Source organism: Oleiphilus sp. HI0066, from assembly GCF_001635725.1.
In genome coordinates this window covers 1-49,771 of the sequence record NZ_LWFH01001278.1, presented here as the reverse complement: position 1 = coordinate 49,771, position 49,771 = coordinate 1, and the positions used below count along the sequence as shown (strand labels likewise).

At 44.8% G+C, this 49,771-nt stretch carries 41 protein-coding genes and 2 pseudogenes; 25 read left to right on the top strand and 18 right to left on the bottom strand.

From position 1 onward, the window contains the following. Positions 1 to 291, top strand: a pseudogene (locus tag A3738_RS31255) (hypothetical protein); the annotation flags it as partial. 464 nt (positions 292 to 755) lie between these two features. Here the strand turns inward: A3738_RS31255 and A3738_RS18640 are convergent. After that, entirely contained in the window at positions 756 to 1,214 is a 459-nt protein-coding gene (locus tag A3738_RS18640; RefSeq protein WP_068481259.1) for a GNAT family N-acetyltransferase, read from the bottom strand. Positions 1,215 to 1,423: 209 nt separating this feature from the next. Here A3738_RS18640 and A3738_RS18635 point away from each other — a divergent pair, with 209 nt between their 5' ends. Then, on the top strand, positions 1,424 to 2,239 hold the full coding sequence (locus A3738_RS18635) for a lysophospholipid acyltransferase family protein (RefSeq protein ID WP_068481256.1): 816 nt from the start codon (positions 1,424 to 1,426) through the stop codon (positions 2,237 to 2,239). After that, positions 2,240 to 3,211 (top strand): SDR family oxidoreductase, encoded by a 972-nt coding sequence (locus tag A3738_RS18630; RefSeq protein WP_068481253.1) that lies wholly within the window; start codon positions 2,240 to 2,242, stop codon positions 3,209 to 3,211. It begins immediately after the preceding gene. A gap of 44 nt (positions 3,212 to 3,255) precedes the next feature. Here the strand turns inward: A3738_RS18630 and A3738_RS18625 are convergent, their stop codons facing one another. The 3 genes from A3738_RS18625 to A3738_RS18615 form a co-directional block, all read right to left on the bottom strand. After that, entirely contained in the window at positions 3,256 to 3,891 is a 636-nt protein-coding gene (locus A3738_RS18625) for a hypothetical protein (RefSeq protein ID WP_068481250.1), read from the bottom strand. 81 nt (positions 3,892 to 3,972) lie between these two features. Then, complete coding sequence (locus A3738_RS18620; protein WP_068481247.1) at positions 3,973 to 5,016, bottom strand: GMP reductase; 1,044 nt, start codon at positions 5,014 to 5,016, stop codon at positions 3,973 to 3,975. A gap of 180 nt (positions 5,017 to 5,196) precedes the next feature. Further along, positions 5,197 to 6,765, bottom strand: a complete 1,569-nt coding sequence (locus A3738_RS18615) for an inorganic phosphate transporter (RefSeq protein WP_068481243.1) — start codon at positions 6,763 to 6,765, stop codon at positions 5,197 to 5,199. Between the two features lie 196 nt (positions 6,766 to 6,961). Here A3738_RS18615 and A3738_RS18610 point away from each other — a divergent pair, with 196 nt between their 5' ends. Then, complete coding sequence (locus A3738_RS18610; RefSeq protein WP_068481240.1) at positions 6,962 to 7,630, top strand: histidine phosphatase family protein; 669 nt, start codon at positions 6,962 to 6,964, stop codon at positions 7,628 to 7,630. A gap of 26 nt (positions 7,631 to 7,656) precedes the next feature. On the opposite strand, the gene A3738_RS30035 is transcribed toward A3738_RS18610, so the two are convergent. After that, complete coding sequence (locus tag A3738_RS30035; RefSeq protein WP_156502807.1) at positions 7,657 to 7,827, bottom strand: hypothetical protein; 171 nt, start codon at positions 7,825 to 7,827, stop codon at positions 7,657 to 7,659. A 256-nt stretch (positions 7,828 to 8,083) separates the two neighbouring features. Here A3738_RS30035 and A3738_RS18605 point away from each other — a divergent pair, with 256 nt between their 5' ends. Further along, positions 8,084 to 9,349, top strand: a complete 1,266-nt coding sequence (locus A3738_RS18605; protein WP_068481238.1) for a 6-phosphofructokinase — start codon at positions 8,084 to 8,086, stop codon at positions 9,347 to 9,349. A gap of 57 nt (positions 9,350 to 9,406) precedes the next feature. Here A3738_RS18605 and A3738_RS18600 read toward each other — a convergent pair whose 3' ends face one another. Next, a complete protein-coding gene (locus tag A3738_RS18600) occupies positions 9,407 to 10,039 on the bottom strand; it encodes a glutathione S-transferase family protein (protein ID WP_068477751.1) in 633 nt (210 codons plus the stop codon). 137 nt (positions 10,040 to 10,176) lie between these two features. On the opposite strand from A3738_RS18600, the gene glpE reads away from it, so the two are divergent. From glpE to A3738_RS18575, 5 genes are read left to right on the top strand one after another with little or no spacing between them, the layout of a single operon-like run. After that, positions 10,177 to 10,500, top strand: a complete 324-nt coding sequence (gene glpE / locus A3738_RS18595) for a thiosulfate sulfurtransferase GlpE (RefSeq protein WP_068477749.1) — start codon at positions 10,177 to 10,179, stop codon at positions 10,498 to 10,500. Positions 10,501 to 10,527: 27 nt separating this feature from the next. After that, positions 10,528 to 11,922, top strand: coding sequence for a M17 family metallopeptidase (locus tag A3738_RS18590; RefSeq protein ID WP_068481235.1), 1,395 nt, complete (start codon positions 10,528 to 10,530; stop codon positions 11,920 to 11,922). A gap of 30 nt (positions 11,923 to 11,952) precedes the next feature. Further along, positions 11,953 to 12,216, top strand: coding sequence for a DUF5062 family protein (locus A3738_RS18585; RefSeq protein WP_369819820.1), 264 nt, complete (start codon positions 11,953 to 11,955; stop codon positions 12,214 to 12,216). Between the two features lie 8 nt (positions 12,217 to 12,224). Beyond that, on the top strand, positions 12,225 to 12,851 hold the full coding sequence (locus A3738_RS18580; protein ID WP_068475891.1) for a DsbA family protein: 627 nt from the start codon (positions 12,225 to 12,227) through the stop codon (positions 12,849 to 12,851). Then, a complete protein-coding gene (locus A3738_RS18575; protein ID WP_068481232.1) occupies positions 12,848 to 14,197 on the top strand; it encodes an MATE family efflux transporter in 1,350 nt (449 codons plus the stop codon). The genes A3738_RS18580 and A3738_RS18575 overlap by 4 nt, the downstream gene beginning before the upstream one ends. A gap of 93 nt (positions 14,198 to 14,290) precedes the next feature. On the opposite strand, the gene A3738_RS18570 is transcribed toward A3738_RS18575, so the two are convergent. Then, the gene (locus A3738_RS18570; protein WP_068481229.1) at positions 14,291 to 17,434 is read right to left on the bottom strand and encodes a GAF domain-containing protein; all 3,144 of its coding nucleotides are present in this window, start codon (positions 17,432 to 17,434) and stop codon (positions 14,291 to 14,293) included. Positions 17,435 to 18,221: 787 nt separating this feature from the next. On the opposite strand from A3738_RS18570, the pseudogene A3738_RS30030 reads away from it, so the two are divergent. From A3738_RS30030 to A3738_RS18550, 4 genes and pseudogenes are all read left to right on the top strand, one after another. Continuing rightward, positions 18,222 to 18,482 (top strand): annotated as a pseudogene (locus A3738_RS30030) (methyl-accepting chemotaxis protein); the annotation flags it as partial. A 15-nt stretch (positions 18,483 to 18,497) separates the two neighbouring features. Further along, positions 18,498 to 19,070: a hypothetical protein gene (locus A3738_RS18560; RefSeq protein WP_068480413.1), complete on the top strand. Its 573-nt coding sequence runs from the start codon at positions 18,498 to 18,500 to the stop codon at positions 19,068 to 19,070. 18 nt (positions 19,071 to 19,088) lie between these two features. Beyond that, positions 19,089 to 20,093: a chemotaxis protein CheX gene (locus tag A3738_RS18555; protein ID WP_068481223.1), complete on the top strand. Its 1,005-nt coding sequence runs from the start codon at positions 19,089 to 19,091 to the stop codon at positions 20,091 to 20,093. A gap of 113 nt (positions 20,094 to 20,206) precedes the next feature. Next, positions 20,207 to 20,578, top strand: coding sequence for a response regulator (locus A3738_RS18550; RefSeq protein WP_068481218.1), 372 nt, complete (start codon positions 20,207 to 20,209; stop codon positions 20,576 to 20,578). A gap of 123 nt (positions 20,579 to 20,701) precedes the next feature. Here A3738_RS18550 and A3738_RS18545 read toward each other — a convergent pair whose 3' ends face one another. The 4 genes from A3738_RS18545 to A3738_RS18530 all read right to left on the bottom strand — a co-directional run bounded on the left by A3738_RS18545 (position 20,702) and on the right by A3738_RS18530 (position 27,844). Further along, positions 20,702 to 22,810, bottom strand: a complete 2,109-nt coding sequence (locus A3738_RS18545; RefSeq protein WP_082878589.1) for a TRAP transporter large permease subunit — start codon at positions 22,808 to 22,810, stop codon at positions 20,702 to 20,704. 180 nt (positions 22,811 to 22,990) lie between these two features. Beyond that, entirely contained in the window at positions 22,991 to 23,230 is a 240-nt protein-coding gene (locus A3738_RS18540; protein ID WP_068481215.1) for a DUF6316 family protein, read from the bottom strand. A 121-nt stretch (positions 23,231 to 23,351) separates the two neighbouring features. Beyond that, complete coding sequence (parE, locus tag A3738_RS18535) at positions 23,352 to 25,256, bottom strand: DNA topoisomerase IV subunit B (RefSeq protein ID WP_068481211.1); 1,905 nt, start codon at positions 25,254 to 25,256, stop codon at positions 23,352 to 23,354. A gap of 107 nt (positions 25,257 to 25,363) precedes the next feature. Then, positions 25,364 to 27,844 (bottom strand): S8 family serine peptidase, encoded by a 2,481-nt coding sequence (locus tag A3738_RS18530; RefSeq protein ID WP_068481208.1) that lies wholly within the window; start codon positions 27,842 to 27,844, stop codon positions 25,364 to 25,366. Positions 27,845 to 28,073: 229 nt separating this feature from the next. Between A3738_RS18530 and A3738_RS18525 the strand changes: the two genes are divergently transcribed. After that, the gene (locus tag A3738_RS18525; RefSeq protein ID WP_068481205.1) at positions 28,074 to 28,703 is read left to right on the top strand and encodes a hypothetical protein; all 630 of its coding nucleotides are present in this window, start codon (positions 28,074 to 28,076) and stop codon (positions 28,701 to 28,703) included. Here A3738_RS18525 and A3738_RS18520 read toward each other — a convergent pair. Beyond that, positions 28,662 to 28,907 (bottom strand): DUF2970 domain-containing protein, encoded by a 246-nt coding sequence (locus tag A3738_RS18520; RefSeq protein WP_068481202.1) that lies wholly within the window; start codon positions 28,905 to 28,907, stop codon positions 28,662 to 28,664. The genes A3738_RS18525 and A3738_RS18520 overlap by 42 nt on opposite strands. A gap of 37 nt (positions 28,908 to 28,944) precedes the next feature. Beyond that, positions 28,945 to 29,574 (bottom strand): TetR/AcrR family transcriptional regulator, encoded by a 630-nt coding sequence (locus tag A3738_RS18515; protein ID WP_304439281.1) that lies wholly within the window; start codon positions 29,572 to 29,574, stop codon positions 28,945 to 28,947. A 182-nt stretch (positions 29,575 to 29,756) separates the two neighbouring features. Here A3738_RS18515 and A3738_RS18510 point away from each other — a divergent pair, with 182 nt between their 5' ends. From A3738_RS18510 to A3738_RS18475, 8 genes are all read left to right on the top strand, one after another. Next, positions 29,757 to 31,559 carry an acyclic terpene utilization AtuA family protein gene (locus tag A3738_RS18510; protein ID WP_068481199.1) on the top strand — a complete coding sequence of 601 codons (1,803 nt, stop codon included), beginning with the start codon at positions 29,757 to 29,759 and terminating at the stop codon, positions 31,557 to 31,559. 4 nt (positions 31,560 to 31,563) lie between these two features. Beyond that, positions 31,564 to 32,430, top strand: coding sequence for an SDR family oxidoreductase (locus A3738_RS18505; protein ID WP_068481196.1), 867 nt, complete (start codon positions 31,564 to 31,566; stop codon positions 32,428 to 32,430). Positions 32,431 to 32,448: 18 nt separating this feature from the next. Continuing rightward, complete coding sequence (locus A3738_RS18500) at positions 32,449 to 34,065, top strand: acyl-CoA carboxylase subunit beta (RefSeq protein ID WP_068481192.1); 1,617 nt, start codon at positions 32,449 to 32,451, stop codon at positions 34,063 to 34,065. Positions 34,066 to 34,112: 47 nt separating this feature from the next. Beyond that, on the top strand, positions 34,113 to 35,270 hold the full coding sequence (locus A3738_RS18495; protein ID WP_068481189.1) for an acyl-CoA dehydrogenase family protein: 1,158 nt from the start codon (positions 34,113 to 34,115) through the stop codon (positions 35,268 to 35,270). 11 nt (positions 35,271 to 35,281) lie between these two features. After that, positions 35,282 to 36,100: an enoyl-CoA hydratase/isomerase family protein gene (locus A3738_RS18490; RefSeq protein ID WP_068481186.1), complete on the top strand. Its 819-nt coding sequence runs from the start codon at positions 35,282 to 35,284 to the stop codon at positions 36,098 to 36,100. A 29-nt stretch (positions 36,101 to 36,129) separates the two neighbouring features. Continuing rightward, positions 36,130 to 38,106: an acetyl/propionyl/methylcrotonyl-CoA carboxylase subunit alpha gene (locus tag A3738_RS18485; protein WP_068481183.1), complete on the top strand. Its 1,977-nt coding sequence runs from the start codon at positions 36,130 to 36,132 to the stop codon at positions 38,104 to 38,106. Positions 38,107 to 38,115: 9 nt separating this feature from the next. Next, positions 38,116 to 38,946, top strand: coding sequence for an NAD(P)-dependent oxidoreductase (locus A3738_RS18480; protein ID WP_068473480.1), 831 nt, complete (start codon positions 38,116 to 38,118; stop codon positions 38,944 to 38,946). Between the two features lie 108 nt (positions 38,947 to 39,054). Beyond that, positions 39,055 to 40,863, top strand: coding sequence for an AMP-binding protein (locus A3738_RS18475; RefSeq protein WP_082878390.1), 1,809 nt, complete (start codon positions 39,055 to 39,057; stop codon positions 40,861 to 40,863). A gap of 27 nt (positions 40,864 to 40,890) precedes the next feature. Here A3738_RS18475 and A3738_RS18470 read toward each other — a convergent pair whose 3' ends face one another. After that, positions 40,891 to 42,096 (bottom strand): CaiB/BaiF CoA-transferase family protein, encoded by a 1,206-nt coding sequence (locus A3738_RS18470; RefSeq protein ID WP_068481180.1) that lies wholly within the window; start codon positions 42,094 to 42,096, stop codon positions 40,891 to 40,893. 235 nt (positions 42,097 to 42,331) lie between these two features. Here A3738_RS18470 and A3738_RS18465 point away from each other — a divergent pair, with 235 nt between their 5' ends. Continuing rightward, positions 42,332 to 42,646, top strand: a complete 315-nt coding sequence (locus A3738_RS18465) for a DUF962 domain-containing protein (RefSeq protein ID WP_068475883.1) — start codon at positions 42,332 to 42,334, stop codon at positions 42,644 to 42,646. A gap of 30 nt (positions 42,647 to 42,676) precedes the next feature. Further along, entirely contained in the window at positions 42,677 to 44,113 is a 1,437-nt protein-coding gene (locus A3738_RS18460; protein ID WP_068501589.1) for an amidase, read from the top strand. A gap of 24 nt (positions 44,114 to 44,137) precedes the next feature. On the opposite strand, the gene A3738_RS18455 is transcribed toward A3738_RS18460, so the two are convergent. The 4 genes from A3738_RS18455 to A3738_RS18440 all read right to left on the bottom strand — a co-directional run bounded on the left by A3738_RS18455 (position 44,138) and on the right by A3738_RS18440 (position 49,563). Next, positions 44,138 to 44,830: a hypothetical protein gene (locus A3738_RS18455; protein WP_068481173.1), complete on the bottom strand. Its 693-nt coding sequence runs from the start codon at positions 44,828 to 44,830 to the stop codon at positions 44,138 to 44,140. A gap of 96 nt (positions 44,831 to 44,926) precedes the next feature. Then, positions 44,927 to 46,267 carry a replication-associated recombination protein A gene (locus tag A3738_RS18450; protein ID WP_068481169.1) on the bottom strand — a complete coding sequence of 447 codons (1,341 nt, stop codon included), beginning with the start codon at positions 46,265 to 46,267 and terminating at the stop codon, positions 44,927 to 44,929. A gap of 3 nt (positions 46,268 to 46,270) precedes the next feature. Continuing rightward, entirely contained in the window at positions 46,271 to 46,915 is a 645-nt protein-coding gene (gene lolA / locus A3738_RS18445) for an outer membrane lipoprotein chaperone LolA (protein WP_068481284.1), read from the bottom strand. Between the two features lie 80 nt (positions 46,916 to 46,995). Next, positions 46,996 to 49,563 carry a DNA translocase FtsK gene (locus tag A3738_RS18440; RefSeq protein WP_197472297.1) on the bottom strand — a complete coding sequence of 856 codons (2,568 nt, stop codon included), beginning with the start codon at positions 49,561 to 49,563 and terminating at the stop codon, positions 46,996 to 46,998. Positions 49,564 to 49,771 lie beyond the last annotated feature (208 nt).

Here is a 49,771-nt window from a genome sequence, read left to right as displayed (position 1 = left end):
CCAAGTTTGAAATATAAAGAGCCTTCGGTTGGCCGTGATAAGGACTACAGCAAGACAAAGAAACTGCTAAGCAAATTAGACCAGTATGAGATGCTAGGCAATAGGATGGTTGTTGAGTGTGCAGACTATTACCGTTTGCTGAGAAAGAAAGGTATTACGGTCAGAAAGACAGCGGACGTAATCATTGCGACCTTTTGCATAGATAATAAATTGCCGCTGCTATTTACGGATAAAGACTTCAAACCTTTTGTAGAACATTGCGGATTAATATCTGCTATTTCAAAAACATAACAGCTTATTATACGGAATTCCGTATAAACCGCAGACGACAACGCGTCTTCACGATCACCAAAACTCCATTTTTGTTCAATGGATTCAATCACTTAAAGAGCATCCTATCATTAGAAACCAAGATTCTCTTTGCGCAAAAAGAAGACTTGGGTTTACACGGGTCCGTATAAACCCAGAAGCAATTTTTTAAGTAATTGTTTTATAAAACAATATCAGAAGGAAGCGGCAAAAAGACAGACTTATCTCACGGGTTTCATAGGAAGCGATTACCCCAAATCTTCGTGATTCCATTACAACTGTTTATTTATATAGTTTTTTAGCTAATTATCTGAGGACCTTACTGTTAGGTCACAGCAACTATTTTAAGGCTTTCGCATCACTAAATGTCAGCCCCCCTATATGAAGCGGGCATTCGTCATGAAAGGGATTTGATGTCGGCTTTTGTCTAAAATCACCCTCTACTGCTACTCCATCGAAGACGCTCTAAACATATCGATATGTGGTATGCCATCTTCATCGTACTCATCCGACACATTTTCATATCCCAATGAGCGATAGAATTTATTCAGATAAAGTTGGGCTCCGATTCGGTTTCCTTGACCCGGGTATAAACGCTCACTTTCTGCGATAGAGCGTTGCATGAGCTTGACGCCACAACCATCTTTTCTATGACTTTGCGCGACCACAACACGGCCAACCGAAGGCTCTTTATATTTCAAACTTGGAGGAACAAGGCGTGTACATGCCACGACGTCACCGCCCTGCTCTTTTGCAAAAACATGCACCGAGGATTGGTCAAGATCATCAATATCAGGGTAAATACAATCTTGCTCGATTATGAATACGTCTTGTCTAAGTCTTAGAATGCCCAAAAGCTCTTCAACACTTAATTCGGCAAACTGTTTTACATACCACTGTAACATTGTATTGATACCTTTTGACAATAGAACAGGAAAAGAAAAAGTTTATAAGCATTAGGTTATGGAATAATATCTGCTTACGAAACAATTAAAACAAATAGCGCCAATATTTTAACGATAATCATAAGCGGCGTAGAATTTAATCAGTATGTAACGTGGCTCTGGTTAATTAAAATCAAATCCGTGTGCATCAGTATCTCGACAAGAACAATATGAATTTAAAGTCGTTCCTTAAAAAGCAACTGGTTTCTCAAGAACTGGATGAAAAGCTAGATCGCATTGAAAAGCCTGTTGGCTCCTTGGGCTATGATCCATGGGGGTTTAACACCGATATGAACAAAATCGTATTCTCATTGTTTAGCAACATTTACGACAAATATTTTCGTGTTGAAACAAGTGGTCTTGAACACATACCTAATGATGGCCCTGTTTTAATTATCGCCAACCATAGCGGACAGCTCCCTATCGATGGCACCTTAATTGGTTATGCCGTTGCGAATCGCGATCATGCACCGCGCTATCCTCGTGCAATGATTGAGCGCTTCTTTCCCACTGTGCCCTATATTGGAAACATGCTTAATCAATTGGGCGCAGTACTGGGTGACCCTACAAACTGCGCAAAAATGCTCGAAAATGGCGAAGCCGTTATTGTGTTCCCAGAGGGTATTCGTGGCTCAGGAAAGATGTACAAAGACCGATACCAACTGCAGCGTTTTGGCAATGGTTTTGTGCGTCTAGCGATGGAACATAACACGCCGATCGTACCAGTGGGTGTCGTGGGGTGTGAAGAAACAATCCCTGCCATCGCAAATATAAAGCCATTAGCAAAACTTCTGGGTGTGCCATATGTACCGGTTGCCCTGCCCTTTATCTTTCCTGCAAAGGTTCACCTTAATTTTGGTAAGCCAATTTATTTTGAAAACGAAGAGCTCACCGAAGATCAGGTGATCCGACGCGTTGAAAAAGTGAAAAAATCTATCGGGCAGCTCATCGCGAAAGGCCTAGAACAGAGAAAAAGTATTTTTTAAATGAGTAAAACAACAACTAAATCTCAAGCGAGTAAGCGCAACAAACCGATTGTTCTTGTTACCGGTGCAGCGGGGGCTTTGGCTCAACAGGTGATTCAACGATTGCGAAAATCCTGTCAGATCATCGCCGTCGACTTTAGAAAAGAAACCTTTCATAGCGATAATATTCCTAGCTATAAGCTGGACTATAACAAGCGCGTCTTTGAAGATTTATTTAAAACCTACAAGTTCGACTACGTCATCCACCTTGGCCGTATCCAAAGTAGCGAACTCACTATGCAGCGTCGCTATAACGCCAACGTACTGGGCACACAAAAACTCATGGATTTGAGTCATAAATACGGTGTTCGACATGTGCTTATTTTATCGACGTTTCATGTTTATGGTGCTGACGCATACAACCCAGCACTAATCGATGAGTCTGCACCACTCAAAGCAGCAGAGTTAACGCAGGATTTGGTAGATTCAGTCGAGCTTGAAAACCTCGCCAATATTTACCTTTGGAAATATCCTGATTTAAACATCACGATTCTCCGTCCTTGTAATATCGTCGGGCCTGGCGTCAATAACTCTATTAGTCGACTGCTTTCTAGTAAACGTCCGCCTAGCTTACTCGGTTTCTCTCCTGTCATGCAGTTTATTCACATTGAAGATATGGCCGATGCGATTGAGCTTGCGCACAAAAAACACAAGCGAGGCGTCTATAACGTAGCACCGAGAGATTGGGTGGCATTTCAGGATGCACTTGCTTTGTCGGGCTGCCAATCTATCCCTGTACCGTCAATCCCGCCAATGCTGCCACGATTAATTTCGCGCGTACTGAATTTAAAGTCGTTTCCGTCTTATTTGATTAACTACTTCCGTTATCCTGTGGTCATCGATGGAAGCGCGTTTGAAAAGGAATTTGGCTTTACGCCAAAACGACCTTTGAGAGAGATATTCAGAACGTATAAAGATATGAAAGAGAACTAAGTATATTTGATGAGGAGTAACACGGATTACTCCTCATCTGTATATTAGATTTTAAAGTTCACGCCAGCATATACCGTAACTGGGTCATCTTCTGGCTCAAGCGTGGTATTTGTGCCCAAGCCAATAATATCAATCGACTGCCAAGCGCGCGTTCCAAGGTCCACACCAAATACCAATTCAGTGTCTTGATTAAAGTTGTACTCTCCCCCAACACCTGCATCAATGCCGAAGAAGTAAAGCGTATCATCATCAAAATTAATAAACGGCGTATCATCGATTTCTACACTACCGTAAGAGAAACCAAGACGTACAAATGGTTTTATCTCACCTTCACCAAAAGACTTCGCTAGAGAGAAACCAAGTCCTGTAGTGACATTATCAAAGGCTTCAAAGTCTTCAACAAAAAAACTTCCCTGATAGCGCCAGCCCGAAGATTTTTTAGTACCTAGCTTAAGTCGAATACCGACAATATCACCGTCTTCGGTTTGGTCATAAATAGACCCTGAGCGAGAAGGCTCATACGACAAATCAGAACTACCCACATAAATGTCCGAGCCAATATAGGTCCATGAGTTATCAACCGCTGTCGCACTTGTGTTAGTAGACTCTTCAGCAAGGCTAATGCTAGAAGCACACATTAGCGCGCAAATCGGCAAGCAATGCTTTATTTTTAGATTCATATTCTTACACCGTTAATAACACACCAAAAACAAAAAAAGCCCCTTAACAGGAGCTTTTTCAATGCAATACTACAGAACGCTTTACTCTTTTCCGTAAACGTTATTCTCTTGTTCTTGCACACGAATAAAAGTTGTACGCTTCGAAAGCTCTTTCAAGCTATCTGCGCCAACATAGGTACATGTTGAACGAACACCACCAAGAATATCTTGAACTGTGTTATCGACCGGCCCTTTAAATGGCATTTCAACAGTTTTACCTTCTGACGCACGGTAGTTTGCAACGCCGCCAGAGTGCTTGTTCATTGCAGTTGATGATGACATACCGTAGAACAGCTTATACATCTTGCCATCGCGCTCGACTAGCTCACCACCAGACTCTTCGTGACCCGCAAGCATACCGCCAAGCATGACGAAATCAGAACCTGCACCAAATGCTTTTGATACATCGCCCGCACAAGTACAACCACCGTCAGAGATCACGTGACCACCAAGGCCATGCGCCGCATCAGCACATTCAATTGCTGCAGACAACTGCGGGTAACCCACACCAGTTTTCACACGTGTTGTACAAACAGAACCAGGACCGATACCGACTTTAACAACATCCGCACCAGATAGAATTAACTCTTCTGCCATCTCACCCGTTACAACGTTACCCGCAATGATAATCATACTTGGGAAATCAGCTCGCGCACGGCGCAAGAAATCAACAAAGTGCTGGGAGTAACCGTTCGCAACGTCAATACAAATGAAACGTAGCTTAGGGTTCGCTAAAACAATGGCCTTTACTTTATCGAAGTCAGCATCAGACGTACCTGAAGACACCATGATGTGATCGTAGATTGAATCTTCTTGCTTACCAAGCCACTCAGTCCACTCTTCAACGGTGTAATGCTTGTGCATTGCCGTTAACATTTTATAGCTGGCTAATCTTTCAGCCATTTCGAATGTGCCAACGGTGTCCATATTCGCAGCGATAACTGGAACGCCTGTCCATGTCTGACCGCTGTTTTTAAACTTGTACGTTCGTTCAAGACTTACTTGTGAACGGCTTTTTAAGGTTGAACGTTTTGGGCGAAATAAAACGTCTTTAAAACCAAGTTTGATGTCATTCTCAATACGCATTATGAAACTAGACTCACTATTAAATACTGGATTTCCACGGCTAAGGGTAGCAGTGCTCGCGGATTATAGAGAGGTAAATCACAAATTGGGAGAGTAATTTACCTATTTTACACTGCTTAAAATTTAGTCAATTTGACCGTAAACGCAAGAACTCTATATATATCAACCACTTGGTCAACTTTAAACAACAATCCATGGTCTAATCAAGAAGAAAATAGATGCTGCAAGTGCTGCAGAACATGGCACAGTCACAATCCAAGCCGTCACAATTTTCTTAATTGCTGAACGTTTTACGAGCTGCTCTTTGTAAACACTCTTCAAACGCTTACGGTCTTTTTTGTTGATACCAAGCTTTTCCTTCTTCGCTTTTGCTTCTTTAATCAAATCTTCCATTTCTTTTAGATCTGCATTCTGGAAGTCTTCCAAAAACTTCTCTAAACGCTGGCGTTCTTTTCCTTCATGCTGCTCAGCAATCTTGTGCAATTTCACAGCAGAGTTGAAGCGCAAGTACTCACGCAAGAAACCAACACCAAATACACCACCTACCGCAATGTGCGTTGAACTCACCGGCAAACCTAGTTGCGATGCAATAATTACAGTGATCGATGCAGCGAGAGCTACACAGAACGCACGCGACTTATCGATGTCAGTAATTTCAGTGCCAACCGTACGAATTAGTTTAGGGCCAAACAAAAGCAAGCCTAGAGCAATACCAATAGCGCCCACAATCATGACCCAAAGAGGAATAGCTGCCTTGGCAGAAACACCGTGGTTTTGAATCGCATCAGCAATCGCAGCGAGCGGACCAACCGCATTCGCTACATCATTTGCACCATGTGCGAAGCTCAATAGTGCTGCAGCAAAGATAAGAGGAATCGTAAATAAGTTGTTCACTCCATCGCGGTTATTCTTATTTTTCTTAGACGCTTTATCGACTGCTTTACGACTTAAGAAATACACAAAAATAGCGATGACTGCGCCCAAAATTGAAGCGTCAACAAATGACATTGGGAAGATTTTTTTCAAGCCTTTTAACGTAAGGTACGTTGAGAACGACCACGCCATAATCGCAAGCAAGACAGGCACGTAACTTTTAGCGGCCTGTAACATGTTCTCGCTGTGCATAATATTTCGCTTGATATAAAGCTGGAAGCCCGCTGCAATCAAACCGCCAAGAACAGGTGAAATAACCCAACTCGCTGCAATTGCACTCATTTGTCCCCAGTTCGCAATAGCAAAACCTCCTGCTGCGATACCTGCACCAAGCACACCACCTACGATCGAGTGGGTTGTAGAAACAGGCGCGCCAACGAAGGTTGCAAGATTAAGCCACAAGGCACCAGCAAATAATGCTGCAAGCATCAAGGCGATAAAGGTCGTGCTATCGTTGATAGCGGAAGGGTCGATAATCCCTTTCTTAATGGTACTAACTACGTCACCACCTGCGATCAATGCGCCTGCGGCTTCAAAGATGGCGGCAATCGCGATCGCGCCAATCAAGGTCAATGCCTTTGAACCTACTGCCGGACCCACATTATTGGCTACGTCATTTGCACCAATATTCATGGCCATATAACCGCCAATAGCTGCAGAAATTGCAAGCGTAAATCCACCCGGGATACCTTGCATTTGCATTAATACGTAACCTAAAACAGAAACTAAGAACACAAAGCTTACGCCCATCTTCAAAATTTCGTTGTTGGCGTAACCTAAAGCTGTATCGGTCTCAGATAGTTTTTTAGAACTCATTTGAGCACTTCCTTAACAATTAACTCGTCGATTTGGCGTCGCTACTGTCATCTTGCTGTAACAATCCGGTTGCGCATACTAACCACATGTATAAAAGATGCAAATTAACTTTCATCACTCAAATAAACTTGCCATGACAATTCTCCAGCACATAGGCTAGTACGGTTTTTACTAGGAAAGGTAAAGTTAGATAACAATGAGTAAAATTTATTTGATCAGACACGGCCAAGCATCGCTTGGCAAAGAAAACTATGACGAACTTTCTAGTAAAGGTGAGCAACAAGCTAAAATTTTGAATCGCTATTTTCGGGAGCTTTCTATCAGCCCTGACCTGGTGATCACTGGCGATATGAAGCGCCATCAACAAACAGCTCAGTTTGCGCTTGAATCAATAAACGGCCAGGCAAATACTGTGATAGACACCGATTGGAACGAGTTTGACTTTGAAACCTTGATTCGCGCCTACCTTTCACAATTAGGTCCAGATGCGTCAAAACCTCGCACCCCGAGTGAATTTTTTAGCGCTCTACGCGCGGCCCTCTTAGCGTGGTCTAAGAACCAAATTCAAACACAACTACCCGAAACATGGAATGCATTTGAGAGCCGCGTAGAACAGGCTTTGTATTCACTGAACACACAAGATCATAAAAACATTTTCGTTTTCAGTTCTGGCGGAGCGATTTCAATGGCGATCAAACACATTATGCGTCTGAATGCGGAGACAATGATTGATCTTAATTTACAGAGCAGGAACACCGGCGTTACAGAGCTATTTATTAAGGGCGATAAAAGATACGTTTCTAGCTTTAATCATGTGTCGCACTTGAGCAGCCCCGAACATTTAGATCTTATTACACATGCATAAGTGTGCCTTTAGCGCACACTCAACTGCTAACGCTCCCGAAGGCCTTTATACTGATATCGCAACAAGGGGGACATAAAAAACTCGATCAGTAGATGGAGCATATCGGCTGCGACTTGATAAAACCGCGCCAGCATCACTAAACAAACTAAACCCGAGTCGACCGACTGAGCGGTACTCGTCCACGAAGAATGACTCACACAAGATCCTTTTGTTGAGAGTAATTTATGATTTGGCATTCCTTGCCAATTAGATTTCTAGAGACCTAAAGTCTCAGCGCGAAACTATATCGGCTAGCACTTAGGTGAAGCAATCTAATTATTTTTATAGCCATTAATACAGCCTGTAAATTCGCGATTGAAATTTTTTATAAGGCTTTACTTTCTCACCATGACACATCGATATATTCGCGTATAATGCGCGCAAATTTCATACTCACGACCTATAGGTTTATCAATGTCGATCAAGAATGCATTTTATGCTCAATCTGGCGGTGTTACTGCCGTTATCAACGCTTCTGCTTGTGGCGTTATTGAAACTGCCCGCCAACATAGCGATAAAATTGGCAAAGTATATGCGGGACGCAATGGTATCATTGGCGCATTGCGTGAAGAATTGATCGATACAAGCATTGAATCTGTAGAAGATATTGCTGCACTCAAGCACACACCAAGTGGCGCATTTGGGTCTTGCCGTTACAAGCTAAAAAACTTTGAAGAAAACAAGCGTGAATATGAGCGTTTGATCGAAGTATTCCAAGCACACAACATTGGCTACTTCTTCTACAACGGCGGTGGCGATAGCCAAGATACTGCATACAAAGTAAGCCAACTAAGTGAAAAAATGGGTTACCCAATTACTTGTATTGGTGTACCTAAAACAGTGGATAACGACCTACCATTTACAGACTGTTGCCCAGGCTTTGGCTCTGTTGCGAAATACGTTGCGATTTCTACAAAAGAAGCTGCAATGGATATTAAATCTATGTGTGAGTCATCTACTAAAGTATTTATTTTAGAAGTAATGGGTCGCCACGCGGGTTGGATCGCAGCTGCTGGCGGGTTGGCTGGTCAGAACAGCGATGAAGCGCCACACATCATTTTATTCCCAGAAGTTCCATTCGACAGAGAAACTTTCTTGGCTCGCGTTGATGAAGCCGTTAAGAAGCATGGTTACTGCGTGATCGTAGCATCAGAAGGTGCGCAATATGAAGATGGCCGCTTTGTTGCCGATGCGGGCCAGAAAGATGCATTTGGTCACACTCAATTGGGTGGTGTTGCACCAACCCTAGCAAACATGGTGAAACAAGCATTAGGCTACAAGTACCACTGGGCTGTAGCAGATTACCTTCAACGTGCAGCACGCCACATCGCTAGCCGAACTGACGTTGAGCAAGCATATGCGATGGGTAAAGCAGCAGTTGAGTTTGCGGTTAGCGGCAAAAATGCAGTCATGCCAATTATCGTTCGCGAGAACTCTGCTCCATACAAATGGAGCATTGGCGAAGCACCATTAAGCCAAGTTGCTAACCAAGAAAAGAAAATGCCTATTCACTATATTACCGATGACGGCTATGGCATTACGGCGGAATGTCGAGAGTACCTATCGCCTCTTATTCAAGGTGAAGATTACCCACCTTACGACGATGCCGGTATGCCACGTTATGTAAACCTCGTGAACAAGATCATCGAGAAAAAACTTCGTACAGATTTTGAAATCTAAAACGAAAAAGGAACAGACGAAACTTCTGTTCCAGCTTCTTTAAAACAGGCGATAGGCTTAGTCGCTCATCGCCTGTTTTTCTTTCTGACGCGCAAGCCCTAAAGCCGGTCTTACTCCGAGGCGCCCAATATAGGCTTTAAGGTTTTCTTGCTCGATGCTTTGACCAAAACTCATTCCCCAAAACAAGCAATGCCCCAATAGTATGTCGGCGGCAGAGAATGAATCGCCCAAAATATAATCTTGCTGCCCTAAGCCCTTGCTCAGCAAATCCAAAGCTACCTGAAACTCATAGACCGACGTCGCTTCCATCTCGCGCACACGATAGTCTTTCGGCAAAGCAAACTTGTGCTTTCCTATGGTCCATAGAGGTTGCTCTAGTTCTGCAATTGCAAATACGCTCCATTGGTCATACTGAGCACGACGAAAAGCGCTGTATGTTGGAATCAGTTCTGCCTCGGGCTTCAATGTGCAGAGATAATTCATGATCGCTAAGGATTCAGTGATAATGCCTCCATCAACACGAATGGCAGGCACCTTGCCCCCTGCATTGAGCTCTAGAAATGACGTCTGTCTGGCTTCACCTTTCATGAGATCGACAAGTTGGAAGCTGTAATCCAAGCCCAACTCTTCGAGCAACCAAGTCACACGCAAAGTGCGGGTGTTTGGGTAACCATATACCGTTAACGACATTCATCACTCCTTAGTTTTTATTTTTCCAGCATCAAGACTAATCCCAGTCGCGAAAACAATGCAAGCATTACCAAACCCAAATACGCAGTAGCGCCCGTAAGGTCTATAATGCTTCATCGCAAAAGTGGAACTTTACTATGTCATTTAAACATCTTAGTTGTGCTCAGCTCGCATCTTGGCTGAGTGATTCAGAAAACACGGTCACCGTAATCGATATTCGAGACCAAATGTCTTTTGAGCAAGGCCATATAAACGGTGCTGCTCACATCGACAATTCAAATGTGGAACACTTTATTGCAAACACAGACCTTAACAAACCATTGGTAGTTTGTTGTTATCACGGCAACTCAAGCCAAGGCGCTGCAGACTACTTTAATGCACAAGGATTTAAAGAAACCTTTAGCCTAGATGGCGGTTTCGAAGAATGGCGTCAGATTGCAGCCACTCTCACGACGGATTAAGCACCTTTATTGATAAAAGGAAACACAATGCGCTCAGCTCTCATTTCAGGCCAAGCTCAAAACAATATTATTTTAGTACTCGAAGATAACTACAAAGATTGGCTTAGTGATCAACATAACAATGATCAATTGTGGTTAGAAAGTATTAAGTTTGAAGGAAAAGGACATTCGACTTTACCGTCTGAGAATAATTCCTTAAAGATCATTTGCTGTATACCAAGTCTAGATAACTTCTTTCTAGCTGGAGATCTCGCGAAACAATTGCCGCTGCATACTTATCAAATTGATCTAAGTGCACTGACACATTACGGCAATGTCGATCAAGAAACCTTAGCACTTACGCATTTTCGCTTTGCTGTTAGCTGGGGACTAGGCGCCTATGAGTTCTCTCAGTATAAAAAAACAACTAAAGAAAAAGCTTTGCTTGCCATCGATGATGAGAGCCTGTTGTCAGAAGCCAATAATATGGTCGAGTCTATCGTACTTACGCGCGATCTAATCAATACTCCCGCCTCAGATATGATGCCCGAAGATCTAGCGCAAACCATGCAAGCTCTCGCAAGTGCTTACGAAGGCAGCTTCAGTGAAATTATCGGCCAAGAACTTTTAGATCAAAACTACCCACTTATTCACGCTGTTGGCCGAGCTTCTGTGCATGAGCCTCGCCTACTCGAACTCGTTTGGGGCGACGAAGACGCGCCAGCTATTACACTAGTTGGTAAAGGTATCTGTTTTGATAGTGGCGGTCTGAATATTAAAACTGGCAACTTCATGCGTCAGATGAAAAAGGATATGGGCGGCGCTGCACACGTGCTTGGCTTGGCCAAGCTCATCATGGCACAAAACCTTCCAATTCGATTACGTGTTCTCGTTGCTGCGGCTGAAAACGCTATATCTGGTAATGCATTTAGACCCGGCGATATTATTGAATCTAGAAAAGGCCTTACGGTCGAAATAGACAATACCGACGCTGAAGGTCGTTTAGTTCTTTGCGATGCATTGGATGATGCATGTAGCGAAAGCCCCGAGCTGATTATTGACTTTGCCACATTGACCGGCGCATGCCGCGTAGCACTGGGCACAGAACTCCCTGGCTTCTTCTGTAACGATGAAGAAGTGGCTGCAGGACTCAACGAAAGCGCTCTAGATTGCTTAGATCCTATTTGGCGCCTACCGTTGCACCAAGCCTACAACGACATGCTTAAAAGCCATTTTGCCGATACCCTGAATTCAGCAGAAACCGGATTCGGTGGCGCTATCACAGCTGCACTATACCTCGAAAAATTCATTAGCAATGAAACCCCTTGGGTGCATTTCGACGTCATGGCTTGGAACCTCAGAGGCCTCCCAAGCCGTCCAGTTGGAGGTGAAGCATTGGGCTTACGAGCGGTATATGAATATCTAAAACAACGTTTCGCGTAACTCGAAGAACTTCATCAAAGAGGAAGCAGCATGGCTATAAAAAAACTAAAAAACGAAGCTGAACTTTTAAAAGAAGCTATTCGCATTGGGGTGATGTATTGCGAGAAGCGTGGCGTTGTAAAGTTTGAAGCGAATGATAAGCAAGACGATAAAATTGAATATATCTACAAGCTTTTGGTTCACGACAAACAAATTCAACCGCTGGCAAAGCAAGATATGGATACGCCACGAATGAAGCATAAGCTCGTTCTGTGGCTGCATAAACAATTACCCGAAAATCATCCTCTGAAGTAAATCTACTAATGCAAGATACGACTCCCAAGCTTTATTACGTTTATGACCCCATGTGCGCGTGGTGCTGGGGTTATCGGCCGACTTATCTCGCATTAACTGAATCGCTCAAAGAACGAGGTATCACACTCACAAAGCTACTGGGTGGTCTTGCCCCAGACAGTGATATACCGATGCCCTTAGACATGCGCGAAGCCATCGAAAGCTACTGGTACAAAATTTCTGATCTGCTAGGTACCGAATTCAATCACGCGTTTTGGCAACAAAATACGCCACATCGCTCTACCTATCCAGCCTGCCGAGCAGGCTTAATTGCACGGGATCAAGGCAAAGAAGAACAGATGAACCTTAAGATCCAAGAAGCATATTATTTGAATGCAATGAATCCTTCAGACACGAGTGTTTTGTGTCAGTTAGCTGAAGACATCGGTTTTGAGAAAGAACAGTTCGAGACTGATCTGCATAGCGATATAACCAGAAAACGCCTGCATGATGAAATACGATTCGCCCGCAGTATTGGAGGGAATAGTTTTCCGTCTTGGATTTTGGTGAAAGATCAGCAAGCCATGCAGCTGCCTCTTGATTATCAAGATCACCGCGCTGCTCTGACAATCATTGAGGATGCATTTGCGTCATGACATCTGCACCCGAACAAACTATTAGCAACAAGAAAGAACAATTCATCGAACTCGCAAAAATGACGTGGCCCATGTTGATTGGGATTGTCTCGCTAATGAGCTTCCAACTTGTGGATTCGGTTTTCATTGCGCGGCTAGGCGTTGAGCCTCTGGCAGTGGTTGGCTTCACCATCCCTATTTACCAACTTTTTATTGGTATTCAGGTCGGTATTGGCATTGCGACAACGGCGCTTATCTCGCAACTCATTGGTGCCAGAGAAGACTGTAAGGCCCGCGATTTAGCCGGATTAATCGTAATCGTTGGCTCCGCTTGCTTTGCATTTTTAGCCGTACTAACTTGGCTGTTTAGATACCCGATTATTCGAGCATTGGGCGCGACTAAAGAGCTAATGCCGTTTATTGATGCATTCTGGGCAGTATGGCTAGTGGGCGCTTTTGCCGGCGGATTTTTGTATTTCGGATACAGCATTGTCCGAGCTAACGGCAATACGCTCATTCCAGGATTAGGCATGGCTGGCACTAGCCTGCTCAACATTGCCTTAGACCCGATATTCATCTTCACCTTTGATCTAGGTTTAGCCGGCGCCGCATGGGCCACATTATGCTCTTTTAGTATCGGCTGCCTTTTTGTTTATCCATTTATTTTGAAAAAGAATTGGCTGCATTTCAGTGATGCATTTGAAAACGCTATTGAAAAGATCAAACAAATTTTAGCGGTTGCCCTACCTGCTATGACTAGCCAATTACTTCCAGCTCTCTCTTCAATGCTAGCCACGATGCTTGTTGCCCAACATGGGACGGAAAGCGTTGCTGCTTGGGGCCTCGGCATTCGTGTTGAGTTTTTCTCAATCATTTTAGTCTTGGCAATGACAATGTCTCTTCCCCCAATGATAGGAAAGAGCTATGGCGCGAAGAACTTTGATGACATTCAGATATTACTCAAGCTTGCTGTGAAGACAATCATCGCATGGCAACTCTTACTTGCGTTGATCCTTGTATTATTTGACTCCAGCATCAGCCATGCTCTTGCGGGCAATGAGGACATTGCTTCATTACTGGCGCTGTATATCGTCATCATTCCGTTTAGCTATGCATTTCTTGGCATTTGTATGGTCTTAGTGTCTGCCGCAAATGCTATTAGCCGCGCAATGGATGGCTTAAAAATTTCCTTCGCCCGACTATTTATTTGTTATCTTCCATGTTTGTTCATTGGCTCTGTGTTCGGCGATTTAATGGGCTTAATGATAGGCGCTGCCGTAGGCAATGTGCTGGCAGGCATAATCTCGATATGGATGTTTAAATCATCCTTCAGAAAAGCCAAAACTAGACGCTTACTTCCACCATAGTTTCTGCGGGTATTGAGTTATCGAACGCAGCTGACTTTTTAGCAGGCAAAAAAATACCCCTCAGTAGAGGGGTATTTTAATTCCACTTAGCTCTTAAGCCGTTTTTGCAAAACTTAAAGCCTGGCTATAGAAACGCTCCGGTAAGGTAATGACCGTCTCAAAGGCTCGGAAGTCATCGCCATCGTTACCACCTGTTAAACGAAGCTCGATTGACCCACCTTCGCTCTCTAGGAATTGGCGAACTGCATCCATTCCAACACCGCGGCCACTCAAGTTGCTCACCTCTTCTGCAGTAGAGAATCCTGAAGTGAATACCAAGTTCGCAATGTCTTGCGCGCTGAGTGCTGCATCTTGCTCAATAATTCCCTTGTCTACAGCTAATGAACGAATTTTCGCAATCGCGATACCTCGACCATCGTCTGAAACAATGAATTCGGCGTTCTGTTTATTCACTTGCGTATTAATCGAGATAAGACCGTTTTCGTTCTTACCCTTCTCTGCACGCTCTGTCGCACCTTCAATGCCGTGATCCATTGCATTACGCAACACATGCATAAAGATATTATTCATCATGCTGTGAACGCGGCCATCAATAAACAACTCTGCATCGTTTACACGAACTTCTGGTGCGGGCTTATCAAGCTGCTCAGCCATTGACGCGAGCGAACTTAAAGGCTCAGAGATCACCTCAGACAAGGTTTTAGATTCGATAGAAAGCAACATGCTATAGGCTTCTGAAACAACTTCTTGTACATCGTTGTCCATCGATTTTTCAGTAAGACGCTTAATGCTATCTAACCACGAAGCTACGCGTTCTGAGTCTAGATTTACACCTTGTGCTGCAACACCATCACGACCTAGCTTGTCATGATAAATCGTGTCGTACTCAGCAAGAATCTCCTGCGCTTCACGCAACTCTTCGAGTAATTCATTCTGCTTCCACTCACGCGAATCATCATTACGTAAAGCATCATAAGTAGATTCAACTTCATGCACTACGTCAGTCAAATAACTCAAACCATACGTACGCGCATTACCCTTAACGGTGTGCATATTTCTGAATAGCTCGGCAATAACATCCGCAGATTTTCCAGCGTTGTTCTTAATAGCCTGCTGACATGCCGCCATGAACTGCTTAGAACTACGGAGGAATTCAGCAAATTTCGCTGCATCGATCGCAAGCACTTCACCAATTAATTCCAACTCACGCTTCTGACCTTGCGCCGCTAGCTCTAGGGCACGGATTTCAGTTACGTCGCGCACAGTAATCATCAGACGCTCGATCACATCATCATTCACGATTGGATCCCAGTCCAACTCGAGAACTTTTTCACGACCATCATCGAAACCAATGGTCATCTCATTCACAAGACAATGTGAGTTGAACTCAAACATCATTTCGTCTTCACCAACAATCGCATCAACTGCTGTAATGTTCTGATCTCGCGCATCAGAGCCTAGTGTTGTATTCGCGAAAAGAAGATCATTTACATTTCGTCCAGCGATACGATCTGTTTCAAAAATCTGCTCCAGATACGCCGCATACTCTTTGTGCACCACACCACCTTCGGTCACTGTAAATAGGCCTTGGTGCATGTTTGCCATCATATTTGCGATGTCTTGGTTCTTTTGATGAAGCGCAGCCGTACGTTCCTCAACTTTCGCTTCAAGAGTACGATTATGCTCTTCGATCACTTCACGCATACGAATGTTTTTAATTGTTGTAACAAGTGACTGAGCAACAGAGGACACATACTCATAATCACTATCGGCAAAACTCACCTGCTTTACGTCTCCAGATAAATTGATCACACCAACTAGCATGTCTTTATCTATAAGCGGAACACATAAAAGTGCTTTAGGTGCTACTTCTTGCTCACCCTGAACATAAGACTTGTCTTTCTCAGTATTAGGAACAAAGATAATTTGCTTAGATTTTGCAGCCTTACCAATAATACCTTCACCAAGCTCAAAGCTTGTAGGCTCAACATCGGCTGAAATAGCTTTCGGTGGGAAATGCGCCTTAACGACTAGCTCTTGCTTTTCGTTAGTTAAATAAACCGAACCTGCACTCACGCCCATCTTTTCATGCATACTCTGAAGTACTTCTTCCAATGCAGTGTTTTGGCTCTGCGCACCGGCTAAGGTACCGCCGATTTTATTAAGTTTTGCGAGATCTGCCATCTTCTTCTGAATAGCAGACCGCATAGAGTTAAAGTTTTGCGCCGCGAGTAATACGAGAACAATTAAAAGAACAATGGATGATTTAAAGCCAAAATCTAAACTACCCAATACTTCACCTTGCAAGAAGCTGAACTGAACATCTGCACTCTTAAGCAGCTCATCCAGACCTTCAACGGATTGCGATACCGCAGCATCCGCTTCGCGAAGTTTTGCTCGAGCCAGTTCGATTTGCTCAAGCTCTGTCATCTTGTAATCGATAATTGAAGGCGTTTTATCGAAGTGAGCACTCAACTCTGCGTATGATTGTTCAACTGTATCAAGCAGGGTCACATCGCCGAATGTTTTAAAGACGTCTGCACCTTTGTCATACCAAAGTTTGGAATCTTGCAGTGCAAACTTAAAGTCATCCATGGTAGACAGAGCATTCAGGTCTGTCGTGCGCTGCACTTCTTCTACCGTCTTAAGGATTGAAAGAGCATTCGCATCTGCTTGGTTTGCGAATCCAGCAACGAGCTCCATATTCTCGGCATCTTTACCGTCTGCCATGAAGTACTGTAGATCGACTAATGAGCCACCTAGCGCATCAGCCATATCGAAAAGTGTCCCGGCCTCGTTATGCATTTGCTCATTAGCCAGCAAAGTAGCCGACTTTGCTTCGAACATTTCAGTTACTGCGAAACGATAAAAGTCATAATTACTCTTAATGCCGATAACAAGGGCTTTCATATCCGCATCATCTTTTGCAAGTTCTTCCAGGCTCTCATAAAGACCGCCAAAGTCTTTAACACCTTGATCAAACTTACGCTTATAAACGCGAATACTATCTGCATCTTCAGCGTTGAATGCTAAACCGCTTAATTTCGCGAGTTTTAGCAATTGAATCTGAACCTGATTACTTTCCTTTACGACCGGTACCGCGGTTTGGTTAACTCGCGACGTCGATTCGTTGATGTCATTTAAATTCCATAAAGATGAGAGTCCTGAGCTCAATATCAAGATAATAATGAACGCAAAACCAAATCCGACTTTCTGGTTAAAACTCAGCTGAAACATTTTAAATTTGCCTCTGTTTATTATTTTGGCCTTCAAAATTNACTCTAGATTAAAATTTGAGAAAGTCGAAATTTTGACCAATATTTTCATTATTTTTATAAAAATAACGTCGCGCCGTAGTAAAAAAGTGACGTAAGTCCTTGTTTTATCGTTAAAGCTTACAAAGAAGGTCAAAAAAAAGGCAGTTTGTATAGATAGTGCTAGGCTAATTTTATAACCGTAAAAAAATAAAAAACGCGCAAAATAAAAAACAATAGCTTCATTATCAGTTCAGCGAGTAACCATGACCACAATTCTAGTTTCTGCATTAGTAGTAAGCATTGCTCTTATTATTTTCTTAGCTGTAAAGAGTATCAAGACAAGCAAGCTGCTCTCAGCACAAGTAGCCGAGACCAGCGCACTACAAAACAGCATCAGCTCAATGATTGAGACCTCAGAACTCGATACCCTCAAACAAGAGTTCAAACTTGATCAAGCAAGTATGAATAGCAAGTATGCAGAGCTAGAGCACGAGTTAGCACATACCAAAGAACTTTCTCTAAACGAAAAGAACGAGCTCGCACAGAACTACGAAGCGCAGATTCAATCTCTTCGCCATGAACACGAACGCGAGCAATTCTTCCTCACAGAAAAATTAGAGCACGTAGAGAAAGACTTGGCAGAACTAACCAACCTTCTAGTGACGTTTGAACGCTGGCACGAAAGCCTGACACAGTTGATGGAACACAACGCCGAAATGCATCATCAAAACCAAGAGTTCTTCAACATTGTTAAGCAGATTGTGATTCTTGCCTTGAATGCCGCGATTGAAGCTGCGCGCGCTGGAGAGCATGGCAAAGGCTTTGCTGTCGTTGCTGACGAAGTACGAAGCCTTGCCATGCGCAGCCAAGAGCTCAGTGAGAGCTATAAAGAAAATCTTAACAAGAATGACTTTTTAACCACGACAACATTCCAAGACATTCAAGCTGGCGGAAAAATGATTCTGACAGATGTATCTGCAACGAATGAAATTGTGAAAGACCTCATTAGTCGCGTGCAAGTAGCATAACGAGAGGTATAGAAGATGAGTCAACTCGATTTCAACCGAGAAATTCAGCGATTATTCAAATCTGCGATGGATGAAACCTACTACTCAAGTGAAGGCATCGATGTAGTCAGCAGTGACACTAACCACTCAACGCACGAAGAATTCGAACAGTTTTATATGCTCACGATCTCTTCTCAGGAATTTCGTGTGCTCACGCTGATTCATCTCAATCACGACGATCAGAGCCGTGCTTACGTAGCGCAAAAGCTGAATGCTACAAGCGAAAGCCTAGGCGACGAACGCTTTTATGACTTTATTGGTGAGCTTGGCAACACCTTGTGTGGCTCAATCAAAAGAGGAATCAACGCATTTATTCCGAGCCTTGGCATGTCTACGCCGAATCGCTTAGAAGCTGGCAGCATGAAATACATGCTGTCTCAAAGACCAAGCTATGAAGCACACCAACATGTTGAGATAAATGGACAAACACTTTTTCAATGCAGCGTTTACGTATGCAACAAAGAAGAATTGAATTACGAGATTAAGCCAGTTTCTTTTGCAGAAGAAGAAATTGAAGACACCGAGTGCGGTGAACTAGAGCTATTTTAAATATAAGAAGAGGCAGTAATGACAAAAGAAACACAGATTGTCAGTAAAGTATTAGTACACGAATGCAATGATGACGCCCTAAGTGTATTGAAAGATGTATGCACAAAGCACAACCTTATTGGTTTAAAGGTTTGCACCGGCAACAACACAATTGGCCTGCGCGACGCCTCTAACGAAATTAGCGAAGTCATGGCATCAAACGTAGATTTAGGTGCTGTATTTTTATCAGAAGCCAAAGATTTAAATGGCGTTAGCGGCTTGAAGCTATGCACAAAGATCCATAGAGCACGCCCTGAACTTCCTATCTTTATGCGTCGTGAACATACCGATAGCATGGATGACCTTCCTCCATCAATTCAAGAAGCTCTAGCTGGCTGCTACCAAGTCGAAGAAGCTGACAAACTCAATGAACTTGTCGACAACTATATCTGCAGCATGTACTACCCTGCAGAGCTTGCTAGCGGTGTGATTGATCTATCTAAGGAAGCATTTGAAAGCATCATTCCGGGAGTAGAAGTACGTAACGATCTACCCTACTTGGTTAAAGATCAAATTATATACGGAGAGCTGTTTAGCCTAATTCCGCTAGAGAGCGACTGGTGCCGTGGCTATATGATGCTTCAAACAACAGAAAACGAAGTATTAGACCTAATTCGATCTGGCGCATCTCATATTGAAAAAACGCAACCAGATTCGCGCGATAGCAACGGCATTCTCAACGAAGCAACAAACCTGATCTGGGGAAGCATTCGCTCACGCTACTTCACAAATGAAGTCAGCAGCGAAGGCCTTCGCACACAAGTCCCTATCATGGTCAACCACCAACGCAAGCACATTTCATTCGGCTCAACAGAACCGCAGTTATGCTTCAAGTTTACTTTGCATGACCCGCAAATGCGCTTCCCGGACATTACTTTATACCAGCGCCTAATCTTCAACTTGAGCTGGTCTCCAGAGAAGTTCGCAGAGAGTGAAAAAGCGGTCGATGAATTCGTTGATAACGGCGAATTGGAGTTTTTTTAAACAATAACTTGCACTTACAGCGAAACAGCTATAATCAAAATTAAGCAGTACTAATAAAATTAAGAAAAAGAAAGGCTTGGCCTTTCAGCAGAAGCAAACGCGAGGAAAGCATCATGGCACAAATACTAGTAGTTGATGATTCAGCAACTGTACGTAACGAAGTAAGCAGCTTTTTAGCCGCTAATGACCTAAGTGTAGAAGTAGCAATAGACGGTAAAGACGGTCTTGATAAGCTACAGCGCGACAGTCAAATTAAGCTCGTTATTTCAGATGTGAACATGCCAAACATGGACGGTTTAACCATGGCTGAAAAGGTACGTAGCGACCTTAACAACCAAGGCGTAAATATTATTATGCTCACAACAGAAAGCGACCCACGCATGAAGGCTCGCGGCAAAGCGGCTGGCGTAAAAGGCTGGATTGTTAAGCCATTCAAAGGCGACAATGTTGTTGGTAGCATCAAAAAGTTAGTTGGCGCAGCATAACGAGCCAAACACCCAGACATAAAAAAACGGCGCTTTTAGCGCCGTTTTTTTATGTTCCAAATAAAGGGAAAAGTACTTAATCCCGTAACAATAAAGCTCTACTTCCCTGCTCTATATAGAGCACTATGGCAATGGATAAAACTCAAAGTAAATAAGCGGACCAAATGCCACAAGAATCAAGGTTGTCCCCATAACGAGTAATGGCAAGATAATACGCTCATGACGATAGTAGAAAGTGTCACCTTCTTGTAATGCCAATGTCACCTCTTTATCACCAACAACCTGTCTCGTTAACAAGTGATTCAATGACACTGGCGGACTCAAATAACCCAACTCAAACGCCATCAATGCGGTCATCCAGAAGTGAATAGGATGAATCCCTTGAGCATAAGCTACCGGCGCGATGGTACCCGTCACCAAAATCAACGCACCGAACGGATCCATAACCATTCCGATCAGCACTAAGAACAAGACCATAAAGATCATTGCAGCATATTGCGATTCAAATACTTCTGGAATTTCTAGTACGCCGCCCCCACGCTCGATGATGCCGCCAACTGTAAATGAACACGCCATCAGCATTAGCAAAGCACCAATCTGAATAGCAGAATTATCTACAGCCTTATGAAACGCCGACGACACTGTCGGTGCGGCCATAGCCGTTTTATTGCGCTCTTCAAAGTCTGAACTGAACTTTCTCTCCCAGATCAACACAATGGCTACCAGCACAGGTAAAACGATCGGCGCAGAAAATTCATCCAAATAGGTATCTAGCAAATAGGCGTAAACAACTAAGGTACCAGCCAAAATAGCAATATATGGAATCAAGGGCTTCGCAAGTCTTAAAGACGGCATCAATGCTTCGCTCACCGGCGCAGGATTCAAAGGCTCTTTTTTGGTAATCAATGCAAATACAGCAAATACCACCATGCTTAACAAGAACACCCTAAAGCCCCAATGGAACAGCTCGTCCGTCACGACCTCTTTGTTAAGAATCGCGATACCTACGACCAACAAACAAGGGCGTAATACAACACCAGAGCCAGTCATCGCGGTCACGGCAAGTGACAACTGCCTGCGCGTACCGACACGACGCATCTCCTGATAAACCACTGCACCCATAGCGATAATGATGATACCTGAGGCTCCTGTGTAAGCCGTTGGGTATGCCATCAACGCAATTGCCACAAATGCCATCATTTCGGGCGGAAGCTTCCAAGGACGGAATACATCAAACAACTTCGCACCTAGAAGTGTTTCTTTTAGCATCATGCCGGCAAGAATATAAAGACCAATCGCCAAATGAAGATTGGTGAGCTGGAAGATCTGCGTGAAATAAATAGCGATGCCCGGCAAATGACCTTCTGTAATAAAGAAATGAAAGCACGCTGCGAGTAACATGAAGGTTTGAATTGGAATCGTAAGTAAGGAGCGCAGCCATCCACCACCCTCTTCTAACTCATCACGACGCGGAGTGAAGAACTGATAGACGTTAATCGCAGACAACACCGCACAGCCTCCCATGAGCGCAAAGAACAACTCTGGATTGGTCACTTCGGTTCCTGAATTCAACGACCCGATGTAGAAGGCATACCCAGAAACGCCAAGGCCGACATGAGAAATAAACTGCGCCGTAGTCGAAATATAGTGATCTTTAAAATGGTGAACCGCTCTAAAAGCAATATGGCTGCGCTTAGCGGTTGCCACAATCGTGGCGAGCATTAATAGACTTATTAAGGTCAGCTTCTGATGCGCGATCGCAAACAAACTAATGTCAGCAAACACGTGCTCCAAGGAGCGGAATACCTCAACTGAAGGAGTAAGGTTTTGATCGTAAATAGCGGCTTCATCATGCTTCTTCTGACAAACCCTGAGCTGTCGCACCAATGACTCTCGTGCCGAGTCTCTATCAAAATCATCAACCAACAGTGAAAACGCTTCATTTTCAGCAATATGCTCTTGCTCTAGAACATCTAAGCGACTGTCTATGTCTTCTTGTGGGTCACACTCCGTAATCGGACGATCGCCTCGCAACACAAAATAGTCATCCCACAAATATGCACCAAGTTTAAGCATTTGCGCATGCATATTTTCACTCGTACCGGATGTAATGGTGCCGAGCAATAACAGCAAAATAATTCCTGTAAGAATAGCTTGAGATATCTTTTTAAATTTTGAAAAAGGAGAAGATGAAACTGGAGATGGATCTGAATTAGCTGAAATATCGCTCATCACTGACTCGTCATTATTTTTGTTAATACAAACGAAAGCTTTTTTGAATACTGCTAGCTATTGTGCCAACAAACTTAAGTAAGATGTTGATACATAAGGAAGAGCGAGTACTTCGTCACGTTTTAAAGGATGATAATTCTGGCCGAAAAACTCGCAACAGATGATATGCGTTGCGGCCAACTAGCGAAAATTATTCGTCGCCCAGGCGCCGTTTAATGCCGCAGATTTTGCCAACCTGTAATTGTCATGATCTTGAATTGCCTCAATAAAGCGCGCTAAGCCTCTCTCTGCCTCAACTCTCGTGCCAAAAGGACCAAGGTCTTCACCCTCTCGTGTGGCAATGTAATACTGACCATCAATAACTTGAAGGCGTTCAGAGCGAAAGTAAGTCGCTTCGCCTTCTCCTTTACGAAACTCCATTGCAATATTTCCTTGTCTACCTGATATTGATCTGTGCTGGCATCAAACAACACGAATACGAATACCACGCCACTAATCACAAACCTTATCTAAGTGAACCGCAAGTGCCGCGAATTATCTCTTATACTTCGGCCATGTCTCCTTTGGATTCAAGCCAAGACTTACGATCCGCTGCTCGCTTCTTACCAAGCAGCATATCCATGTTTTCGACAGTTTGAGCATGATCATCGATTGTTAGCTGAACTAATCGACGCGTGTCGCGAGCCATTGTTGTTTCACGCAACTGCATTGGATTCATCTCACCCAAACCTTTAAAGCGCTGAACATTCACCTTGCCACGTTTTTTTTCTGCTTCGATTCGATCAAGCACACCCTTGCGCTCAGCTTCATCCAAAGCATAAAACACTTCTTTACCCACATCGATACGATACAAAGGAGGCATCGCAACATAGATATGACCAGCTTCAACGAGTGGTTTGAAGTGGCGTACAAATAGAGCACATAAAAGTGTCGCGATATGAAGACCATCAGAGTCCGCATCAGCAAGAATGCAAATCTTGCCATAACGCAATCCTTCTAGATTATCTGATCCTGGATCCACGCCCACTGCGACAGCAATATCATGGACTTCTTGGGAGGCAAGAATTTCGGCAGAATCTACTTCCCAGGTATTAAGTATCTTACCGCGAAGCGGCATGATGGCTTGATACTCACGATCTCGTGCTTGTTTTGCGGAACCACCAGCAGAGTCACCCTCAACCAAGAACAACTCTGAACGCAATGCATCTGCCCCAGAACAATCCGCCAACTTGCCTGGCAGTGCTGGCCCTGAAGTCACTTTCTTACGAACAACCTTTTTACTTGCTCGCATACGCTTTTGGGCATTACTAATACACAGCGTCGCTAGCTGTTCCGCTTCATCAGTGTGTTGGTTAAGCCACAAGCTAAATGCGTCTTTCACTACACCCGAAATAAACGCAGCAGCCTCGCGTGAAGATAATCTTTCTTTGGTTTGACCTGAGAATTGAGGATCGCCTAACTTGGCAGATAAAACAAAACAGCTTTTATCCCAAATATCTTCTGGGCCAAGCTTTATGCCACGCGGCAATAAATTTCTAAACTCACAAAACTCTCGCATTGCTTCTAAACAGCCCGTTCTAAAGCCATTTACGTGCGTACCACCTTGCGCTGTTGGAATTAGGTTTACGTAGCTCTCTTGAGTGATTTCACCGCCTTCGGTTAACCACTGTATTGCCCAATCAACCGCTTCGCTATTGCCAGCCATCGACCCAGTAAACGGAACTTTCGGACAAGTTTCAAAGCCATCTGTCGCAGCAACCAAATAATCTTTTAAGCCATCCTCGTAATACCATTCATCCTTCTCATCCGTTTGCTTATTCTGAAAAATAACTTGCAAACCCGGACATAGAACGGCTTTTGCGCGCAAGACATGTCGAAGTCTAGAAATAGAGAATTTAACCGAATCGAAATACTGAGCGTCAGGCCAGAAATGCACTTTTGTTCCGGTATTTCGCTTACCAACGCTATCAATCACCTCTAAGCTATCGGTTTTATCGCCATCAGCGAATGCAATGCGATGTAACTTAGCATCGCGGCGGATAAAGACTTCAAGTTTTGTGGAGAGCGCATTAACAACCGACACCCCAACCCCGTGCAATCCGCCAGAGAAGTTGTAGTTATCGTTAGAAAACTTACCGCCCGCGTGTAATCGACTAAGAATTAGCTCGACACCCGGTAGTCCTTCCTCGGAATGAATATCAACAGGCATGCCACGACCATTATCGGTAACCGACAACGAGCCATCCTCGTGCAGCACAACCTCTATTTTGGTCGCATGGCCTGCTAAGGCTTCGTCGACGGAATTATCAATAACTTCTTGAGCAAGATGGTTTGGACGCGTCGTCTCGGTGTACATTCCGGGACGTTTTTTTACTGGGTCTAAACCACTAAGAACTTCGATCGAATCAGCGGTGTACTGCTTATTTGCGGATGAGCTTTCAGACATAATGAGAAGGACAAACTATTGAAATACAATTGCGCAAGAGCTTAAACAATTAAGGCGCTTGCGCCAATAGCTAAGGACTAAGATGGGGGATGTTTAAGAAACAAAGCCTATTGCGAAGAACGTAGGTTTCGATCTAATTGCGGATCAATTGTGTTAGCGAAGCCAGATTGTTCAGCAACGTTCTGATATGAAATCTCGAAAGACAGGCCGATTCTGTCGCGATCGACAACGAGTGATGAAGCATTATTTGATAAGCGATACGCACCCACCGCCTCTCCCTTGTCGAAGAGACGCGCATCACCATCACTATCCGTACTCGCCTCTAAGTAGTACTCACCTTCAGGAACATCAAAGAACTGAAAATTCGCCGTCGCATTCACATCATCAAAACGCTGCGCCCTGTATATGTCATATGAGCCCGCAGCCGCATTCACTTCTTGTTTGCGCAACAAATACACATAGACCCGAGACAATTGCCCAGCAACATCAGCGGCTGCTTTGAAAACAGGAACCGTTTCATTCAACAAAACCCCGCCATCCAAACGATACTCAACTTGTATCATTGCTTGCTGAGCTTGATCACTGACTTGGTCGGGATCAACAGTAATCACGTAACGACTAAAGCCCTGCGCATCGACACTATCTAAGGAAATGTCTAGCCAAGGAACATTTGCCGAAATCGACTCGATAGTAAGATCATCCGACCCTGCATTTCCTAAAAACAAACTTGCAGAGCTCGCATAGTTACCAAAGCTCAAATTAGACGGAAACACCTCTAGCTCATTCAAAGGATCAGCGCCTGCCGCATAAACCGCCTTCTGAGCATTAATCAAACCAGCACCATAAAATTGCTCAGGTACCCCTTGCTCAGTCAATTCACCACGTTCAAGTGCACGCAAAAACGAAGCGTTATCTAAAGATGGATCCAGTTCCTTCATTAACGCCGCAATCGCAGCAACATGCGGCGCCGCGAAAGATGTGCCGATCGACAACTCATACCGATCTAATCTACTTGGCGTGATGACGTCATCATCCACCCCATCAAAGTAAATCGAATTAATGTCTGTACCACCGGGAGCCATGACATCAACGTTGTCACCGAAGTTAGAAAATAATGATCTAAATCCCGTGTGATTGACGGAACCAACACCAAAAACCTCCGGGTAGTAAGCTGGGTAAAAAGGGAGATCAGATTGTTCATTGCCTGCGGCTGCAACAATAATCACACCTGTCGCTGCCGCATCACGTATCGCATCCTCAATGACAAAACTATTGATGTTAAGACCAAGCGATAAATTGATGATGTCAGCAGGATCATCAAGCTGACGACCATCTGTTGTGCGCAAACCCGCTGCGTATCGAATACCATCAGCAATATCAAACGCAGATCCTTCTCCCGAACTGCCTAGCACTCGAATAGGAATGATTTTCGCATTAAAGGCGGCACCGGCAATACCTTTAGCATTGTTAGTGTCTGCTGCAATCACACCAGCGACTTCCGCGCCATGAAAGGTTCCAAAAGCGACTTCTGTGGCATCCGCGTCACGACCATCACCATCACCATTCAGTACGTCCGATACAAAGTCATACCCGTCGCTGAACAAGATATTGGATTGAACATCTTCATGACTAGGTGCGACACCCGTATCAATCACAGCTACTCGAACACCCTGCCCCGACGCAAACTGCCATGCTTCAGGAAAAGATAACTGATCTAAATTCCACTGAAACGAACGCAAACTATCATTCACTGATAAGCCTGAGGCAGTCACTAAATAATCCGGTTCCGCATTAGCAACACCGCGCATCCCCTGCAACTGAGAGGCTAGACGCAGCGCTTTAAGCTTAGCTAAATCACTATGAATTCCATCATCAAGCTGCGACACCTCGCCAAATGCATTAACTATATTGACCCTAGCTGATGCGAGCTTGGCATAACCAGCTCGCGATAAACTCTCACCAGCAGCTAACGATCGTGAAGAGCGAAGGTGATAATTAACAGGAGACTGGGCAATAGAGCGTAAAGATACATAGTATTCGGCGTCTTCATCTGCAACAAATTCAACTTGTCTGGCCCAACGTATATCTTCACTAAAAACTGGCGCGCTTTGATTGCTCGATTTGAAGACTTGGAATCTTAAGTAAATAGACTGGTTTGTACCTGTGTCAGCCGGATAAGCCTCAAGCGAGAGTGTTTGTCCATTCAATAATGGCAAGGAATAGAAATCGCTATCATCACGAGCGAAAGAAAGCCCGTTGCTGTATGCGCCATTAGCTGCACTGACATAGCCACCAACAGAGCTAGGGTTGTTTAGTCTCTGCGCTTGGGAAAAGGAATTGTTATTGAGATTGATAGCGAAAGAGCCCGCGACCTGCGTGTCAGAATCTTGCGCCATAGATGATGTGAGTCGAAGGGTGCCTGAAATCGTTCGCGCTTGAGAAGGACCTCCTGCCACTAAACCGCCGTTGATACCTTGCGAGCCGTCAGCCTCAGAGCTACCGCCACCACAAGCAGTCAGAAGCATAGTAGCGAGCACTATGCACCACTCACCGATACGACCCTGTAAAGACCAATCCTTCAAAATCACAATCTAGTTCTACTCAAAAGACGATTGAAACAACATACATGCTGCTCATTATATTTTGAGTCTAGCAGTAGCAAGTAAAATATCTCTGCGGAGCATCGCCAAAACATCATAAATATCGCTCAATTAAGTAAATTTTCGTCAACTACAGTCTTGAGATCCCTTGAACACCATTGCTACTATGCATTGAGGCAAGGGAAAGCCGACCATAACACTATTTCAAGGATGAAATATGACAACGAAAAACACATTTCGTGCAGTTCTGTGCACGTTCATATTCTTAATTTCTGCCAACGCGCATAGCGCAATCATCTTTCAAGATGATTTTTCACGCATCAATAGCGACGATGTTGGGCCTGCATGGCTTACTAACGAAGCGCAAGACAACGATGTTGCAATCTATCTTGAACGACTTCGTTTACGAGACATACCTAGTGCCGGATTCACATTCGCTCAAATCGACATCGACACGCATAAGTACGCAAGCCTTGAATTAAGCTTTGATTGGCAAGTGCTAAGCAGCACTGAAAAGAGCGACACATTGCTAGTAGAACTTATGAATACGGCCGCGAAAAGCATTATCTTTGAAACGACCCTCGAAACTGCAGGAAGTTATAACGCCAGCATTTTATTATCAGATGCTGCCATTACATCTATCCGCTTTGCGCTTGACGTAAATAGCCAAACCGAGACGGTCTATCTCGACAATATTCAACTCGAAGGAATAAAGAACCCGGTGCAAAAACCTATCGCAAAGGTCGATGAATCGTCTTCATTTGGATTATTTCTTCTTGGACTTGCGGGGCTGATCTGCTGCAGATTACGAAACAACAACTTGGTTCAAAATAAAGCGCACAAGTAACGCGAGTGCAATCACAAACGATACGCCAAACAAAATACCAATAATGATGAAATGACTCGCTTTTCCCTTGCTGAAATCGCGTTTGGCATTTTTCGACTTTTGAACACCAAGCATTGCATACAAAACACTTTGCGTCGTCTGCCACAGGGTCATCTCATTCCCTTTGGCATCTGGGTCACTCGATATCTCTTTTTGCTTAGACATATTTAGCACCTATCGATTATCAACAATAAGCGACAAGCTACTGCTTAATCACCAAATGGAGTGCCTCTACCGACAAGGCATCTAAATCCATCGACCCTTTTGGATCATACCATGTCGTCGTCCAACTAATAGCCCCGGTTAATAGGCGTCTTAAGACAAATGTATCACCCTGCACTTTGCCATCTGATTTGGCAGCCTCAAGCGTCTGCATCCAAATGCCTTCATATTCACTGCGTAAGCCAAGAATGTAGTCTTGCTTCTCTTCTGAAAGACTTCGCCATTCATAGACGAGAACAGACATTGCATCGCCAGTTACGCCGTTGATCGCATCTATCTCACACTTGATGAGCGCGAGTAGTTTGCTCTCAATGCTGTCTGCTTCTTCTATACGGCGACGCATTAAATGCGTGTTGTAGATAACAACCTCTTTCATCATCGCTAACAGAATCTCTTCTTTCGATTTGTAGTGATGAAAAATGCTGCCAGATTGAATGCCGACAGCCGCTGCTAAGTCTCTTACCGTCGTACGCTCGTATCCCTTGACACGAAATAGCTTCGCCGCTTTTGCAAGCAATCGTCCTTTAGGCGTTCTAGGGTCTGTCACCTCACCTTGCTCGACAAGATCATCGACTAAATCAAGTTTTTCTTGTTCAACAATAACGGCCACCAGCCACTCCCTAGAAATAAGTATTTACAAAAAACTGATAATAACGAGCTTGCGAACTATTTACAAACCAAGCACTTGCTTGGTAAGGTGCTGACACCAAAAATGAGTAACCCATCTCATCTGCTTTTTTAACTCAGTTTCACGTCGCGAGTAGCGCCGTCTTAGACAGGAAAAAACGCACAATGGCAGAAGCGAAAAAAATAAGAATTGGTTGCGCATCAGCGTTTTGGGGTGACACCGAAACCGCAGCACAGCAACTCGTCGATAAAGGCAACATCGATTACTTGGTTTTTGACTATCTCGCAGAAATCACCATGTCGATTATGGCTGGTCAGAAAATGAAAGATCCGAGCGCTGGCTTTGCACCAGACTTCGTGAAGACGGTCATGGCACCTCTTCTTGAGAAAATCAAAACCCAAGGCATTAAAGTGATCAGTAATGCCGGCGGCGTAAATCCAGCAGCGTGCGTAGAAGCATTAAAAGCGATAGCAGAAAAAGCGGGTATCGAATTAAAGATCGCTATGGTCGATGGAGACAACGTCCTTCCATTAAAGAAAAAGCTCGCTGATCAAGGCGTCGTTGAAATGTTCTCTGGCACACCTATGCCTCCTATGTTCGTAAGTATGAATGCATACTTGGGTGCTCCAGCCATTGCGGCTGCTCTTGCTGAAGATGCTGATATTGTCATTACCGGTCGCGTAGTCGACAGTGCAGTCGTTCTCGGCGCCATGATGCATGAATTTGATTGGTCATGGAGCGATTACGACAAACTCGCTCAAGGCTCTCTAGCTGGACACATTATCGAATGTGGAGCGCACTGTACTGGTGGTAATTTCACTGACTGGGAACTGGTCAAAGATGGGTTTGATGACATGGGCTTCCCTATTGTAGAAATAGATCAAGACGCAGAATTTGTTATCACAAAGCCTGAAAAAACGGGCGGTTTAGTCACAACAGCAACGGTTGCAGAGCAAATCGTTTACGAAATCGGCGACCCAGAAAACTATATCCTTCCTGATGTTGTGTGTGACTTTACACAAGTGAAGCTAGAACAAGCCGCAGACAATCTCGTTCGGGTATCTGGCTCCCTAGGTAAAGCACCAACTGATCAATACAAAGTATCGGCCACCTACCCCGACGGTTTTAAATGTACCGTGACATTTTTACTTGCTGGCATCAATGCAAAAGCAAAAGCACAAGCCGTGGCCGAAGCCATTTTGTCTAAAACCTCACGTATGATCGAAGCAAAAGGCTTAAGACCTTATTCGGAAACCAGTATCGAACTACTCGGTTCTGAAGCCACATACGGCGAGCATGCCAAGGCTGAGATGTGTCGAGAGATTGTTGTGAAGATTTCTGTCGCTAGCCCAGACAAAAAGTCGCTTGTATTGTTTTCAAAAGAAATTGCTCAAGCCGCAACTGGCATGGCTCCGGGTATTACAGGCATTGTCGGAGGTCGCCCTACTGTTTGGCCGAAGATACGCCTCTATTCATGTTTGATTCCCAAGTCGACTGTCGATCTTGCAGTGAAGTTGGATGAGCAAACACTCGCAGTCAACCTGCCTCATGAAGACTTTGAAGCACTTTGCCCGAGCGAAAACTATGTAGGTGACGCACTCGAAACAGCAACACCTCACACCGTTCCGTTAATCAAGCTTGCTTATGCTCGCAGTGGTGACAAAGGCAATCATGCCAATATTGGCGTGATCGCAAGAGAGCCAGATTATATGCCATTTATTAAAGCAGCACTAAGCAGTGACGCTGTCGCGAACTTTATGCGACATACCTTAGATCCTAAAACCGGTAAGGTAACGCGTTGGAATATGCCCGGATTCAGCGCAATGAATTTCCTACTCGAAAACAGTCTTGGCGGAGGCGGTGTCGCAAGTCTGCGCATCGACCCACAAGGTAAAGCCTACGGCCAACAGTTATTAGAGTTCCCAATTCCGGTTTCCCAAGAAATATACGCAAGTTTAGAGAAGTAAATCGATGTCAGGATATCAATCAGTATTAAAAGAAGGCCTGTTTGAAGGCAAAACCATGATCGTGACCGGCGGCGGTAGCGGCATCGGACGTTGCACAGCCCACGAACTTGCGCAGCTTGGAGCTCACGTTGTGCTCATTGGGCGGAAAATTGAAAAGCTCGAAAGCGTAAAAGCAGAAATCCTTGAAGACGGCGGCAGCGCTGAAGCACATGCCTGCGATATTCGCGACGAAGATGCCGTGAAAGTGTGTATCAAAGCCATCAAAGCAAATAACGAAATCATCCACGGCCTAGTGAATAACGCTGGCGGCCAGTTCCCATCCCCTCTTACGGGTATTAACCAAAAAGGTTGGGAAACAGTCGTGCGTACAAATCTGACAGGCGGCTTTTTGATGGCTAAAGAAGTGTACTTAGCCAGCATGCAAAAACATGGCGGCTCGATTGTAAATATCGTCGCAGACATGTGGGGTGGCATGCCAAATATGGGACACTCCGGTGCCGCACGCGCGGGCATGGTTAATTTCACTCAAACCGCAGCTGTGGAATGGGGCAACTCAGGTGTTCGCGTGAATGCCGTTGCGCCTGGGTGGATCATGTCGAGTGGTATGGATAGCTACCCTCCGGCATTGAAACCATGGATTCGCAGTCTAAAAGACGCCGTTCCTGTCAAACGCATGGGAACCGAAGCAGAGGTGAGTGCTGCGATCTGCTTCTTACTAAGCGACGGCGCTAATTTTATTAGCGGTGATTGTCTACGCATTGATGGTGGCGCCTCTCAAGGTGGTCGCGTATTCCCATTACCGAATGCGAAAAACTCAGAATCCTACGACGGTTTCCACCGTTCCGAAACGCCCGACATATTCAAAGACTAATAAAAAGGCCAAACACTAATGAGTATTTTGGAATCAATGATTGATGCTCACTCAGAGCAGTTTCAGGCAAACAAAGATGCCATGCAGGCCCATATCGATAGCTTCCGTGAAATCGAACAGAAGGTTCTCGATAAAGAACTGCAGGCAAAAGAGAAATTTCAGAAACGTGGAAAACTTTTACCTCGTGAACGCATCAATCTCTTGCTAGACCGCAATACACCATTTTTAGAAATCAGCTCCTTAGCTGGTTATAAAATGCATGATGATAAAGACGGCTCTATGGCTGGCGGTGGCGTCATCGCTGGCATCGGGTACGTTTGCGGCATCCGCTGTTTGGTCGTAGCAAGCAATAGCGCGATCAAGGGTGGCACCATCTCACCTACGGGGCTCGAGAAAACATTGCGTCTTCAAGAGATCGCAAAAGAGAATAAATTGCCGATTGTCACGATGGCTGAAAGTGGCGGCGCCAACTTAAACTATGCAACCGATGTCTTTGTGCATGGTGCGCGCGGTTTTGCGAATCAAGCTCGTTTGTCCGCAGCAGGTATCCCGCAGTTCACGATTGTACATGGTAATGCGACGGCAGGTGGAGCTTACCAACCAGGTCTTTCCGATTACTCTATTGTGGTAAAAGAACAGGCCAAAATGTTCTTAGCAGGACCTCCTCTACTTAAAGCAGCAACCGGTGAAATTGCTACCGATGAAGAGCTAGGTGGTGCGGAGATGCACGCACAAACCGCAGGTACCGCAGAGTTTCTCGCTGAAGATGATTCCGACGGCATTCGTATGATGCGCGACATGGTCAAACAAGTACCATGGAACGAGCAACTCAGCCCTAAAGCAGAACGACAATGGGAAGAACCAAAATATAGTCCTGACGAGCTTATCGGCGTTGTTCCAAGTGATAGCAAACGACCTTATGACGTGCGTGAGATCGTTGCGCGTATTGCGGATTCATCTGACTTCGTCGATTTCAAACCCGAGTTCGATAATCAAACCGTTTGTGGCTTCTTAAAAATTGAAGGCCATGCATGCGGGCTGATTGGTAACAATGGGCCAATCACACCAAAAGGTGCGGCAAAAGCTGCGCAGTTTATCCAACTATGCGAGCAGTCCGGCACAAGCCTATTGTTCTTCCATAATACAACCGGATTTATGGTTGGTACCGATGCAGAACAAAATGGCGTTATCAAACACGGCTCTAAGATGCTGCAAGCCGTGGCTAACGCAAGCGTACCGAAACTTACCATCGTGGTTGGCGGCTCTTACGGCGCAGGTAACTATGCAATGTGTGGGCGCGGATTAGACCCTCGTTTTATCTTCGCTTGGCCAAACAGTAGAACGGCCGTAATGGGTGGAGCGCAAGCTGGCAAGGTCTTGCGTATTGTTACCGAAGACAAGCACGCCAAAATGGGTAAAGAAGCAGATCCCGCAATGTTAGACGTTTTAGAAAAAGCTACTGCCGACAAATTGGATAAAGGTTCAACCTCACTATATGGCACGGCAAGGCTTTGGGATGATGGACTTATCGACCCACGTGACACCCGAAAAGTATTAGCATTTTTGTTAGATATTTGTGACGAAGAAAAACGTCGAACTCTACGCCCGAATACCTTTGGCGTGGCACGACTTTAAGCTTGGTAACCGACAGAATAAAAACAGTTTTGTAAGAGGCAATTCACATGATTTTTACACAAGAGCACAACGAGATACGACGCACCGTTAAGAACTTCGTAGATAACGAAATTAACCCATATTGTGATGAGTGGGAAAAAGCGGGCGAGTTCCCAATGAAAGAAATGTTCAAGAAGCTTGGCGATTTAGGGCTTCTTGGGATCAGTAAGCCTACTGAGTACGGCGGCATGGGCCTTGATTACAGCTACAACATCGTAGCGGCCGAAGAATTTGGCGCGGCACATTGTGGCGGCGTGCCACTTGCGATCGGTGTTCAAACTGATATGTGTACCCCTGCCCTCGCGCGCTTTGGCTCAAACGAGTTGCGCGAAGAGTTCTTAGCGCCATCTATCAGTGGCGACATGATTGGTTGTATTGGTGTATCAGAACCAAGCGCTGGTTCAGACGTCGCCGCGATCAAAACTACTGCAAAAAAAGACGGTGATGACTATGTCATCAACGGCACAAAAATGTGGATTACAAACTCCCCGAAAGCAGACTATATCTGCCTATTGGCCAACACCTCTGACGACAAAGTACATCTGAATAAGTCCTTAATCGTTGTTCCAATGAATACGCCTGGTATCGAAGTAGCGCCACGCCTAAACAAACTTGGTATGCGCAGTTCTGAAACCGCACAAGTGTTCTTTGATAACGTTCGTATTCCGCAGCGTTACAGAATTGGCGCAGAAGGTTCAGGCTTTATGATGCAGATGCTTCAATTCCAAGAGGAGCGTTTATTTGGTGCTGCAAACATTTTGAAAGGGCTCGAACAATGCGTTGACCAAACCATTGATTATTGTCGTGAGCGCCAAACCTTTGGACAGCCTCTGCTAGATAATCAGGTGATTCATTTCCGTTTAGCCGAACTTCAAACAGAAATCGAAGCACTGCGCTGCATGGTTTATCAAGGTGTTGAAGGATACATCAACAAAAAAGACGTCACGATGCTAGCCTCTATGGCGAAACTTAAAGCCGGCCGTCTCGGCCGTGAAGTTGCGGACAGCTGCTTGCAGTATTGGGGTGGTATGGGCTACATGTGGGAAAACCCGGTTTCGCGTGCGATGCGCGACATTCGCTTGGTATCTATCGGCGGTGGTGCTGACGAAATTATGCTCGGCATTATTTGTAAGCTGATGGGCACCCTACCGAAGAAAAAGAAGTAAGGAGCGACTGAATGACAACGCTTCCGCAATGCGAAACCTTACTAATTGATCTGCAAGACCATGTTTTGCAGATCACGCTGAACCGACCCAAGGCACGCAACGCGATGAGCCTTCAGATGGTTCAAGAATTGATGTCGGTATTCAAAGCTATTGAGCATGAACAAAATATTCGCGTTGTCGTCATGCGCGGCGCAGAGGGTCATTTCTGCGCTGGCGGCGACATCAAAGACATGGCAAATGCACGTGCAGCGCTAGGGCAAAAAGCTGAAGGTGATGAAGACCCTTTCTACGCATTAAATAGAGAATTTGGGCGCATGATTACCTTTGCCAACCAAATCCCACAAGTCTTGATTGTTGTGGCTGAAGGCGCAGTACTAGGCGGAGGCTTTGGCTTAGTATGCATCTCTGACCTTGCGTTGTGCCTTGATAGCACACAGTTTGGCTTGCCAGAGACAAGTTTGGGTATACCACCAGCGCAAATAGCACCTTTTGTTGTGACACGCGTAGGCTTAACACAAGCAAGACGCTTATCATTATTTGGTGCGCGTTTTAAAGGCACTGAAGCAAAAGAATTAGGCATTGTTCATGAATGTTTAGATTCAAACGAAGCCATAGAAACGGCGCTTGAGACTGCTCTTTCTCAAGTTAAAAATTGTGCGCCACAAGCGAATCGAACAACTAAAGAACTGATCTTAAGCGTCGGACACCAACCACTTGAATCCTTACTTGATGGCGCAGCGAAAAGTTTTGCGTCAGCCGTGAAAGGCGCCGAAGGACAAGAAGGAACCATGGCGTTCATCCAGAAACGAAAAGCCAGTTGGGCAGAATAACGACAAGCGTATTGGAGAAGATAAGAAAAATGTTTAACAAAATACTGATCGCTAATCGTGGCGAAATCGCAGTAAGGGTCATACGCACTGCAAAAGATTTAGGGTTTGAAACTGTAGCGGTATACAGTGAGGCCGATAGTGGCGCACCACACGTCCTCGCTGCTGATGAGGCGGTATGTATTGGTCCAGCGTCTGTTGGAGAATCTTATTTAGTCGCTAACAAAATCGTGGATGCGGCGAAACGCACAGGCGCAGGAGCTGTTCATCCCGGTTATGGTTTCTTGTCTGAGAACTGTGACTTTTCTCAAGCTTGTGCTGATGCAGGCATCGTATTTATTGGACCACCAGCTCCTGCCATCGAATTGATGGGCAGCAAACGTCTTTCTAAAATCGCAATGATTGAAGCAGGCGTTCCGTGTATTCCTGGGTATGAAGGTAGCGATCAAAACCTAGACACTCTTCTAAGCGAAGCCAAGCGTATTGGTTTTCCGTTAATGGTCAAAGCCTCAGCAGGTGGTGGCGGCCGCGGGATGCGCCTGGTTCATGAAGAGAGCGAGCTCGAATCACAAATCAACACCGCCAAATCAGAAGCAGAAAATGCGTTCGGCAGTGGCGAACTTATTCTTGAACGCGCGGTCATTAGCCCACGCCATATCGAGATCCAAGTGTTTGCCGATCAACATGGCAATGCCGTGTACTTGGGTGAACGTGATTGTTCGATTCAACGCCGCCACCAAAAAGTCGTGGAGGAAGCCCCCTCTCCGTTCGTCGATCCAGAGCTTCGTAAGCGTATGGGTGAAGCCGCTGTGCAAGCTGCCAAAGCGTGTAACTATGTGGGTGCTGGTACAGTTGAGTTCCTGGTCGACGCAGAGAAAAACTTCTACTTCCTTGAAATGAATACGCGCTTGCAAGTTGAGCACCCTGTTACTGAATTAATCACGGGAACAGATTTAGTTGAATGGCAAATTAACGTCGCTGCAGGCGCTGAGCTTCCGTTAACGCAAGACGAGATCACGTTGACCGGCCACGCGATTGAAGTGCGTTTATATGCAGAAGACCCGCGCAATCAGTTTCTGCCTCAGACAGGAAAAATCCAACGTTGGAGCGTCAGCAATGCGATGGGAACTAGAACAGATGCAGGGATTCTTGAAGGCCAAGAAGTGTCTCCTTTCTATGACCCAATGCTAGCCAAACTGATTGCTTACGGCAGCAATCGTGAGGAAGCGCGTCGCCGCTTAATCAAGTTACTCAAAGAAACCGTACTGTTTGGCGTGAACGTCAATACGCATTTCTTATCAGAAGTATTGAAGCATTCGTGCTTTATTGATGGTGAAGCAACAACAGCTTTCATTGAGCAAGACTTCAATGCCGATCCAAGCATGGAAGAGCAAGCAAGCAACCCACTTGCAACAGCACTTGCCTGTATTTGCCTCCATAAGAGCAAACAAACCAAAAATACCGTTTCTTCAATGCTACTAGGCTGGAGCAATAGCGCAGCTAGCGAATGGCCTTACACCTTACAGTTCCAAGACAAAGAGCTTAAGCTTCAAGTTCAAGAGAACGATAATCTGTATACGATCAAGCAAACAGAGAATGAAGAGACAAGCAGCATTAAACTGATCAGCTGCGATTCAGAAAAGATTGTCATCGAGCAAGATGGCATTCGACAGACGTGTCAGAAGCTCGTGAGTGGCGATGACATTTTCTTGCGCATTGGCAGTGAAGACTTCCAGTTTAAAGATACAACGCACATCGCTAAAGATGTCGCGGGCGCAGCAGGCAATGGCCAAATTCAAGCAAGTATGGATGGTGCAATCATCAAAGTGTTTGCCGAAGCTGGTCAAGCCGTCAGCAAAGGCGACACTCTTGTTATCCTAGAAGCGATGAAGATGGAACATCCGCTAAAAGCTGATGTTGATGGTACGGTTGAATCCGTGCTTGTCACCGAAGGCGATCAGGTCAAGCTGCGCCAATTACTTGTTGAAGTTGAATCGAGTGAAGTATAAGTAAACAAAATGAGCACATTAAAAGATAAAGTTATATTTATAAGCGGCGCAAGCCGAGGTATTGGGCGCGAAATGGCACTTAGGTTTGCCCAAGATGGCGCTAATATAGTGATCGCGGCAAAGTCTGCAGATCCCCACCCGAAACTCCCCGGCACGATACATACGGTTGCTGAGGAAGTGATTCAGGCCGGTGGACAGGCACTCCCAATACAAGTCGATGTGCGTGACGATGAAGCTGTGGTGGCTGCGGTCGAAAGCGCTGCCGCGCATTTCGGTGGCATTGATGTTGTTATTAACAATGCAGGCGCCATTAAACTTACAAACTCCGAAAACCTTCCTATGAAGCGTTTTGATTTGATGCATCACATTAACACGCGTGCTGTTTTGTCATTGTCCAAAGCAGCTCTTCCGTTTCTGAAGAAATCAGAGCATGGGCATATCTTGAGTTTGTCTCCGCCATTGAATTTAGATCCAAAATGGTTCGCACATTACGGACCATATACGATCACAAAGTATGGAATGTCGATGCTGACGCTTAGCTTGGCACAGGAGTATCGTCGTTATGGCATCGCTGTAAACTCATTGTGGCCTCAAACGGTTATTGCAACGGCTGCGGTAGAATTCGAAGGGGGCGGTAAAACTATCCTCGAAAAAGGTCGCATTCCAGCCATCATGGCTGATGCGGCATACGAGGTCGTTCGTTCGGAGAACCTATCGATAACAGGCGAGTTGTTAATCGATGAATCAGTTCTTAGAAATAGCGGTGTCACTGATTTCGAACAATACCGTTATTCAGACGAAAACACGAAGCCCTTGATGAAAGACCTTTTTGTCGAATAAACTCTAAAAGAATAACAAGGCATCAAACAACTGATGCCTTGTATGAGACATTTTGATGTTGTCTCTAATCGGCTGCCAATAAACACAAATAAGCCATAGGAAAGCATCATGTCACCGACACCTAGTATTGATATTTCTGTGCATGGCGATCAAAGCATCGCTACGAGCAATCTTCCGCCAGTCAAAGTATCCGTTATCGAAAATGACCGCATTCGAAATGCTTCTAGCTTTTTAGAAATTTTCTACGAACGAGCCAAACTGCATCCTCAAAAAACGTATCTACGCCAAGCTTATGGCGAACACTGGCATGAATTCAGTTGGGGTGAAGTCTATCGCATGGCAGCCCGTACCGTGACAGCTCTGCGGTCCATGGGTTTACAGCCTGGTGATCATATTGGTTTGCTGTCTAAAAACTGCTTTGCATGGATTGTCGCAGACATCGCGATAATGATGGGTGGATATGTATCTGTTCCCTTCTATCCGACCTTGTCAGCAAAGGATTTAGACGAGGTCGTTCAGCTAAGCGATATAAAAGCATTGTTTGTCGGCAAACTCGAAAACTGGGAAGAGCAGCGTCATGGCGTTAACAGTAGCATTACTACAATTGCCTTCCCTCACTTTGAAGGTAATAGTCCTTTAGATGGCTGTAACTATAAATGGGATGACATATTAGACTTCGCTCCCTGTACCGACCCTCATCAGCCTCTTGCAGATGAAATCTTTACCGTCATATATACGTCCGGTACGACAGGCACCCCAAAAGGTGTGATGCTGGATTACGCTTGTGCGAATCAAGTGATGAAACACGAACGTGCTAAACCTGCTTATGGTGTGTATCAAGGAGTTTCCGAGCGTGTTTTATCCTATTTACCACTAAACCATATCGCCGAACGCGTCGTGTCAGAGGTCAGTCCAATCGTTGCAGGTTCTGAAGTCTCGTTTAGTGAGTCTCTAGATCGCTTTGCAGCAAATTTACAGTCGGTACAACCGACACAGTTTTTTGCAGTACCGCGTATTTGGGTAAAAATTCAACAAGGTATTCTGTCTAAGCTTCCTGAACAGAAACTACAGAAACTCCTTAAAATTCCGCTAGTCGGACGGTTTATTAAGCACAAAGTCAAAAAGGGCTTGGGATTGAGCTCGGTGCTGTCAGCGGTATCGGGCGCCGCGCCCTTATCTGCTGCACTTCTGCGTTGGTACGGACAACTCGACATTAATATTCAAGAAGTTTATGGCGCGACAGAACTATGTGGCGGTGTCACCTATAACACCTTAGATGACATTACCCCCGGTTCTGTCGGAAGACCGCTTCATGGTGTTGAAATATTGATTGATGAAGAAACCGACGAAGTCCTAATCAAAGCTCCATGGGTGATGAAGGGATACTATAAATCTCCTCAAAAAACCGCGGAGGTCTTATCACCTGAAGGCTGGTATCGAACTGGCGATACAGGACGCTTAGATAATGAAGGACGATTGATCATTACGGGTCGCGTTAAAGACACATTTAAAACGGCCAAAGGTAAATTTGTTCTGCCTGTTCCCATCGAGCATAAAATGGGAGCAAACACGAATATCGGTCAAGTCATGGTCACGGGTTTTGGTCTGACACAACCAATCGCGCTTATCAATCTAAGTGAATCAGCTGCTGATGTGTCTGAAGAAGATATTACAAGCAACTTGGCGCAAACACTCAAAGAAGTGAACGCAAGCTTAGATGGCCATGAAAAAATATCTCATATGATCGTGTTTCCCGAGCCATGGGCTGAAGACTGCGGTTTCTTTACACCTACACTTAAGCTTAAACGTCATGTCGTCGACCAAACTTACAGCACTCATTATGAAGGTTGGTGCAGTAATAAAGAGCCTATTGTTTGGGCCGACGAGATGTATGTACTATCGAGCAAAGCAAGTTAAGCTCAATGAAAATAGAGGGAGGAAAGATTAGATCACGCCTTCCTCTTTTAACTGAGCGAACCCAGCTTGATCTAAGTCTAAAAGCTCAGCCAACACGCTTTCTGTGTGTTCGCCCAGCGTTGCTCCAGGCCAATCGGTTTTACCTGGCGTTGATTTAAGCTTTGGAACAATGGCCGGAATCTCTAGCTCTCTCCCGTTTATTTCAACTTTCTCGAACAAGCCACGCGCTTGATAATGTGGATCTTCAAACATGTCTTGGGCGTTATAAATTGGCCCAACGGGCACGCGTTCAGCCTCAAGAATATCAATAATCTCTCTTGAAGAGTGCGCCAAACACCACTGCCCTATCGCTTGATCAATGGTGTCTTGGTGAACAACCCGACCGGCATTGGTTTGCATTTCCTCATGCTCCGCCAGATCTGCTCGGTCTGCAGCATGCATTAAACGTTTGTAGATAGAATCGCCGTTGCCGCCAATAATCACGTATTTATTATCTGCGCAACGATAAGTATTCGTAGGGACAATACCTGTCACGGTTGTTCCTGAGGGTTCACGAATCGCACTACACCCTGAGTATTCGGGCACTACACCCTCCATCAAATTAAATACCGCCTCATAAAGTGCGACATCAACAATTTGCCCGAGACCGTCGGTATTGTTATGTCGTTCAATAATTGCCATTGCAATCCCGAGGGCCGCGTGAATGGCAGCTAAAGTATCACCAATACTTAGATTTGGTCTGACAGGAGCTTCGTTCTCAAAACCATTCACATGGCGAAACCCGCCAAAGCCTTCACAAACAGAAGCGAAACCAGGCTTGTTTGCATACGGTCCATCCTGACCGTAACCCGATATTCGTGTATAGATTAAACTAGGATTTTTCTCGCGAAGAAGTTCTGGACCTAAGCCCCACTTTTCCATCGTGCCCGGTCTAAAGTTTTCGACCAAAACATCTGCTTTTTCAATAAGCTTGCCCGCGATCTCCCGACCCTTGTCTGACTTGAGATCTAAAGTCACAGACTTCTTATTACGGCCGATGCTGTACCACCAATAAGATGTGCCATATTCAGTGAGTCGCCATCCCCGAATCGGATCACCTTTCTCGGGCGGTTCGATCTTGATTACTTCTGCCCCAAAATATCCTAAGATTGACGTGGTAAATGGCCCCGCTAACAATTGTCCCATCTCGACAACTCGGACGCCTTCCAAAGGTCTTTTTCTAGTCTGTTCCATCGAAAGTCTTCTTATTGATATTGTATTGAAAACATCATACCAAGTTCATCACTCGCCTCCAGATATAAATCTCCAAGATTGAACTCTTAATCACCACTATCAGTAAGCGAGAATCAAAAGCAGATCTGAGGTTTAAGTTCTTAACGATAAACCTGTAGTGCTAGCGATCATTGAGATCTAGCAGTAATATAAAACGCGTATACCCCGTAATTAAAAAAACAACAATGGTAGCCTCATGGATAATAAAACAGAATCATTTGCGAGCTTCTCAGAGTTTTACCCTTACTATTTATCTGAACATGCCAACCAAACCTGCCGGCGCCTGCATTTTGTTGGAAGCAGCTTAGTTATCCTTACCTTGGCATGGATCATTTTAAATAGTGCTTGGAGCGCGTTAATTTTACTCCCACTTATCGGATATGGCTTTGCTTGGGTTGGGCACTTTTTCTTTGAGAAAAACAAACCTGCAACCTTTAAATACCCTCTTTACAGCTTCATTGGCGATTGGGTGATGTTTAAAGACATCCTAATAAAACGCATTCCTTGGTAATTACGCCTCTATGACCTTTCATCGAGCTTTATGATGTACAAAATCCATGAACTAAGTGCAGAGCACAAAACCAAGCCTGAACAGATTATCGAGACGCTAGATCGGGCCTATACACGCATAGACGCTTTGAACCCAAAGTTAAACGCGATCGTTCACGATTTTCGCGAGAAAGCGTCTGCAAGAGCAAAGGTATTAATGAATGAAGACCCATCAAATCTACCTTTGTATGGCATACCGGTCACGATTAAGGAATCGTTCGTATATCGAAATTCACCCTGTACGATCAACTTCCCGCCACTGAAATCTTATGCGCCTGACATCAACTCAGTACTTGCTCAGCGATTAGAAAATGCTGGAGCGATCATCTTAGGTAAAACCAATGTCCCAATGCTTCTATCAGATTGTCAGACCTTTGGTCCGCTCTACCCGACTGCAAACAATCCCTACGATCTTCGTAGAACTCCCGGTGGAAGCACAGGAGGTGGTGCCGCTGCACTTGCAGCCCAATTGAGTTATGCAGAAATTGGCAGCGATATTGGCGGTTCTATTCGAAACCCAGCTAACTTATGCGGATTGTTTGGCTTAAAGCCGACTACCAATGGACATATACATGATGGCCATGTTCCACCTCTACCAAACAGAGGAACCGGTTTTACAGCGCTAAACAGCACCGGCCCTCTGGCGCGAAGCGCTAGCGACATTGAGCAAATTTATAAGGTCTGTTATCAACCCTTACCTGAATACCAACAATACCTAGACATTCAGACATCCACACCGATTCACAACAAGCTCGCGAATTATAAAATCGCTTATTACGATGAATTGGCTGGAGTTCAATGCTCCGCCCCTACTCAGCGAGGGCTTCAGCGTGTCGTAAAATGCTTAGAAGATCAAGGCGCGCAAGTAAGCAAAATTCGCATTGATGAGCAATTAGCCGACAAAACGCTGAAGACTTGGGTCAAGTTATTTGGTTTCGTTTGTTCCCAAGACTTTGCATGGCCAGTAAGAAAGATCCTTCAATTTAAATTCGGAAAAGATCTTAAGAAATCTAGCTTTGATGCCAAACAAGAGCTTAAAAAAGGCCTAAGCATGAACTTCCGAGAGTATTCAAAAGCCTTGCTGGAGCAAAAAGAATGCATTGCTGAGTTTTCTCGCTACTTTAATGATTATGACTTTATCTTATCGCCAACCAGCATAGGTCCAGCGTTCGAGCACAATCACAAACACAACAATATAGAATTCGATGGCCAGAGTTATAACTACACAGATTATTGCTTTGGTTTTGTGATGTTTTATAACTTGTTGGGCAATCCAGTGATGAGTTTGCCATCAGGAATCGACGAGAAATACGGCCTGCCGATTGGTGTGTCAATCGCAGCATCACATCATAGCGAAAATCAGTTAATTCACTTCTCGAAGTTGTTAGAAAAGCAAGGTTTTGAATTTCAAGCGCCAACAATCAGTTAGCGCTTGAGAGTTCGATCACTAGAATTAGTAATCGAAGATGTTATTGATTAGGCGACCACTAAACCAAAATTGCGCAGTGATGCCGACGGTGTCTATTAGGTCGTCTCCAAACGTGTAACGGTTAATATCGCCACGCAGTTTCCAGCGTTCGTTCAACTCATACATAACGCCAACGCCATAATACTGATCGATACCTGCGACCGTTTCGAACTTTTCAAAAGGAAGATTATTTTCAGTCACGAGGCGGCTATAGCGTTCACCATCCCAGCGTAAAACGCCAAGCTTTATATTAGCTTCCCACTTGTCAGCAATTTGAGGTGAATATTGAACATGTAAAAACCAACCCTCAGATTTTACATCCATGCGCATATCTAAAGACGTTGATGAAGAATCACCTTGATAGCCACCGTGTGTCTTACCAAAGTCGATATAACCCCACTCCCAGTCCCAATCGACATGAGGTGAAACACCCATGTATATGCGCTTACCATGACCCGCGTCTTCAAAAGTGATTCGGCGCTGATTCTCCAGAGTACCCAAACCTTCTTCTTCGACAAAAAAGGCAACTGTGTTGTCTAGATCATCTGCACTCACTAACTCCGAGCTCGTTGCAAACAGCTCTACACCGCCGTAATAAGGATAATCGCCGCGCGCTGCATGAACATCGGAAACGACTAAGGAACTAAATGCTAAAAAAACAACTACTAAGCGCTTCATGAAGCGACCAATCTCCTAGAACAAAAACGGAAAAAGTATACTGAAGTAATGAAATGAAAAATGTGCGTGTGTCGATACATCAGACGCAGCACCACCTTAATCGGAGGAATATCGCTGGTTATTTGATGTCTTATTGGCTTCTCTCAGAGCTTTCACACGCTCCGAAATCTTAATTTCCAAACCTCGCTCAACCGGTTCATAAAAACAAGTACCATCAATCTCCTCCGGAAAATAAGACTCCCCTGCAGCAAAGGCAAAAGGTTCATCATGCGCATAGCGATATCCCTCCCCCATTCCCTGTTCCGCCATCAACTTAGTTGGTGCATTACGTAAATGCATTGGAACATCACGATACACATCACTCTGCACGAAGGAACGACTCGCCTTATAGGCCGTATAAACAGCGTTACTCTTCGGCGCGACCGCAAGATACACGACCGCCTGCGCCAAACTGAGTTCGCCTTCAGCCTGACCCAATCGTTCGAGCGCCTCCCACGCATTCAGTGCGAGCGTTAAGGCTCTCGGATCCGCATTACCGATATCTTCGCTAGCCATACGAACTACTCGGCGAGCGACATAAAATGGGTCACAGCCACCTTGCAACATCGACTGTAACCAATACAGAGACGCGTCTGGATCCGATCCTCTAACAGACTTATGTAATGCAGAAATCTGCTCATAAAAAACGTCACCGCCCTTATCAAAGCGCTTAAGGCTCGTTTGCATCACAGCAGCAAGCGTATCTTCAGAGATAACCAATGCGTCGCCCGAATGCTCCGCAAGATCAATCGCAAGCTCTAGGAAATTCAGTAATGTTCTGGCATCCCCATGTGCAGACTTCAGGAGAGCCAGTCGCAAATCTTCAGAAAATACAACATTCTGCCCTTCGTATCCTTCTGGATGAGTCAAAGCCTTATCAATAAGCATATTGAGTGAAGACTCATCTAAAGCATTTAACACATAGACTCTGGCACGTGATAACAAAGCATTATTTAATTCAAAAGAGGGGTTCTCGGTGGTTGCGCCGACAAAGATAAACGTTCCGTCTTCAATGTAAGGCAAAAACGCATCTTGCTGCGCTTTGTTGAAGCGGTGAACTTCATCAACAAATAACAAAGTCGGCCGCTGGTTCGCTGACATCACTGCTTTTGCGTTATCAACGGCCGCGCGAATTTCTTTCACTCCACCCAAGACCGCAGATATCGCGAGAAAATTCACATCGAAATGTGTTGCGAGTAACCGTGCAAAACTTGTTTTACCAACCCCTGGCGGCCCCCATAAAATCATCGAATGCAACACATGCATATCAATTGCTTTACGCAATGGAGCGCCGGGCCCGAGTAAGTGCTCCTGCCCTAAATACTCATCGATATTCTTTGGCCGCAAACGCTCAGCGAGAGGTTTATACGCACTAGTCTGTTCGAATAAGTCAGACATGTATTACTCACCCTGACGAATCACATCAGTACCTTCAGGAAGATCAGGTTTAAAATCTTTCTCTGTCAGTCCTGAATTGACGAATGTAGAGATAAAGCTCACGGTCGTATCTTGACCCAATGAATCAGTAATTCTTAAGTCAGAAAGGGTTGTACCTTTAAAACGAACACGAAGCACTTCAAAGAGACTCCCTTCACTAGAGGGAAACAAAAGAAACTGTGCTTCGTCACCCTCACCATCGCGTTTCTCGACAATGAAGTTATTTGCGATTAATGCAGCATCACCGTTGAATAACATAGCTGGCGTGGCAGAGAGATCATCGCCAAGCAGCTGAACACTTGCCTGTTCTAGATCGGGATCGTAGACAGTTACTTCACCCTGATATACGTATATTTTCTGAGCTAATGGCGCTTTTGTTTCCCAATAAAACAAATCTGGCTTCTTAGCCTTAAATTCACCCCGTGTTTCTTGAACACGTGTACCTCTGCCATCAACGACAAATTGGATAAATGACCCCTGAATATCCGCCGATGCAGACAGCAATGCAGACAATTCATCTGCGTCTGTGCGTGTTTTTGAAAACAGATCAAAAGAGGCAATGATTAAAATCGTTACGAGAGAAAACCGTAAAGAGAGGGATTTCAGCAAGGTATGCTCTCCAAAAAAAAGAAAAGAGCATACCACAGGAGGAAATGAAAAAATTAAGGCTTTGTTAGCCAATAAACAGTTTATGCTTCAGGTGGTGGCGGAGCTAGAACTTCACGACTGCCGTTATGACCCGCCTCACTTACGACACCGGCTTGTTCCATCGCTTCGACCAAGTTTGCCGCACGATTGTAACCAATTTTCAGCTTACGCTGAACTGATGAAATTGACACACGTCGTGTTGTCGTAACAAAGGCAACAGCCTCATCAAACAAAGCATCTTGTTCACTTGCGCCAGAGTCTTCAGCGAAGGCCGCAGCGATCGGGTCACTTGATTCTCCGCCAGACAGGACTTCCTCTAGATAATTAGGCTGGCCACGCTGTTTCCAATCATCAACTACCTTATGCACCTCGTGATCATCAACGAATGCGCCGTGTACCCGAACTGGAACACTTGTGCCCGGCGGCATATATAGCATGTCACCATGACCCAGCAACTGCTCTGCTCCACCTTGATCGAGAACCGTTCTTGAATCTATTTTTGACGAAACTTGGAAAGAAATACGAGTCGGAACGTTGGCTTTAATTAAGCCTGTGATCACATCAACCGATGGACGTTGCGTCGCCAGAATCAAGTGTATCCCTGCTGCACGCGCTTTTTGCGCGATACGGGCAATGAGTTCTTCAACCTTTTTACCGACAATCATCATCATGTCAGCAAACTCGTCAATCACGACAACAATAAAGGGCAAGTTTGTTAACTCTGGGTGATGCTGCTCTTCATTTAGTAGATGTTCATCTGTCTGCCATAGAGGGTCGAGGATTGGTTCACCTGCCTCAGCTGCAGCTTTCACCTTGCGGTTATAGCCAGCGATATTTCGAACACCAAGAGATGCCATCAATTTATAACGACGCTCCATCTCAGCAACACACCAACGCAAGGCGTTTGCCGCCTCTTTCATGTCTGTTACAACAGGCGTTAAGAGATGCGGGATCCCATCGTAGACAGAAAGCTCCAACATCTTTGGATCGACCATAATGAAACGCACTTCATCAGGCGAAGACTTAAATAGCATGCTCAAAATCATACTGTTTACACCAACTGATTTACCTGAACCGGTTGTACCTGCAACAAGTAAATGTGGCATCTTAGCAAGGTCTGCAACAACAGGGTCACCCGCAATATCGTTGCCTAGCCCTAAACTTAGCGGAGACGCGGCATCATCGTAATCTTTAGAACTCAATACTTCACTAAATCGAACGATCTCACGATGCTCGTTCGGTATCTCAATCCCGATCACTGACTTCCCAGGTATAACCTCGACAACACGAACACTCATTACTGCCAATGAACGCGCAAGGTCTTTCGCAAGATTACTAATCTTACTCACCTTCACGCCAGGCGCGGGTTGAATTTCAAAACGTGTAATTACAGGGCCGGGGTTAACTTCGACAACCTCTGCACTCACCCCAAAATCAGCTAGTTTCACTTCAAGCAAGCGCGACATGCTTTCAAGGTCTGCGGGCGAATACCCTACCTTTTTGTTTTTCTCAGGAGGGTCTAAAAGCGTTAATGAGGGTAAAGCAGACTCTTGTCCAATAAACAAACTACCCTGTTGCTCTTCTTCGAGGCGCTTGCCTTGTTTGCTCTTCTTAACAAACGGAGAAATTTTAATAGACTTACCATCTGATTCTGCCTCAGCCGCAGACTTTTTCTTTTGCTGAATCACAACGGTATCAGTGCTTGGCGAAACTTTTGGTTCGACTTTTTCCTGAGTTTCAGTCTCTGTCGGTGCTTTCTTAGCTAAACCTAAGACCTTTTTAAGCGCAGGAGCACTTTTCTCTTTCACTTTCTCGACGCTCGCCTTCGACTCAGACAATGTCTTAACCGGTTCTTTCAAGGCCTCGTGTTTGGCTTCGCGCTCTTGTTGTCTGCGGATAATATCCTGCTCCAACTTTCGCTGAGCACGCAGATCACGCCTAACATCTAAATAATTTTTGATAAAGCTATAGACTCGATTTAAGCCTCTTCCAATGACTCGACCACAGGCAATCGTAAAGGCTCCGGTACGGTCCATTAGCCCCAACCAAGAAATACCCGTAAATACAGTCAAACCAAACAGCAGCATTGATACCAACAATAAAGTGCCGCCCAAAGGATTAAACGTTTGCAGCATCAGAGCCGCAAACTCATATCCCAAAATTCCGCCAGCGTGATCATCAAGCCCCGAGATACTGTACATAGCCAATATGCCCGTCGCTCCCAGCATAGTCACAACAAAGCCAATGACTCGAATACTCACTAACGGCCAGTGGGTCTCGCGAACCTCTTTGCGATACTTAAAAATTAAGCAAGCTCTAAAGCCGATCAAAACTGGGAATAAATAAGCTACATAACCGAAGAAATACAGCAAGATATCTGACAGCCATGCACCTGCACGGCCGCCGTAATTGAGTGGAACCGATTGCGTACCGGTGCTCGTCCAACCGGGATCGTTTGCGCTATGAGAACCTAGCGCCATTAACAAGAAAGCACATAAAGCAACGGTAAGAATCAGAGCACCTTCACGCACGCCTTGAGAGACATAAGCATGGAACTTCTGATCGCTAGAGTTTGTTACTTTTTGTCCCAGGGCGGGATTAGCACTCAAAACAATCACCTTTCTAAAATACGAGCAAAGGTAAATCCCACTTATGGAATTTACGCAACACTAATCATTATTATAGAAAAGTTTTAAGATTTAACTTTAATTATTTGAAATATATAGAATTTGCTTAGATTTTAACAACTTGGCATCAAATTGATGCCAAGCCTTTTTCAAGATCTGCAATGACGTCATCGGCTGACTCTAAACCAAC

Coding starts and splice junctions, on each gene's coding strand:
- A3738_RS18585 (WP_369819820.1), top strand. CDS start 11,953: ATGGCTATAAAAAAACTAAAAAACGAAGCTGAACTTTTAAAAGAAGCT.
- A3738_RS18510 (WP_068481199.1), top strand. CDS start 29,757: ATGGCAGAAGCGAAAAAAATAAGAATTGGTTGCGCATCAGCGTTTTGG.
- A3738_RS18610 (WP_068481240.1), top strand. CDS start 6,962: ATGAGTAAAATTTATTTGATCAGACACGGCCAAGCATCGCTTGGCAAA.
- A3738_RS18480 (WP_068473480.1), top strand. CDS start 38,116: ATGAGCACATTAAAAGATAAAGTTATATTTATAAGCGGCGCAAGCCGA.
- A3738_RS18560 (WP_068480413.1), top strand. CDS start 18,498: ATGAGTCAACTCGATTTCAACCGAGAAATTCAGCGATTATTCAAATCT.
- A3738_RS18580 (WP_068475891.1), top strand. CDS start 12,225: ATGCAAGATACGACTCCCAAGCTTTATTACGTTTATGACCCCATGTGC.
- A3738_RS18555 (WP_068481223.1), top strand. CDS start 19,089: ATGACAAAAGAAACACAGATTGTCAGTAAAGTATTAGTACACGAATGC.
- A3738_RS18590 (WP_068481235.1), top strand. CDS start 10,528: ATGCGCTCAGCTCTCATTTCAGGCCAAGCTCAAAACAATATTATTTTA.
- A3738_RS18600 (WP_068477751.1), bottom strand. CDS start 10,039: ATGTCGTTAACGGTATATGGTTACCCAAACACCCGCACTTTGCGTGTG.
- A3738_RS18485 (WP_068481183.1), top strand. CDS start 36,130: ATGTTTAACAAAATACTGATCGCTAATCGTGGCGAAATCGCAGTAAGG.
- A3738_RS18460 (WP_068501589.1), top strand. CDS start 42,677: ATGATGTACAAAATCCATGAACTAAGTGCAGAGCACAAAACCAAGCCT.
- A3738_RS18520 (WP_068481202.1), bottom strand. CDS start 28,907: ATGTCTAAGCAAAAAGAGATATCGAGTGACCCAGATGCCAAAGGGAAT.
- A3738_RS18525 (WP_068481205.1), top strand. CDS start 28,074: ATGACAACGAAAAACACATTTCGTGCAGTTCTGTGCACGTTCATATTC.
- A3738_RS18640 (WP_068481259.1), bottom strand. CDS start 1,214: ATGTTACAGTGGTATGTAAAACAGTTTGCCGAATTAAGTGTTGAAGAG.
- A3738_RS18575 (WP_068481232.1), top strand. CDS start 12,848: ATGACATCTGCACCCGAACAAACTATTAGCAACAAGAAAGAACAATTC.
- A3738_RS18545 (WP_082878589.1), bottom strand. CDS start 22,810: ATGAGCGATATTTCAGCTAATTCAGATCCATCTCCAGTTTCATCTTCT.
- A3738_RS18615 (WP_068481243.1), bottom strand. CDS start 6,765: ATGAGTTCTAAAAAACTATCTGAGACCGATACAGCTTTAGGTTACGCC.
- A3738_RS18630 (WP_068481253.1), top strand. CDS start 2,240: ATGAGTAAAACAACAACTAAATCTCAAGCGAGTAAGCGCAACAAACCG.
- A3738_RS18625 (WP_068481250.1), bottom strand. CDS start 3,891: ATGAATCTAAAAATAAAGCATTGCTTGCCGATTTGCGCGCTAATGTGT.
- A3738_RS18505 (WP_068481196.1), top strand. CDS start 31,564: ATGTCAGGATATCAATCAGTATTAAAAGAAGGCCTGTTTGAAGGCAAA.
- A3738_RS18635 (WP_068481256.1), top strand. CDS start 1,424: ATGAATTTAAAGTCGTTCCTTAAAAAGCAACTGGTTTCTCAAGAACTG.
- A3738_RS18450 (WP_068481169.1), bottom strand. CDS start 46,267: ATGTCTGACTTATTCGAACAGACTAGTGCGTATAAACCTCTCGCTGAG.
- A3738_RS18465 (WP_068475883.1), top strand. CDS start 42,332: ATGGATAATAAAACAGAATCATTTGCGAGCTTCTCAGAGTTTTACCCT.
- A3738_RS18500 (WP_068481192.1), top strand. CDS start 32,449: ATGAGTATTTTGGAATCAATGATTGATGCTCACTCAGAGCAGTTTCAG.
- A3738_RS18490 (WP_068481186.1), top strand. CDS start 35,282: ATGACAACGCTTCCGCAATGCGAAACCTTACTAATTGATCTGCAAGAC.
- A3738_RS18475 (WP_082878390.1), top strand. CDS start 39,055: ATGTCACCGACACCTAGTATTGATATTTCTGTGCATGGCGATCAAAGC.
- A3738_RS18570 (WP_068481229.1), bottom strand. CDS start 17,434: ATGTTTCAGCTGAGTTTTAACCAGAAAGTCGGATTTGGTTTTGCGTTC.
- A3738_RS18540 (WP_068481215.1), bottom strand. CDS start 23,230: ATGGAGTTTCGTAAAGGAGAAGGCGAAGCGACTTACTTTCGCTCTGAA.
- A3738_RS18620 (WP_068481247.1), bottom strand. CDS start 5,016: ATGCGTATTGAGAATGACATCAAACTTGGTTTTAAAGACGTTTTATTT.
- parE (WP_068481211.1), bottom strand. CDS start 25,256: ATGTCTGAAAGCTCATCCGCAAATAAGCAGTACACCGCTGATTCGATC.
- A3738_RS18550 (WP_068481218.1), top strand. CDS start 20,207: ATGGCACAAATACTAGTAGTTGATGATTCAGCAACTGTACGTAACGAA.
- A3738_RS18470 (WP_068481180.1), bottom strand. CDS start 42,096: ATGGAACAGACTAGAAAAAGACCTTTGGAAGGCGTCCGAGTTGTCGAG.
- A3738_RS18455 (WP_068481173.1), bottom strand. CDS start 44,830: ATGAAGCGCTTAGTAGTTGTTTTTTTAGCATTTAGTTCCTTAGTCGTT.
- glpE (WP_068477749.1), top strand. CDS start 10,177: ATGTCATTTAAACATCTTAGTTGTGCTCAGCTCGCATCTTGGCTGAGT.
- A3738_RS18605 (WP_068481238.1), top strand. CDS start 8,084: ATGTCGATCAAGAATGCATTTTATGCTCAATCTGGCGGTGTTACTGCC.
- A3738_RS18495 (WP_068481189.1), top strand. CDS start 34,113: ATGATTTTTACACAAGAGCACAACGAGATACGACGCACCGTTAAGAAC.